This is a genomic window from Dyadobacter sp. CY326, assembly GCF_021390515.1.
In the GTDB taxonomy this organism is placed as follows: Bacteria; Bacteroidota; Bacteroidia; order Cytophagales; family Spirosomataceae; genus Dyadobacter.
This window is the reverse complement of record NZ_JAJUXI010000011.1, coordinates 172,417-230,087: the sequence shown is the minus strand read 5'-3', so window position 1 is coordinate 230,087 and position 57,671 is coordinate 172,417. Positions and strand designations below refer to the sequence as shown.

Annotated in this window: 45 protein-coding genes (2 of these 45 only partly in view); 21 read left to right on the top strand and 24 right to left on the bottom strand. The window is 44.5% G+C overall.

The window, feature by feature from the left end; genetic code table 11:
• The 4 genes from LZG73_RS21750 to LZG73_RS21735 all read right to left on the bottom strand — a co-directional run.
• Window positions 1–302 carry the 5' portion of a 2'-5' RNA ligase family protein gene (locus LZG73_RS21750; RefSeq protein ID WP_233854487.1) on the bottom strand. The gene continues 298 nt to the left of window position 1, outside the view, so only the first 302 of its 600 coding nucleotides appear in the window; the start codon lies at window positions 300–302; the stop codon falls past the left edge of the window.
• Window positions 303–765: 463 nt separating this feature from the next.
• A complete protein-coding gene (locus LZG73_RS21745) occupies window positions 766–1,293 on the bottom strand; it encodes a hypothetical protein (RefSeq protein ID WP_233854486.1) in 528 nt (175 codons plus the stop codon).
• Between the two features lie 245 nt (window positions 1,294–1,538).
• Window positions 1,539–2,225, bottom strand: coding sequence for a hypothetical protein (locus LZG73_RS21740; RefSeq protein WP_233854485.1), 687 nt, complete (start codon window positions 2,223–2,225; stop codon window positions 1,539–1,541).
• A 115-nt stretch (window positions 2,226–2,340) separates the two neighbouring features.
• Complete coding sequence (locus tag LZG73_RS21735; RefSeq protein WP_233854484.1) at window positions 2,341–2,589, bottom strand: hypothetical protein; 249 nt, start codon at window positions 2,587–2,589, stop codon at window positions 2,341–2,343.
• 192 nt (window positions 2,590–2,781) lie between these two features.
• Here LZG73_RS21735 and LZG73_RS21730 point away from each other — a divergent pair, with 192 nt between their 5' ends.
• From LZG73_RS21730 to LZG73_RS21720, 4 genes are all read left to right on the top strand, one after another.
• Complete coding sequence (locus LZG73_RS21730; RefSeq protein ID WP_233854483.1) at window positions 2,782–3,213, top strand: XRE family transcriptional regulator; 432 nt, start codon at window positions 2,782–2,784, stop codon at window positions 3,211–3,213.
• Window positions 3,214–3,509: 296 nt separating this feature from the next.
• Window positions 3,510–4,493, top strand: coding sequence for an ABC-three component system protein (locus LZG73_RS21725; protein WP_310588456.1), 984 nt, complete (start codon window positions 3,510–3,512; stop codon window positions 4,491–4,493).
• The gene (locus LZG73_RS25705; RefSeq protein ID WP_409014348.1) at window positions 4,477–4,704 is read left to right on the top strand and encodes an ABC-three component system middle component 6; all 228 of its coding nucleotides are present in this window, start codon (window positions 4,477–4,479) and stop codon (window positions 4,702–4,704) included. Before LZG73_RS21725 ends, LZG73_RS25705 begins: the two co-directional genes overlap by 17 nt.
• A 65-nt stretch (window positions 4,705–4,769) precedes the next feature.
• Window positions 4,770–6,419 carry a DUF2326 domain-containing protein gene (locus LZG73_RS21720; RefSeq protein WP_233854481.1) on the top strand — a complete coding sequence of 550 codons (1,650 nt, stop codon included), beginning with the start codon at window positions 4,770–4,772 and terminating at the stop codon, window positions 6,417–6,419.
• Between the two features lie 20 nt (window positions 6,420–6,439).
• Here LZG73_RS21720 and LZG73_RS21715 read toward each other — a convergent pair whose 3' ends face one another.
• The 14 genes from LZG73_RS21715 to LZG73_RS21650 all read right to left on the bottom strand — a co-directional run bounded on the left by LZG73_RS21715 (window position 6,440) and on the right by LZG73_RS21650 (window position 25,540).
• Window positions 6,440–8,179, bottom strand: a complete 1,740-nt coding sequence (locus tag LZG73_RS21715) for an FAD-dependent oxidoreductase (RefSeq protein WP_233854480.1) — start codon at window positions 8,177–8,179, stop codon at window positions 6,440–6,442.
• A 4-nt stretch (window positions 8,180–8,183) separates the two neighbouring features.
• On the bottom strand, window positions 8,184–9,089 hold the full coding sequence (locus LZG73_RS21710) for an anti-sigma factor domain-containing protein (protein ID WP_233854479.1): 906 nt from the start codon (window positions 9,087–9,089) through the stop codon (window positions 8,184–8,186).
• Window positions 9,086–9,799, bottom strand: coding sequence for an RNA polymerase sigma factor (locus LZG73_RS21705; RefSeq protein WP_233854478.1), 714 nt, complete (start codon window positions 9,797–9,799; stop codon window positions 9,086–9,088). Before LZG73_RS21705 ends, LZG73_RS21710 begins: the two co-directional genes overlap by 4 nt.
• Window positions 9,800–9,885: 86 nt before the next feature.
• Window positions 9,886–10,614, bottom strand: a complete 729-nt coding sequence (gene gldF / locus LZG73_RS21700) for a gliding motility-associated ABC transporter permease subunit GldF (RefSeq protein ID WP_233854477.1) — start codon at window positions 10,612–10,614, stop codon at window positions 9,886–9,888.
• A gap of 28 nt (window positions 10,615–10,642) precedes the next feature.
• Window positions 10,643–11,158, bottom strand: coding sequence for a DUF4199 domain-containing protein (locus LZG73_RS21695; RefSeq protein WP_233854476.1), 516 nt, complete (start codon window positions 11,156–11,158; stop codon window positions 10,643–10,645).
• Window positions 11,159–11,168: 10 nt separating this feature from the next.
• Window positions 11,169–11,729 (bottom strand): DUF4199 domain-containing protein, encoded by a 561-nt coding sequence (locus LZG73_RS21690; protein WP_233854475.1) that lies wholly within the window; start codon window positions 11,727–11,729, stop codon window positions 11,169–11,171.
• Window positions 11,726–13,009, bottom strand: a complete 1,284-nt coding sequence (locus tag LZG73_RS21685; protein WP_233854473.1) for a dihydroorotase family protein — start codon at window positions 13,007–13,009, stop codon at window positions 11,726–11,728. Before LZG73_RS21685 ends, LZG73_RS21690 begins: the two co-directional genes overlap by 4 nt.
• A gap of 87 nt (window positions 13,010–13,096) precedes the next feature.
• On the bottom strand, window positions 13,097–13,477 hold the full coding sequence (gcvH, locus tag LZG73_RS21680; RefSeq protein ID WP_233854471.1) for a glycine cleavage system protein GcvH: 381 nt from the start codon (window positions 13,475–13,477) through the stop codon (window positions 13,097–13,099).
• A 75-nt stretch (window positions 13,478–13,552) separates the two neighbouring features.
• Entirely contained in the window at window positions 13,553–20,725 is a 7,173-nt protein-coding gene (sprA, locus tag LZG73_RS21675) for a cell surface protein SprA (protein WP_233854469.1), read from the bottom strand.
• Between the two features lie 98 nt (window positions 20,726–20,823).
• A complete protein-coding gene (gene ruvA / locus LZG73_RS21670) occupies window positions 20,824–21,414 on the bottom strand; it encodes a Holliday junction branch migration protein RuvA (protein ID WP_233854467.1) in 591 nt (196 codons plus the stop codon).
• 31 nt (window positions 21,415–21,445) lie between these two features.
• Window positions 21,446–23,011, bottom strand: coding sequence for a lytic transglycosylase domain-containing protein (locus LZG73_RS21665; RefSeq protein ID WP_233854465.1), 1,566 nt, complete (start codon window positions 23,009–23,011; stop codon window positions 21,446–21,448).
• A 291-nt stretch (window positions 23,012–23,302) separates the two neighbouring features.
• The gene (gatA, locus tag LZG73_RS21660) at window positions 23,303–24,760 is read right to left on the bottom strand and encodes an Asp-tRNA(Asn)/Glu-tRNA(Gln) amidotransferase subunit GatA (protein ID WP_233854463.1); all 1,458 of its coding nucleotides are present in this window, start codon (window positions 24,758–24,760) and stop codon (window positions 23,303–23,305) included.
• A gap of 93 nt (window positions 24,761–24,853) precedes the next feature.
• Window positions 24,854–25,054, bottom strand: coding sequence for a twin-arginine translocase TatA/TatE family subunit (locus tag LZG73_RS21655; RefSeq protein ID WP_233854462.1), 201 nt, complete (start codon window positions 25,052–25,054; stop codon window positions 24,854–24,856).
• A 69-nt stretch (window positions 25,055–25,123) separates the two neighbouring features.
• Window positions 25,124–25,540 carry a YkvA family protein gene (locus tag LZG73_RS21650; RefSeq protein WP_233854461.1) on the bottom strand — a complete coding sequence of 139 codons (417 nt, stop codon included), beginning with the start codon at window positions 25,538–25,540 and terminating at the stop codon, window positions 25,124–25,126.
• Between the two features lie 208 nt (window positions 25,541–25,748).
• Here LZG73_RS21650 and mdh point away from each other — a divergent pair, with 208 nt between their 5' ends.
• The 10 genes from mdh to LZG73_RS21600 all read left to right on the top strand — a co-directional run bounded on the left by mdh (window position 25,749) and on the right by LZG73_RS21600 (window position 43,771).
• A complete protein-coding gene (gene mdh / locus LZG73_RS21645) occupies window positions 25,749–26,675 on the top strand; it encodes a malate dehydrogenase (RefSeq protein ID WP_233854460.1) in 927 nt (308 codons plus the stop codon).
• Window positions 26,676–26,812: 137 nt separating this feature from the next.
• Window positions 26,813–29,605: a TonB-dependent receptor gene (locus tag LZG73_RS21640; protein ID WP_233854459.1), complete on the top strand. Its 2,793-nt coding sequence runs from the start codon at window positions 26,813–26,815 to the stop codon at window positions 29,603–29,605.
• 64 nt (window positions 29,606–29,669) lie between these two features.
• A complete protein-coding gene (locus tag LZG73_RS21635; protein ID WP_233854458.1) occupies window positions 29,670–32,573 on the top strand; it encodes a triple tyrosine motif-containing protein in 2,904 nt (967 codons plus the stop codon).
• Window positions 32,574–32,741: 168 nt separating this feature from the next.
• Entirely contained in the window at window positions 32,742–35,756 is a 3,015-nt protein-coding gene (locus LZG73_RS21630) for a TonB-dependent receptor (RefSeq protein ID WP_233854457.1), read from the top strand.
• Window positions 35,757–35,770: 14 nt separating this feature from the next.
• Window positions 35,771–37,282 (top strand): RagB/SusD family nutrient uptake outer membrane protein, encoded by a 1,512-nt coding sequence (locus LZG73_RS21625; RefSeq protein ID WP_233854455.1) that lies wholly within the window; start codon window positions 35,771–35,773, stop codon window positions 37,280–37,282.
• Window positions 37,283–37,333: 51 nt separating this feature from the next.
• Window positions 37,334–38,161, top strand: coding sequence for a LamG domain-containing protein (locus LZG73_RS21620; protein WP_233854454.1), 828 nt, complete (start codon window positions 37,334–37,336; stop codon window positions 38,159–38,161).
• Window positions 38,162–38,221: 60 nt separating this feature from the next.
• Window positions 38,222–39,568, top strand: a complete 1,347-nt coding sequence (locus tag LZG73_RS21615; RefSeq protein WP_310588455.1) for a glucoamylase family protein — start codon at window positions 38,222–38,224, stop codon at window positions 39,566–39,568.
• 25 nt (window positions 39,569–39,593) lie between these two features.
• A complete protein-coding gene (locus tag LZG73_RS21610) occupies window positions 39,594–40,976 on the top strand; it encodes a glucoamylase family protein (protein WP_233854453.1) in 1,383 nt (460 codons plus the stop codon).
• A 141-nt stretch (window positions 40,977–41,117) separates the two neighbouring features.
• Window positions 41,118–42,098, top strand: a complete 981-nt coding sequence (locus LZG73_RS21605; RefSeq protein WP_233854452.1) for a kelch repeat-containing protein — start codon at window positions 41,118–41,120, stop codon at window positions 42,096–42,098.
• A 35-nt stretch (window positions 42,099–42,133) separates the two neighbouring features.
• A complete protein-coding gene (locus LZG73_RS21600; protein ID WP_233854451.1) occupies window positions 42,134–43,771 on the top strand; it encodes a M1 family metallopeptidase in 1,638 nt (545 codons plus the stop codon).
• Here the strand turns inward: LZG73_RS21600 and LZG73_RS21595 are convergent.
• The 4 genes from LZG73_RS21595 to LZG73_RS21580 all read right to left on the bottom strand — a co-directional run bounded on the left by LZG73_RS21595 (window position 43,763) and on the right by LZG73_RS21580 (window position 46,389).
• A complete protein-coding gene (locus tag LZG73_RS21595) occupies window positions 43,763–44,431 on the bottom strand; it encodes a thiamine diphosphokinase (RefSeq protein WP_233854450.1) in 669 nt (222 codons plus the stop codon). The genes LZG73_RS21600 and LZG73_RS21595 overlap by 9 nt on opposite strands.
• 3 nt (window positions 44,432–44,434) lie before the next feature.
• Entirely contained in the window at window positions 44,435–44,944 is a 510-nt protein-coding gene (locus LZG73_RS21590; protein ID WP_233854449.1) for a hypothetical protein, read from the bottom strand.
• A 107-nt stretch (window positions 44,945–45,051) separates the two neighbouring features.
• Complete coding sequence (gene mazG / locus LZG73_RS21585; protein ID WP_233854448.1) at window positions 45,052–45,882, bottom strand: nucleoside triphosphate pyrophosphohydrolase; 831 nt, start codon at window positions 45,880–45,882, stop codon at window positions 45,052–45,054.
• Between the two features lie 24 nt (window positions 45,883–45,906).
• Window positions 45,907–46,389 (bottom strand): PaaI family thioesterase, encoded by a 483-nt coding sequence (locus tag LZG73_RS21580; RefSeq protein ID WP_310588454.1) that lies wholly within the window; start codon window positions 46,387–46,389, stop codon window positions 45,907–45,909.
• 165 nt (window positions 46,390–46,554) lie between these two features.
• Here LZG73_RS21580 and LZG73_RS21575 point away from each other — a divergent pair, with 165 nt between their 5' ends.
• Together LZG73_RS21575 and LZG73_RS21570 are read left to right on the top strand one after the other, a co-directional pair.
• Window positions 46,555–47,349, top strand: coding sequence for a phosphosulfolactate synthase (locus LZG73_RS21575; RefSeq protein ID WP_233854447.1), 795 nt, complete (start codon window positions 46,555–46,557; stop codon window positions 47,347–47,349).
• A 38-nt stretch (window positions 47,350–47,387) separates the two neighbouring features.
• The gene (locus LZG73_RS21570; RefSeq protein ID WP_233854445.1) at window positions 47,388–48,044 is read left to right on the top strand and encodes a DedA family protein; all 657 of its coding nucleotides are present in this window, start codon (window positions 47,388–47,390) and stop codon (window positions 48,042–48,044) included.
• Between the two features lie 119 nt (window positions 48,045–48,163).
• Here the strand turns inward: LZG73_RS21570 and guaB are convergent, their stop codons facing one another.
• Entirely contained in the window at window positions 48,164–49,639 is a 1,476-nt protein-coding gene (guaB, locus tag LZG73_RS21565; RefSeq protein ID WP_233854443.1) for an IMP dehydrogenase, read from the bottom strand.
• Window positions 49,640–49,914: 275 nt separating this feature from the next.
• Between guaB and LZG73_RS21560 the strand changes: the two genes are divergently transcribed.
• The 5 genes from LZG73_RS21560 to LZG73_RS21540 all read left to right on the top strand — a co-directional run bounded on the left by LZG73_RS21560 (window position 49,915) and on the right by LZG73_RS21540 (window position 56,909).
• Window positions 49,915–50,469, top strand: coding sequence for an RNA polymerase sigma factor (locus LZG73_RS21560; RefSeq protein ID WP_233854441.1), 555 nt, complete (start codon window positions 49,915–49,917; stop codon window positions 50,467–50,469).
• Between the two features lie 16 nt (window positions 50,470–50,485).
• Window positions 50,486–51,487: a FecR family protein gene (locus LZG73_RS21555; RefSeq protein ID WP_233854440.1), complete on the top strand. Its 1,002-nt coding sequence runs from the start codon at window positions 50,486–50,488 to the stop codon at window positions 51,485–51,487.
• A gap of 108 nt (window positions 51,488–51,595) precedes the next feature.
• Window positions 51,596–55,015: a TonB-dependent receptor gene (locus tag LZG73_RS21550; protein WP_233854439.1), complete on the top strand. Its 3,420-nt coding sequence runs from the start codon at window positions 51,596–51,598 to the stop codon at window positions 55,013–55,015.
• 37 nt (window positions 55,016–55,052) lie between these two features.
• The gene (locus LZG73_RS21545) at window positions 55,053–56,492 is read left to right on the top strand and encodes a RagB/SusD family nutrient uptake outer membrane protein (protein ID WP_233854438.1); all 1,440 of its coding nucleotides are present in this window, start codon (window positions 55,053–55,055) and stop codon (window positions 56,490–56,492) included.
• Window positions 56,493–56,495: 3 nt separating this feature from the next.
• Window positions 56,496–56,909, top strand: coding sequence for a hypothetical protein (locus LZG73_RS21540; RefSeq protein WP_233854437.1), 414 nt, complete (start codon window positions 56,496–56,498; stop codon window positions 56,907–56,909).
• Window position 56,910: 1 nt separating this feature from the next.
• Here LZG73_RS21540 and LZG73_RS25600 read toward each other — a convergent pair whose 3' ends face one another.
• On the bottom strand, window positions 56,911–57,671 hold the 3' portion of the coding sequence (locus LZG73_RS25600) for a transporter associated domain-containing protein (protein WP_233854436.1). The gene runs 556 nt beyond the window's last position; the window shows 761 of its 1,317 coding nt (coding positions 557–1,317); its start codon lies off the right edge, out of view; it ends in the stop codon at window positions 56,911–56,913.

Genomic DNA, 57,671 nt, shown 5'->3' with positions numbered 1-57,671 from the left:
AGCGCGGATAAATTGGTTGGTTTTACGTAGAAAGCACCATTCTTAGGGAAATGATCAAAGCCATCGAATTTAATGTCAAGAGGTGCTAGTCTTTCAACTACTCGTTTATATTCATCTAACAGCGGAACAAAATCTGCTTCATATGCATGAAATTCAAACAATGTAATGTGGGCCTCGGAATTCACACTATTGAACAAGCCTCCTATTGCCTCTCGCAAAGCATTTTTCATTTCTCTGACCTCGTTGATAATACGCTTTGAAGGTCTGATAACTATTGAATACCTCACCGGTTTTTGTTTCATCTCACAATACCTTTGTATGCTTCCTCAATCCTTTTAATGTGATCATGCTCCAAATTTTTAAATTCATTCGATATCGCTCTTCGGGAAAGTCTCCCCTCGTTTTGAGATAAAAAAATAAGAAGTAGCGAAACACCCCTATCTGACATTGGAACATGATCATCCAGCCACGTTTTAAAAGCATCGTAGTTTTCCAGATATCTGATTTCATTTGGAATTGTATGACTTATCGTATAATTGATACATTCAAATAAAAATTCAGCCTGCTTGGTTGCATCAAAATATTTATAATAATCAGCAGTTTCATTTTTGACCTGAATATTATGATCGCTTGTCGGCTCCCATTCAATATATGGAAGAATGGAATGAGAATAACTTTCTAAGACCGCCCGGTAGCCTGTAATTTTATCAAGAATCGCCGCTGAAACAGGAAATATGATACCCTTAGGAGTAAACCCAGTTTGGGCTAGCAGGTGATGAATGACGTATCGGTGAAGTCGGCCGTTCCCGTCGCCTTATCATGTTCAACCCACAAGTCCATTTTGATTCGAAATCCCATCGGAATTCGACTGTTGTCTCCGATCACGAGCTCTTGCAAACGCAAAACTTCGCCCGCAGTAAGTCCCTTACTTCCGGCTTGCCCGATAGCCTTTCCCCAGTTTGTAGCCCGAATGTGTGACGGACTTTCTCCCTCGATTGTAAAAGATGCTTTCGAATCCTTTAACAATAGAAATGCCGAGGTTCTGTACAAAATGTCTTTTTGTGTCTTTTGAAGAATCGAATGCGTCCGTTGTTCCAGATCGTCGTCGATATAACTCTCGAGCCTGGCTGATTTGAATATCAGCGGGCAAAAATTAGATGTACCGGGCAGATTATTTCGGATTCGCTGTCTAGGGACATTTTCGGATTTTTCGAGTGCGTACTGTATGTCAGGATCAACTATAGACACATAGTTGCTATCTTTTAAGTCGGGAAGGTCGAGCAATTCCTGCATAGATGTATAGAAATTTGCTATAAATAGGAAAAACGCGTATTGTTCGTTTTTGTAGTGATAATTTCAAGGCCTACATGTACGACTTTCGCTTTTAACCGGAGCAAAGGCGGTGTACTTGATGCCAACAATCCATATCCATTGTGGATTGTAATGCCTTTGAAACGGACATTCCCTACCATACGCATCCGAAAAGTTTCCACATGCACAATCCATCTATGAAACGACGAATGAGACCGGCCTATCTTCTATTTAGAACGTAGCAACTGCATTTCGCCAGCGCGAAACAACACAAACGCCACTTTCCCAACAACACCCCTACCCGTTATCCCCGTCCCGGTTCTTTCCCGTTTCGCAGCAGTCAAATCCTGTCTATATTCTGCTGAAATGCTTAATCTTCGCCACTTTGCTCCTATTGAACCAGAGGCCACCGGAATAACACGATCATAACCAAATGCATCGTTGGTCACAATGTTTCCGAGCCTTGCTTCCCCCTGCACAGCGGCGATGAACATATTCGCTCCTACTTTTCCATCTACAAAAAGCTTTATTTTTGATTTTGGATTGACATACCACCTCATTCCCGCATCAAAGGCGCCACGGTGATGCATTTCTTTTGTAATCCACTTCCCAGCTGTCCGGCTTGTTTCGCCAAACACATCGACATACATCTTTTTTTGCGAATAGCTGATTTGCGCCAAAGCAGAAAGCCTTGAATTGATAACTCGCTCTGCGTAAAAGCCCGCTCCACGTGAACAATATGAGGGAAATTTTTTTATGTAGCCATTTGGAAGTTCACCCCAATCGTAATATTTACGATTATACCAATCCCTTCCGTGCTCCAACTGAACGCCGAATTCCCAACGCGAAGCTTGCTGCGCGCGCGCTTGAGAGACAAATGCTAGTATCAGGGAAAGTAGAAAGCATATTCTCATAACGTTTGACGATTGGTTGGAAGAGCCCACGATAATGAATGTTATATATGTACATTTCTTCAACAAATTAGCCAAAATTTTTCGTTCGGCCGACTTGATTGAATGAACGGATTTATCATTCACATTTCCGAATTTCCTCTACCTTCTCGAAAAATTCCAGCAATTCCTTAAACGAGAAATAAGTGTTGCTCAAATTGGTCGTTCGGCCCATTTCGTTTTGGGCGAGCATGAAGCCGCTGAACATGGTCCAAAGTTCGCTAGTCCAACTTTCGGCAGAACTGCTGCTGAGTAACGCGGCTACTTCTCTTCCATAGCCAATCAATTTTGAGTCGAGCGACTCATTAGCGCGTGTTTCTGTGTTCATTTTTTTGCGAAGTCGTAGATGTGTGATTACAATAATGATGGAAGTTTCACTGAATCTGGCGGCAAAGTAATGTATCTCGAAACCCATACGCAACACATCCGGAGCGTATCGTACACCGGATTGCTTGTAAATTACTCGGAAACTTACCGATAGATTTATCTAAATTGCCTTTTCAACAAAACCGCCTTCCGCATGACACATACTGCCTCGAACCCGAAGATTCATGAGGGCCGCAACTTAAAACGCTTCCGCGAAATGCTCGGAATCAAGCAAGACGTCCTCGCTTTTGAGCTCGGCGAAGAGTGGAACCAGCAAAAGGTTTCTTTACTGGAACAAAGAGAAAAGATCGATTCCGATATTTTGGAGCAGGTTTCAGCGATACTGAAAATCCCGAGCGAGGCGATTAGGAATTTTGATGAAGATCAGGCGATTAATATTATTTCAAATACATTTCACGATCAAGCATATTTAGGAAATCCACATTCGACTTTCAATGTCAATCCGATTACAGAAATCAGAAAATTGCATGAGGAGAAAATGGAGCTTTATGAGCGGATGTTGAAGGAGAAGGATGAGATCATGGGGCGGTTGGAGCGGTTGATTGGGGGGAAGTTAGAGCGGTAATAAATAAATATGAACGGGGCATGGCCTGTAATTTAAGTTCATTATGAAGTTTGAATAGTTAAGCCAAGTTAAAACATTAACCGATAAAACTTGTAATTCGACCGAATAATAAATTTGAATAGTAAAATCTTTACTAGATATTAAACATCGAGAAGCCTTATTCACCAAACGTATCTATAAATCAAGGGGATAAATACATCAAATTTTTAAAACAATTATCGCGTAGCGATTCTCTATTTTCAATTGGTACCAAATTTCGTATATTAAGGCGTGTTTTAAAGAAATCCTCTTCCTTCATGAACAGAATGTCATACTTTGACTATATAGAAGACAAACTTATAACTCTCGCGTTCAGAACCACTCAGAGAGGTAAACTTAACTTGTTAGAGCTGCACATACATTCGGAAGATTTTTATAGGCACCTCCTCAATTGCGTATATCAGTGGAATGTGGTCAATCTCAATTCATCACTACAAAATGTCGAAGCTATCGATCTAATCGACATTGAAAACAAAATAATACTGCAAGTATCAGCAACATCGACAAAGGTAAAGATTGAATCTGCTCTGTCGAAGAATTCGTTAACAAACTATGATGGTTACCGATTCAAATTTATTTCAATAGCCAAAGATTCAGCAGATCTAAAAATTAAAACATTTAAGAATCCTCATGGTATTAATTTTGACCCTGCGAAGGATATAATCGATATAAATCAACTTCTTGCAGATATTAAAGGTTTACATATTGATTTACAAAAAGAAACATACCTTTTAGTAAAATCAGAACTTGGAAGCCAAGAAATAGGCCCTCAGTCAGACTCCAATCTCGCAGCAATTATAAACATACTTGCAAAGGAAAATTTAAAAATATACGAAGAAAATGAAAATAAAAACTCGTTTAAAATAGAAAGAAAAATTGAGTTCAATTCACTGAGTATCTCTTCGAAAGCTGTTATTGAAGATTATGCCATTTATCACTCGCGTTTAGGTAAAATGTACGATGAAATTGACAAAATGGGATCAAATAAAAGCTTATCCGTTATTCAGTTGGTAAGAACTCAATATCTTACTGAAATAAGACAAGACAAAGAAATTGATTCTGATACCATTTTTCACAATATAATTGAGCGTGTTCGAGAAATTATCGAACGAAGTATAAATTATGAAAGTATACCATTAGATGAATTATCAATGTGTATTCAAATTTTAGTCGTAGATACATTCATAAGATGTCGTATCTTTGCAAATCCAACAGAAAACAAAAATGTTACTACCAGATAATATCAAGCCTGAGAATAGCGTGTATTATGGTGGAGCAATCGTTCTATCCACGCTTCGCGAGAAGGATAGCTTAGAACTCATTGATCTATATCAGGCAGTTAACAGAAAAATGAGGATGACGTTTCCTATGCTGGTACTATGCTTAGACTGGTTATACCTGATTAATGTCGCCCAATTTAACAAAGAAGGTAAAGTTTTTCTATGTTCCTGAATAAGCTAACAATTTCGTCTGGAAGTACCATAATCCGAGAGATCAAGTTTCGGAAAGGAATCAATTTGATTATTGATGAGACAAAAGCGTCTAAAATCGATGATAAGCAGAGCGGAAATAGCGTTGGCAAAACTACTGTTCTAAATCTAATAGATTTCTGTTTCGGCGAAAAACCGAACAAGATTTGGCTAGATCCTGAAACCAAAAAAGAAGAATACTTATTAATAAGAAATTTTCTTCGCGAGAATAAAGTTATTATTTCACTTCTTTTATCAAAAGATCTTGATAGACCAGAAGCAGAAAAAATTCTAATTGAGCGAAACTTCCTCCCACGAAAAGAAACTATTAGGCGTATTAATGACATTTCATACACTGAGGAAGGTTTTATTGATAAGTTGTCTAGTTTAATATTCCCTCACCATTCGACAGAAAAACCAACTTTTCGTCAGATTATCGCTCATAACTTTCGAATCACTGACGAAAGTCTTATAAATACAATTCGAATGTTGGATAAATATTCTTCAGATGTGGAATATGAAGCGTTACATTTATTCATGTTGGGGATAACCTTTGATCAATCAGCGGAAAAGCAAAAACTTACCAACCGCCTAAGACAAGAAGAGTTGTTTAAAGGTCGATTGGAGAAAAATCAGACTAAGGGAGCGTACGAAACGACACTTTCCATTATTGATTCAGAAATAGAAGAATTAAATGAAGTAAAATTAAATTTCAATATCAATCCAAATTTCGAAAGCGATTTAAATAGTCTTAATCATAAGAAATATGAGATCAATAAATTGAGCTCGGAAATTTCCAAGCTTGCAATAAGACGTGATCTTATCCTAGAAGCGGAGCAGGACTTAAAAGGAGACCTATCACAAATTGACTTAGACGAGTTGAGTGCAATATATGAACAGGCTAATAATCACATATCTAGCTTGCAGAAAACTTTTGAAGACCTTGTTGTGTACCACAACTCCATGGTCCAGGAAAAAGTTAGGTTCATTACTAAGCAGCTACCTGAAATCAATGCTGAGATCGAAAGCAAGCAACGTCTTCTAGACGTACTTCTGACAGATGAAAAACAGATATCAACCAAGATTGTTAGAAGTGATTCTTTTGAGGATTTAGAAAAAGTAATTATCCAGCTTAATGAAAATTATAAGCGAAAAGGTGAATATTCAAATATAATAGACCAGATTAATGCTGTTGATAAAGAGATTGAAGAGATAAAGGAAGAGCTTGACAATATTGAAAACTCACTTTTTTCTGAAAAATTTCAAACAAATCTTAAAGCACAAGTTAATAAGTTCAACTTAAAATTTTCCTCAATCTCAAACGATCTTTATGGTGAGAGATATGGATTAAAATATGATATAATTACAGGCAAGAACGGTCAAAAGTTATATAAATTTAGCAGCTTCAATACTAATTTGAGTTCCGGGAAAAAGCAAGGCGAAATTTCATCATTTGAAATTGCCTATGCCATATTTGCGGATGAAGAAGAGATTCCCACTTTACATTTTATTCTAAATGATAAAAAAGAATTAATGGATGACAACCAACTCGTTAAAATTTCAAAGTTGGTTGAAAACTTAAACATTCAATTTGTTGCATCAATTTTAGCTGATAAATTGCCGTCAGAATTAAGCAAACCTGAGTACATTATCTTAAAGCTCTCTCAGCAAAAAAAACTGTTTCAAGTTCCGGGGTAGAGAATATCAAGCATCACTACTCACCACTCCAACTCAACCCCCTCCCCCTTCAAAAACCCCTGAAACCCTTTTAACATTTCGCCATCCTCCCGCACAACCCGCGGCGTAACCTTTTTCTCCCCAGCGAACTTCACCAACAACCCCACAGCCTCCCCAATGCTCCACTCCACCGGATGCAACCGATAACAACCATTAGTAATATGCGTAGTGCCAATGTTCTTATTCGCAGGAAGCAAATTTTCCATGCGGATGGGAATGAGCGCTCCTAAAGGAATCTGGAATGGTAATGAGGCGAAATCGATGTAGTTGTCGCCGTTGCTGCTGGGGTGCAGGTCTATGTGGTAGTAGCCTACTCCTACGCTGTCGTGGAAGTGGGCGGCTTTTTCCTTGGGGCCTGGGGCGCCGTTGGCGATGGCGCCGATTGCGCCACGTTCCACGACTATGGCGCGGTTTTCGGTTCCTACGTGTTCTTCTTTGATGGTGAAAAGGGCTTTGATGCGGCGGGATTCGCGGATGTAGGGATATTTGGCGAGGCCGTCTTCGGTTCCCATGATGTCTTTGCGGAGCCGGATCTCGGGCCAGCCTTTGCCGCCGTCGGGGCGTGGAGCTTCGGTTTGGAGCCAGTATAGCAAGGATAAGCTGAGCTGTTTGGCGCGGTTGACGTGTTTTTGAAAATCCTTTTCGCTGGCTCCGATGAGGTTGCCCAGAAAATAATCGTTTTGCGGCCAGTTGACGATGGTAATGTCGCCTGCGTAGGTTCCGGGTTTGAAATTGTCTTTGCTGATGATCCGGCGGTAATTCCAGAGGTTCAGCATATCGCCCGTTTTAATGCCTGCGGGATGAAAGCCGAGCTGTTTCGGCTCCAATGTTTTGGGATTGGAATAAGACAGATCCAGCAACTTTCCTGACCAGGGTTTTGCCATTTTTGGAATAAAATCCTTCCAGAATTCGTATTCAGCTGGCTTTTCGATCACATGATTTTCTCCCGGCCGGTAATCAATCGCGAAACAAACGGTGAATGCCTGGTTGTTTTCAGGATTCCCTTTTTCGGGTGCATGGAGTTCGTTGGTTTCACTTTTGGATTCGGTGCCGGTTACGAATTCTGTTCCTGTTATTGGCAGCAGGTCACCTAATTCTGTTGCGTCCACGAAATCAGGCGCTGAGAGTTTGGAGCGGGTTTTTGTTTTTACATTCACCACTTCTAACGACTGCACTTTATTCCCATTCACCTCAGCGGAAACGGCTTTGTGTTCTAACAATAATGTTAATTTGCCCGAACTGATGTAGGGCATGAACATATCAGTCAGAACGGCAACCGCTACACGCGGCTCGTGGCAGAGGCGCGAAACAGCGCCATCACCGGGATTCAGATGCTTCCGGTTTTTGGCTTCCTCGGTAAGCGGATAATTTTTGATATAATATTGCCTGATGGCCGTCCGGAAATCACGGTAAAGTTGCGTAGCACCATGTGTTTCAATCCATTGATGCTCGTCCGGCGGAACGCCTTGCTGTGACAGCTGGCCGCCGAGCCAATCCGTTTCTTCTGTCAGGATCACGGATAACCCATTGCGCAATCCAGCCAATGTAGCCGCACAGCCGCCTAAACCGCCACCGGCAACGACCATATCGGCCTCAAAAAAAAGATTCTTTGCAGGGTCTTTCGACTGTTGCAAAGAATCTGAACCTTGTATTTTATTTCGATCATTTGAAAGCAGGCTGCTGCCTAAGGCGATGCTTCCAAGGAAGTTCCGGCGCTTCATCTGACTAAACCACCTTCCCCATCACATACATTTCCTCCATCGTCGGCGACGGCACGCCGCCTTCATTTTCTAGCGTGATGGCAAAAGCGACTGCGCCTGGTTTAGCGTTTTTCATTGTAAGAACTTTCCCTGAAAAGTTGTTGTCGATCATTCCCATGTCAACAGGCTTATTATCCACAATAGTCCAAAGCTGGTATTGCTTGCCCGCAGGCGCTTTTGGCAAGTTTTGAACGTCGATTAAAACCTTGTTCGTAGCTATGTGCCAGAATGCGGAAACTGAACTTCCGGGAGATTTTGGAAGACCGGCCAAATGAACCGATTTATAACCTGGATCACGAAAAAGATTGGCTAGCGATTGATTGTATTCAAAACCTTGTCTCAAAGTCGCCATCTCCGTCTTCATTCCGCTCATTTCCGAAGCAAGCTGTTCGTTGCTGCCCTTGTACTCGGTCATTTGAACGGCCGACCAAGCTGCAAACACCGCGAATAAAACGGCTGCGGCAACAGCTAACTTTGCCCAAAACGGTGTTACAACTCGCGTTTCAGGCTGTTCAAATACATTATCAATGACTTTTGGACCCGGATTCAGTGGAATAATTGTATCATCTTCTTCAATTTTTCCACTTAAACTTTCTACAAAATCACTGGTCGCGTGAGCGGGTGTTTCATTTATTTCCTCGGTAGAATCAAAATTCATTATGGCAAAAAGCGATTCTTTCAATGAAGCAGGAGGTGGTGTTTGATGTTTCAGTGCATATTCTTCCAACGCACTTTCGGTCCGCAGCAGCTCTTCTTTTATCTCAGGATAAATATGAGACATACACTCCACTTCCTGCTTCTCCTGAGGAGAAACAGTGCCCAATACATATTCCTCTAATATACCGGACTCTATGTAGGCTTGGATATTCATACTGCAAAGTATTGTTTTAACTCTTGTAACGCTGTTCGGATCCTTGATTTAACTGTTCCCAATGGGATACTCAACTCCTCTGATATTTCTTCATGCGTGTATCCTTGAAAATAGGCCATGTCAATGAGGATTTTCCTTTCGGGCCTCAGCATGTTGACAATCGCCTTCATCTCCGAACTTGATGTCAGCGAATCTTCATATACATCCCTTTCATTCAGGACCGCCTTGTTATCGATATCATCCATCGCTGGTTTTCTTCCTTCAACCCTTGCCGCGTCTATTGCACCATTGCGCGCAATATTCATGATCCATGTAAACAGTCTTCCTTTCTCCGGATTGTAAGAAGCTATATTTTTCCAGATTTTTAAGAAAGACTCCTGTAAAACATCCGCGGCCCGCTCCTCGTCCCTCAACGTCTTTGAAATGATATTAAACAAAGCTCCTGAGTAATGGTCGTACAAAAATTCGAAAGCTGTTCGCTCATTCCTCTTCAGAGCTGACACCAATTCCTCTTCCGAGTATTTTAACTTACTAGTCGCCAAGAGTTGCTTAACATTTAATTGTATGTTACTAATTGGCAATCTAACGAATTTTCGGAAGAACCGGTCACGGCTATTATAAATTATTGTGTCCTGGTTCCAACCATTAAAAACTCTGGTTAGTTGCGGCTGAAAGGGTCTCCACACATGGGAGTTTATCGTGTTCATCATAGTGTGTTTTTTTATTCATATACGACCAACACACCAGAATAGATCATCATCGGTTAACTCTTCTTCAAGACCTTATGATGATACGCTTACTTGCGGATCTTTTCAATCCGCCAATATGCAAGGAAGAGAAACAACGCCATGAGGCTAAACAGATAGATAATATTGCGTGAATCCACAAGCCCTTTTCCAAGCGCCAGATATTGCTGATCCAATGCCGCCCAATTCAAAAGCTCAGCGCCCGGCCCCACGCCTGCAAGCTGCGCAAGCGCTCCAAACCCGATATACCAAACGAATGCAAGAAACACGCACGCTATAAACGCAACGATCTGATTGTCGGTTAGGGACGATGTCCAGATGCCCATGGAAACGATCACGCCGCAGAATAGTAACAGTCCAATATAAGATCCGAAAACGGCGGCGGAGTCAACATTTCCTTCCGGATTTCCGAGCTTGTAAACGCTGTAATAATAGATCAATGTTGGTAAAAGCGTGAGCGCAACCAGGACCCAGTTTGCAAAAAATTTACCCAAAACAAGCTCGCTGTTTCGCAGCGGTTTGGTCAGGAGTAATTCCAATGTGCCGTTCCGGGCTTCTTCTGCAATGGAACGCATGGTGATGGCCGGGATCAGGAAAAGCAACACATAAGGAGCCAATTGAAAAAAGGAACCCAACTCTGCGTAACCATAATCAAGGATGTTGGAATCAGGAAAAACCCACACGATCAGGCCAACTGCCGTTAAAAAAGCAGCCATCACAATGTAGGCGATCAGAGAATTGAAAAAGCTCCCTATTTCCTTTTGAAAAATTGCAAACACAAGTAAAAGAAGTTAAATCCGGTGGAGCTTACTCGAAAACGGGCTTTTCGCGGCGGATAATGGCAGCCACAATCAATGCAATCACCAATCCTGTAATGACATATAACACCACAGTCATCGTAAACATGATGCCGGGCGACATAAATTTCTGCGAAAGCTCCATGGCCATATCAATTTCTGCGTCGTCTTTGCCTTTCCGCTCCATGTCCTCGCGCACCTTGTCCATGGCCTGCGCCAGCATGGTGTTGTCGATAAACTCTGTGTAAAACATTGAAAATGCAGCGCTTAACACGCCCATAACCGCCGATGCCAATGTGCCCACACCAAGTCCTTCACCAAATGATATGTAGCCGCGATTTTGCCGCTTAAAGTCTTTCATCGCCAGCACAATCCCGACAATCATGAAAATAAATGACAACGAAGACAGCATTTTGTTCTCGGCAAGTCCGGAAACATTGATGATCGTGGTGAAGATCATGATTACAACGGAGGTCAAAACGCCATATTTCAGGGCAATCCGTGCGGTAGAAACTTGTTCTTCCATTTAAATAAATTTAAGATTTGTTGTGAAACACACCATAATCCTGCTTTCTGAAAATCAGTGAAATCACCAGAATTGGAATAATCGCCATCACCGTTTTCTTGCTCACTTCATCCATGATGATCTCCGAACGCTTCATATTCCCCACTCCATTATACATTTTGGCAAACTCAGCTTCACCGATATTTTTGACCAGCTCCGCCTTTCCCTGCAACATTAATGTCTTCATTTGGGCAATGTAATTGGTAAAAACAGCAGGATCACCGTAAGTTACAAAAAAGTAAATCAGCCAGCCAGCAATCAGCGCGCCGATTGTGTTCACCACATAACCAATTGTCAAGGCCTCCCAAAGATGCAGAAATCCGTCGCCGACATTCTTGCGATAATACCAGCAGGCACCGGCGATAAAAATAATGTGTATTCCAAAATCAAGGATCTTGTTATTCCCCAGCGGCACGATGTCAATCAGATAAAGTCCGATGAAGAAAATAAAGACAAGCACGCCCGTCATCATTCCAAAGACAAGCGAAACTTTAAGTAACGGTTTATTAAAATATGCGATAATCGACTTCATAAATACCATTCGTGTTTTCCGTTGTTAACCACTCCTCTCACTTTTCCGCGCAACGTTTGTCCCAAAAATGGCGTGTTTTTTGATTTTGAAAAGCTTTTATTAAATGTCCAGGTTGTGTCTTGCTCAAACAATGTCAGGTTCGCCAAACTACCCTCGGCAATGCTCGCTTCCTGCAACCGGAGAATGCGGCGGGGCGACGTGGTAAACTTTTCAATGATGTTTTCCAAAGACAATCTGCTGTGCGTCAACGCCAGCGAAAAAGCCGTTTCCAATCCGGTTATGCCAAAATCTGCATGATCAAATTCGAGGTTCTTGCTTTCCTCATCGTGCGGGTTATGGTCTGAAACAATGGCGTCAATGGTCCCGTCAGCGAGCGCTTCACGAATTGCCTGCGCATCAGCGGTGGATCGGAATGGCGGATTCACTTTCAGATTTGTATCAAAATCGATGAGATCTTCATCCGTGAACGCCAGTTGATGCGCTGCAATGTCACAGGAAACAGGCAATCCATTTTGCTTCGCTTCCCGAATGAGCTCCACGGCTTTTTGTGAAGAAATCAAGGAAATGTGCAGCGCAGGCGCGTCCGACTTGTACTTGCTTTTTTCCAATGCATATGCGAGCAATTTAAGATCGCGGGTCAGCATCATTTCTTCCGCCAGCGCGGGAATTCCTTTCATGCCGATAAGCGTGCTCGTCAGCCCTTCGTGCATTTGTCCGTAAAGGGTCAGTTGCTTGTCTTCCGGCCTGTTCATCAGCAGCGCATTCAGCGGCTGCAAATACAATATTGTTTTTAGCAAAAGATCCGCATTCTGCACCGGATGTTCGCCGTCTGTAAATGCAATGGCTCCGGCTTCGTGCAGGTCAATCATTTCTGTAAAATCCTCACCCTCGGCCTTTCGCGTCACGGCCGCTGCAACGTGCAGCTTCACCAGCCCGCCACTGCCCGACTGCCGGATATAATTCAATGTGTCTTTGCTATGCACCACAGGTTCTGTGTTGGGTAGCAACACAATTTCTGTAAAACCGCCATGTGCCGCCGCGGCACGAACGGATGTCAAATCTTCTTTATGCTCAAATCCCGGGTCGCGGGACGCCACGCGCATATCCACCCATCCGGCAGAAATACACAAATCGTTTCCTTCAAGAACCTCCGCCCCGCCGGCGTCCAGGTTGTCACCAATTGTTTTGATGGTCGCGCCCTCAATCAGAACATCCTTAACCTGACCGTTGAACGGCGATTTTCTGTCAATGATCCGGGCTGAGCGTATTAATAATTTCATATATGCGTCTTACAAACAAACTGACCGGGTTTCGTTTCATTCAACCGGTTTCAAAAAAAAAGCTCCAAACGGAGCTTTAAACAAAAATCATGCACCTATAAACTTTTCGTAATCTTCGGCGGACATTAAACCGTTTTCATCGCCGGGGCTAGTCAAGCTGATTTTCACCATCCAGCCGCGTCCATAAGGGTCTGTATTTACCAATTCAGGTTCTCCGTCCAGTTCTTCATTCACTTCCAGCACAGTTCCTCCAACAGGGATAAGCAAGTCAGAAACAGTTTTAACAGCCTCCACGGAACCGAAAACCTCGCCTTTTACGAGTTCATCACCAACTGTATTGATATCGACGTAAACAATGTCACCCAATTCATTCTGCGCATGGTCCGTAATGCCGATGGTCGCTATGTCACCATCGATCCGAATCCATTCGTGATCCTCTGTATACTTAAGTTCTGACGGGAAATTCATGGTTTAATCAGGTAAGTTGTAACATCTTTGAATCGCAAATTACAGGATGTAGGTTGTATTTTCCAAATCAAAATACTATTCCGCCAAATTGAATTTCAGCTGCACACCGCCGGATGTGCTCGCCCGATAAAACGAATTGGAAACGAGCGGATCATTAAATGTTCTGTCGAAATAAAACTGCACGCTCAAACGATTGTTAACCATGTAATTAACCGTCGGGCGAAGCTGGAAGTTGATATTTCCCGCGATCGGAATATTCTCGCCGTCAAACTTCCTCTGAATCGATCTCGTATCCCGGAAAGTAAGGCCAAGCTGCATTGTCATATCATTTTTGAGCTTCTTTTTAACACCATTGATCTTAAACGGAATGGCCACATTGTTTTTGGTAAAACCAATGTTGACCGTCACGTCCTGGTTGAAAAGCTCTGCCATTTGCGAGTTGGACAAGTTAAGCGCAATCGTCCGGTCCCTGTTATACTCAATCCGCGCTGTAACCCTGCTTTGCGTCCTGAATTCAACCCCGACAAGCGGCTGAAACTTCTCTGATAATGTAATCGTGCTCATTGAAAACACCGGGATATATTGTCCCAATTCGTTCCGCCGCGTTGATAATGGATAACCGGTCACCGCCAGATTGACGTAAAGCGCTTCGTAATCCAATGAAGACGTAAAATTTCCAACGCTGTATTGCGACATGTATTTATGCCTCAATGTGAATGAACTGAAAAACCGCTTGAAACCAGCCAGTTGTGAGAGTCCATTGTAACTCAAATCCCAGTTTGGCATCGGGAATTTCAAGAATGGGTTGGTGCGGACGGTCGCCGGATCTTTGCCCGTGTAAGCAGCGAAGAATGACGAGATCAAAACGTCTTGCGAGGTCTCATTATATTCGCCGCCACTTTGGTTTTCTGCATTCAACCGGTCTCTTAAAATGGCACGATAAGCTCTGAATTTATCAAAAACCGGAGATGAATTATCGCGTTTCATTTTGGCAAAAGCCGTCCGGAAAGACAGGAATGACATGCTGAACTGGCCATTCCGCAATGGACTTTGCGAAACAAAATCTCCCGATGAATCCGGCCTGTAAAATTCCTGATAAGCATCCTGCCGCGTGAGCCGCGCTTCAATAATCAACCTGAAATCTTTGAACGGTTCCAATGTTGTATTAGCAGAAAAGTTCTTCGCAATGGTTTGCTGGAAAGGCATGTTCTGCTGCTCGCTGCGCGTAATCCAGCCTTTTTCCGCTGCCTTAACCTGGAAATTCCGGTCCTGCTGACCTAGCACGAAAGGCAAGCCGGGCGCGTTGGTGTTGTCAATGCCAAAGTATTTTGGTGCGCGCAAGTAACCTGGAAGCGCCGTCGTTTCTTGGACAGAATAACTCACATTGATTCCGCGCACGGTCATTAAAGCACGCGTAACACTCTTGAGAATGTCCGTTGTGCGCATGTCGATTTCCTCAATATCACCCGGACTTCTTGCAAAATTCTTGCGGCCTACCGAAGGCGTGTTGGCAAATTTGAGATAGCGCAGTTTGTTATAAAGCAAAACAAAGTCCACTTTCCCAGTGATGCCGCGCTCTCTGCTATTCCGGATAATGTCTCCGAAAGGCAAGCCGGTGGTGTCTTTCAAGCCAAATGCATTTGCCTGATATTGATAAGCGATGGAATGTTTGTAATCTGCTGTCATCCAGTCTACAAGCGGAATTTTATCCAGAGGCAAACGGTAAGTCAGATCAATTTTCTGGTCAAAGTTTTTGATCCTGCCCAGTTTTTTGAAGTTGCTCCAAAGTGAATCTTTCTTCGCGGCGGAGTTGATGTCACCCATCGGCTCGTCAATGATCGAGTTGGCCGTTGAATTATAACTCAATGTCATGTTTCGCGTCAGGTTCCAGCTGAGGTCATAATAACGGTTGAACCAGAAATATTTCTCATACAATGGCTGAATGCCGTCGGTCGTCAGGTCTGCATTACGCAACTGGGTTTTCAGGAATCTCCTGTCAACATCCGTGCGCACGGAAACCATATTGGGCAGCAATGTAAGGTTCACATCTTTGATCAGATCGGCCCAACGAGTGGTTGCCTTCCAGTTCTTGAATGGCTCCATTGGTTTCGGCTGGCTGCTGTAAACGTAGGAAATGCCTCCCCGATAATTGCGTTGCGCATATTCCTGTGTCAGAATGTTCCTCCGTTTATCATCACTGAATGCATAAGTGAACGAGAAATTCTCAAAATCATAAAAATGATTTCTCGCGCCAGGCTTCGTCTTTATCTTCCTGACATTGGAAAAGTTAATCCCCCGCTTCACTGCATTTTCTTCCACCATACGCCGGTAACCGTCCCGCTCCTCGTCCGATTCCAGGTTTCCAAGCGATGTGTTAAGCGGCGTGTCCGGGTCCAACGGATTAAAGTGCGGCTTCACATTGTGCCGGTCGTAACTCAAAAACAACGGAATGCTGAATCCCCAACTTTCGGGCAAAAGCTTATCGAGTGCAATGTTAGAAGACACGCCATATTCCGTAGTAAAATTCCGCGAACGCTCGCCAATGCGCTGTTGCACGCTTCCAAAACCAAATGTTTCAAGCCTTCCAGAAGCGGTTACTGTTGCAAAATCGGCAAGTTTCGCATTCAATTGAGCAATAGCCGCAACGCCGCCCGTTTCATCAAAACCTTCCACGTGCATTTCATCCACCCAAATACAGAAGCTTTTCGCGCGCTCATCCTGCGATTTCGGATTTCGCATTCCGATCATCATAACTCGAACCGAGCTCAAATCCGGATTACCGACAACTGTCAATTTATATCTTCCATCCGCCGTTGTGATGGTGTAAGGCACACTCAGGTTTCGGTCAAGCTGCCGGTTGCGCTGCGCTTTGGCCTCAATAAGGTCCGAAAGCGCAATGTTCAATTCGTTTTCTTCTGGCCAAACCTCTCGCTCATTCGTTTGGTTAGGCAATGTTGCCTTCAAATTGGAAAGGTCTATTTCGTAATAATTCTGGGTAAGGTCCGTTCCGATGCGCATGAATGCACCAACCATGCGGTCTTCACTCAGCTCATTTTGCATGTGCACATACATCCGCAGCCTTTTACGGAACAGCAGATCAAGGTTCACATTCTTGAACACTGCCCTTGAATCACCATCGCGCAAATCTGTCACGCACAAGCTCATCGATTGCTCATTCAGCAACAAAGGCGGGCGCTGCGTATTATCCTGATCTCGCACCCAACCCGGTGGAATTGAGTAAACATATTTGTCGGAGCTGGTGCCGCTTTGCGGCTGGCTGTTTTCCTCTATGCTTACAGTTCCAACCGTAAATTTGGCATCATAAGGCTCGGGAACTTCTTGTAAACCAGGCGCATCCAGGTTGGACGTATATTTTCTATATTGCTGACCAACCATTTGCAACTGCGCAAAACGAAGCACAACAGGCTGTTGAAAGTCCGTCAGATACATGCGCATGAACCGAATTGATTTGAACCCGTTCATGTTTCCAATGACTCCCGAAAACTCCTTGATAGGAACCCGGAAAAGATACCAGGTCTGCTGATCGGCTGTGTTCACTGTTTTGTCAACAATGTAACCATTACCAACTGCCAGCTGATTGGGTTTCAGATCAATTTCGTATTCATAATAAGATTCGTTGTCATTGATCGTGTTGTCGACGTTCATGTCTTCGCCGTCCGGCACATTGGTTGAAGCAGGCGTAACATCCGCGCTTCTGCCAAGACTTTCAGGAGAGTTGTTCTCCATGCCAATGTAATTCTTATAACGTTCAAGCACTTTCAAGTCTGCGCTGTCCAGGCTGGCGCCAAGGAAAAACTGGAAGTCATCACCCGAAGGATCACGCAAAATCTGCTCTCTTGCCTCGGGCGTCAGGTTTGCAGGAAGTCTGTCAATAAACCTTTTGAAAAATGTGCGCTCTTCATCGTTGTTCAAACCATCCAACCCTACATCCTGGCGCTGGCGTGCACCGGATTCATTGCTGAATGCATTGATCAGATATTGCGATTTGGTGACATAACCCCAAGCCGTCGAATCCACATTGACACCGACTTGCTTTGGCACGATCGGAAGTCCGTTTTCAAAATTGTAACGCTCGTCAGGAATGACATCTTCTGAAATATCGCCAAGATTGAAAACCAGTTTCCCGCCGGTTGTATTGGGTCGTTCATTGCCGCTCCCGTCCCGCACCACTCCAAGCGGATTATTAATAAACGGGTCCAGCATCCAAAATTCAATGCTTTCAATGTTCGCATTATCGAAGTCATTATCCGAAGTAATCGCTCTGCTAATTGCACCAAAGTTCTGTCTTGGATTTTTCAAGCGACCATCTGGCAACAGATCTACATTGTAATTGTACATGCCCCTTTCGCTTGGATAGTAAGCAATGTCAAGCACGTTCTGCGGATAAGAAACAAGCCCAGCGATGGCGCGTTTCGGGAAAATTTGGTTGGGCAGATAAAGTCGTTCGTAATAATATTTGAGGTCTTCGTCTTCAAAATTGCCTGGTGGCTGATATCCGCCTCCCAATCCCTGAGATCCGCCGAAAATATTGTCAACTGTGTAAGCTGAAATTTTCGCTCTTCTGTAAGCATAATCGAGCGTTTTGCCATCCGTTCCTTGTCGGAATGCTGGCGGGACGCCTGCTAAGCGCCATTTCTGCGGCTGTCTGGATAAGTCGTATATCGTGCGGGCTGCTTCAAAATCGTCAACCAATGAGCGGTTATTTACGTCCTTCGACACCCCGGGAATCAGTTTTGCAAATTCTCCTTTAAACTGAATGCTCGACATTTCCTTGGTTTGAATCAACGGCAATGCGTCAAGCCATTTGGTTAGGAAGGGGACATCTTTTCTAAAATTAATATCGAACCCGATCATTGTGTTGCTAACAGGCTCATTTCCAATAGAAACCCTGGTTAAGAATCCAGCAGGCCGTTCACGATATTTCATCAACGTCATACCCAGGCTCATATCGCGGTTCACCATGTAATCCAAACGTGTTCCAAGAAGCGAACGGATCTGATTTTGAAACATGTCCGGGCGTTCGTATTCAATGACAATTTCCCTGCCCGAATTCATTACGCTGCTGTTCAAAATGCGGACACGTCCAATCTGCGCTTCAACAATGTAATCGGAACCGGGCGAAAGCGGAACGCCGCCGGATGTGACGGTTACGGAAGTTTCCAGGACGCCAAAAGGCAACTGCACCTCAGCTCCCCCACTTGATTGGTAAGATCCTTTAATAAAAAATTTGTTGCGCTCCGAAATTTGCTGGGCATCGACCATTGTGGTGGAATACAGCTCTCCAAAGACATATTTATTACGGAATTGCTCTTCTCCCGCACCAAATTTTCGCGCAAGATTCGAACCGAAAGGTTCAAGAACGGGAAAGATAATGCGTCCGGATTTGCTTTCGACCGTGATGCCGTCGACAAAATCGAAATTTCCATCGGGTTGGAGATCATTCACCGGGTTCAGCCTGTCGAGGCCCATGAGCCGGATTAATGGAATGTTGGCAATGCTGCTTTCCTGCAAGTTTGGGTTATCAATTCCGGTTTGGTCATCTTTATAAATGATCCGCAACTGGAAACCCTGCTTGTCCATTTGGCTTGTCCCCAATGAATAAACGTTTTTCATCATCAGGTTCCACATGGGAAGCTTGGTGTTATTGCGAATCGTAGATGATTTCAGCAATTTCAATGCGATTACTTCATTGTCCCTCCGCGCCTGATAATCTTCGGTAAGCTCCCCAACTTTAAATGAGCGTCCATTCAATGTATATTCGTACGAAACGGCCAGCACTTCATCATTCCGCAATGCATTGGTCAAAGAAATGTATCCCAATTGCGGATGAAACGAATAATCACGATCTGCGATAAGCCTTTTCGCGCCGCGAAGCAGCTCATAGTCAACCGCTCTTTCCAGTCCCAGACCTGTTATTGCACTGTTTGTGTTATCAACTTGCCGGAATGACGCATTATCCTGCAAGGTTTTATAAAGTCCGTTGGCGGCATTGTCTGCCGGCGAAGTCGAACGAATGGGCTGCAACCTGGGATTGCCAGACTTATAAGGCGCAGGTTCCCCCAAATCAGCGAAACCGACCACATTTCGCAATGACTCGGTCGTTGTTGTCCGGTTGGTCACGTAAACTTCCATCCGCGTAACCGTTACGCCTGAGGTGATTGTGGGCGTGTTTTGTAGTGAACTCTCGTAAATGTTCCTGAAATATTGAGAAAGGAAAAAGTTACGATTCTCATCATATGTGTCCGCACGCAACTCAAAATCGCGGCTTTGCGCACCGCCACGCAGAACAATCCTTTCTTTGCTGGATTTCTGCTGTGAAGCCACGAGTGTCGCACTTAACCGACCGAATTGGAGGTCGGTTTTTAGACCAAACAGATTTTGAACACCGGGAATCAACTGGCTGTTAATGGCCCAGTTAATGTTTCCAGCCTCAATTTTCCGGATAAAGCTTTCTTCCGGATTTTTATAGTTTAGCTTAATTGCATTCTCAAAATTGAAGTTTGCTTTTGTATCAAAATTGGTTTGAAAACCAAGCTGATCGCCCAATTTCGCGTCAAAGTTAATGTTAATTTGCTCATTGAAAATGAATTGCGTGTTTCTTCTCTGGCGGATCGGAATGGCCGGATTATCGAGAAACTGATGCATTAAGCCCAGGTCCAGAGAAACAAATCCGGTTGGTTTGAAATTGACAAAATCGTCGCCCAGCAGTTTTGAAAGTCCCGGCGGAATGTCGAGTTTAGGCAGAAGTCCTCTCGAACCCATTGCACTTTTGCCATCCTGCCTTCCTGCATATTCACGCAGCAAACTTTTGAATGCGCGGTCTTCCTGGATCTTGTCGTAAGTCGCGAGGTCCATTCTTTCGGGAGCCCTGTAATTGAGGCTTCCCGCCGGCGTGCGAATGCTTTCCGAAACAGCAACTTTTCCAGTGCTGTCTAGCAAAATAGAAGTAGAAATATTGGCCGGATCGCGGAGATAAAATGGCGAACGGGGACGAGGGTCAGCAACGCGATTGGAATAAAAATCCTTCCAGCGCATAATGAGCTGGCTGCCCGAACGGTCGACTTTTCGCTTACTCGTATCTTCCGGCACAGTATCGGCAACGAATGCCCAATCCTGCGCCTGTGCTGAATATGGCTCGTCCATTTCAACGGAGACGTTGGCCAAAAGTACAGCGCCGGTCGATATCGTTAATGCCTTAAAAAGAAAGGAGTAAATCGTTGATGACAAGGTAATATGCTTATTTAGAGAAGGTTGCAGCCACAATCAAATCCATCAGAACGATTTTACTATCGTAAATTTTTTCACCAAATATCATTACAGCTCGATTATCGAAGTGCCAGTTTTATAAGATTTTCAACGGTCATTGCATGTCCCTCGCGCTTGATAATCACATCCAGACTTTTCTCTGCGGTCACTTTTGGAATGCCCAATGTGACGAGCGCAGCCAATGCTTCACTTTTCAAAGTGCCGGACGGATTGTCAATGGTTCTCGGACCAGTTGAGACAAGTTCCTCTTTGCGAATTTTATCACGCAATTCCAAAATGACGCGTTGAGCAGTTTTTGACCCGATTCCCTTGATTGATTGAATCAAACGCAGATCTTCGTCTATAATTCCTTGTCGTATTTCTGATGAAGAAAGCGACGAAAGCATTACCAATGCTGTTGACGGGCCGACTCCTGATATGCCTATCAGGTCCAGGAAAAGCTTCTTTTCATCGTTTCCCCAAAACCCATACAAGATGTGGGCGTCTTCCCGTATATTCAGGAACGTTACGAGCTTGCACTTCTCCCCAAGCTCGGGAAGGGAAGTGTAGGTTTGTAAAGAAATCCGAACTTCATAGCCTAATCCGTTTACATCGATAATGGCATAAGCCGGATCTTTGTAGACTACAGTTCCGTTAACGTAGGCAATCATATAAATAGTATGTGTAAATGACGCGTATTCACTAGACAGATATAATCAGTTTCTGACCAGGTTTGATGGCATTTCCTCTTATTCTGTTTTTCTTTTTCAATTGTCCTATCTCCAGTCCGTAGCGCTGTGATATGATCCAAAGTGTATCGCCTTTTTGAACTGTGTGATATTTTTTTCTTGTATGCCTGTCGTTTCTGGCGACTTCTTTTTTAGGCTCAGGAGCATTGTTTGAAGCCACTCTCGTGCCACGAACCGTTTCCTTAACTTCTTTCAAAATGACCAGCCTTTGTCCTCTTTGAATATTGTTGCGGCGCAGGTGATTCCATCTTTTTAGCTGTGCAACCGTAACGCGGTATTTTCTCGAAATAGATTGCAGGTTCTCCCCTCTTCTAACTGTGTGAGACGCCCGTTTTGTCCTGGTTTTTTCAATAACAACATCCTCACTTTCAGCCTCATAATCCTCGTCATCGCTAAACGTTTCCTGGCTTACAACTGCATATGGGAATGAAGTATTTTTGCCCATCGAATCCAGAACAGAACTGTCAAGCTTCGCCACCATTACGCCAGGTTGCAGAAGCAATCTGCGCGTGCAAGAGTCCATGATCGAATTTCTGTTGCTGACCAAATAAGTGAACTGCATGCTTGGCACTTTTAGGACAAAATTCCGCGTCTGGTCCGGCAATGAAGTTTTTGTGATCTGCGGATTGAGTTTTTGAATGTCTTCGAAATTGATGTTGCTGTTTTTGCAGAAAGCAAGCAGATCAATGTATCCGTTAATATGAATGGTGTCGTTTGGAATCTGGAATTCCATTTTTTGCGGGTAAATCCCGTGGTCATTTCCATAGTTCATCATGTAGTTCATCGCTACATATTGCGGAACATAGGAACGCGTTTCACGCGGAAGCACATTGTAAATTGTCCAGAATGTTGTTCCATGTGAACGGCGCATTGCGCGCTTTACGTTGCCCGGGCCAGTGTTATAAGAAGCCAATGCAAGCTCCCAGTCACCAAAAATATTATAAAGTTGTTTCAGATAACGGCAAGCAGCCTCCGTCGCTTTTACCGGCTCGAAGCGCTCGTCAATGTATTTGTCCTGATAAAGACCAAACTCACGTCCCGTTGCAGGCATAAATTGCCACAAACCACCCGCTCTCGCATGCGAAATAACAGTTGGATTGAGTCCCGACTCGATCATTGAAAGATATTTGAGCTCAGTCGGTAAGCCGTGCTTTTGTAGTGTTTTTTCAAAAATGGGAAAGTAGAGCGGCATCTTCTCCATCATTGTTTTGGTGAAGTCTGCCTTTTTATAAATAAAATACTCTACGAACTCGTGGGAAGTCTTGTGATAAGTTAGCGGAATTGATTTTTCAAGTTTCGCAAAACGCTCCCTCAAAAGCTCCTGTGGAATTGCGGGTGTGTTGCCTATTTCTTCAACTGCTGGCAAAGCAGGAATCGCCAATTCCTCTGCTCTTACAATATTTCCCAGCGTATCTTGCTCGAATGCTAACTTCTCCTGTGGAACAATTGCCATAGCCGGCACACTTCCAAATCCTGCACACATGGCTCCGAGCCACAATAGTTTTTTTGAAATCTTCATTAATTAAATGTTTTTTGAAGGTTAATCAATTCCCGGTTTTCAATGGCTACTATCTGAAAGTCAATTGCTTACAGATAAAATTTCCTTTATAAGATCTTCATTTTCCGAAAATCTGCCTGATGAATTAGAATAATCTCTAATACATTTTCACGCTTAACTCACAAATATATGCTTCGAATAACTTTGCTACTGCACCGGCTATTCTGGCACGATTATTTACTTAAAACCTTGGATAGTTATGCAGTCACATGTCAAATAGGTCGGCCGAATAAAAAACCAGCTGATACCCGTTTAGTGATTTGAATCCATGATTACAGCTCCTTTTTTGTTCAACTCAGTAAGATATTGCGCAAATGCCAGCATCTTTTCTTCGCCAAAATAAGGAGCCATGACCTGAATTCCAATTGGCATTCCGTTTTCATCATTCCCATTAGGAAGCGCAACAGCCGGGTTTCCAACGACATTTGCCTGAACTGTAAAGATATCCGCAAGATACATTTGTAAAGGGTCCTGCGTTTTTTCTCCTATTGTAAAAGCAGTTGTTGGCGTTACCGGAGAAATAAAAAAGTCAAACTGATCAAAGAACCTGTTCGTCTCCTCCTGCACCAATCTTCTAACGCGTTGCGCTTTGGTATAGTATGCGTCGTAGTAATTTGCACTCAGAACAAAAGTTCCTAACAGAATTCGCTTCTTCACCTCCTGGCCGAAGCCTTCTGTGCGTGTCTTTTTGTACAAGCTTTCCAAATCAATCGCTTCCGGGCTTCTGTGCCCATAACGGACGCCATCGAATCGTGATAAATTTGAGCTGGCTTCCGCGGTAGTTAATATATAATAAGTGGGAAGCAGCGAATCAAGCAATGGAATTTCAACTGGCGTCACTTCATGCCCTTCGGCACGTAACCGGTTTAATACTTCCAATGTCTGATTACGAATGTCAGAAGAAATTGCTTCACTTTCAACACTTTCACGAATATATCCTATTCTTGCCTTTCCAGTCCAACTCAAATGCTGCGTATAAGCGGGAACGGGCTTGCTTGAAACTGTGCTGTCAAAATCATCTCCGCCAGCCATAATTTCTATTAGCAAAGCCGCATCGGCAACGCTTTTTGTAATGGGTCCAATGCAGTCGAAAGAAGATGCATAGGCGATCAGTCCGTAACGTGAAATTCTTCCATAGGACGGTTTTACACCCACAACTCCACAAAAAGCAGCAGGTTGACGAACCGATCCGCCCGTGTCGCTTCCGAGAGAAGCGTGGCATAATCCAGCCTGAACAGCAACGGCCGATCCACCCGAAGAACCGCCCGGAACTTTGGAGTTATCGGCCGCATTAAGCACAGGGCCGAATGACGAATTTTCATTGGATGAACCCATTGCAAACTCGTCGCAGTTCTGACGACCAATGACAATGGCATCTTCGTCCAGCAAGCGCTGAACTGCGGTTCCCGTGTAAGGCGCGACGTAAGAATTTAAGATCTGACTTCCGGCTTGCAAACCGTGTCCTTTGTGCGAAAGCACGTCTTTGAGCCCAATGACCAATCCGGCAAGCCTCCCTGCCGTTCCGTTTGCGATTTTTTCATCAACTGCAACGGCTGCTTCCCTCGCCTCGTCAGCATACACTTCAACGAAAGCATTCAGGTGTTGATTGGACTCAATATTTTGAAGATAATAATCAACTAACTTAACGCAGGTCAAACCGCCTTCACGCAAATCTTCCTGAATCTCGGCTAGCGTCAGATACTCTTTCAATGTAATTAATTTGTGGGGTTGTAAATAAAGAATCAGAGCCATTAAGTATACCCTTAAAGGCTCTGTTTATAATAACTCGATAAGATGGAAGGATTATTTGGGGTCTTCCATGCTTTTTTCAATATTTTCCTTAACGTCTTTTGACGCGTTCTTGAATTCATTGATACCTTGCCCCAAACCGCGCATCAACTCAGGAATTTTCTTCGCACCGAAGAAAAGTAGAACGAACAAGGCAACCAAAAATATCTCTTGTCCACCTAGACCCATGATTCCTAAAACGGTTATTGATTCCATATCTGTTTCTTTTTTAATGTTTACAAAAATAAAAATTCTTTTCTACAGAAACTACTAAACGGTTCTGTTTTATCCTATGTTAATCGTTTTTTCACTCTTTTCCCACTGGCTGAATTTGGTGATATCATCGCCCAAAGTTTTGATCAACCAAACAATCAGCGCAACGTCATCAGTGATGCCAATGACGGGCAAAAAGTCTGGAATCAGATCAATGGGCGATAAAAAGTAGATCAGCACAGCCACAATTGAAATAAGACTTTTCCATGGCAATCCCTTGTAATCTCCAGCTGCATAAGCACGGACCATGCGGATCAAAACCTGTACACTGCCGGTAACTTCGGACAGATTTTCGCGAAATCCTACGCGGTTCATCTTGCCCATCACTTCCTTCGCCAGTTCAAACAGACGCGCTGAATTCTGCGCATAGCGACCTGCCTTTCCTGTGGCCTTCTTAAAGAAAATCGACTTCAAAATCCTCGATATCATAGATTCGTTATTCATTATATATAGCAAGAAAAAGAGGTTTGTAATGCCGATATAACTATCAAGATACGTAATTAATTGTATTTCGGATTGACCCCATGACTTTTAAGGCAAAAAATCTCATTCCGCTTGGTTTAAACAAATTATGTGTCCTACTTTTAGGAAAAAATTTAAAAAGCATTAATTTCTATACAATTAACCATATTTCTTTATGAAGATTACTGTTGTGGGTGCAGGCGCCGTTGGTGCAACTACTGCCGATAATATTATTCGTCGTGAATTGGCTGAAGAGGTCGTTTTATTGGATATAAAAGAAGGCGTAAGCGAGGGAAAATCGCTGGATATGTACCAGACAGCAGCTTTGCTGGGGTTCAATACGAAACCTGTTGGCTCAACCAATGATTATGAAAAAACAAAGGGCTCCGATGTTGTTGTAATCACATCCGGCCTGCCCCGCAAGCCTGGTATGACGCGTGAAGAACTGATCGGAATCAACGCTGGAATTGTAAAAGGTGTTACTGAAAATATTCTAAAATACTCTCCTGATGCGATCATTATCGTTGTGTCCAATCCAATGGATACCATGACTTATCTGGCTTTGAAAGAGTCGGGGATTGCAAAGGAAAAACTGATTGGAATGGGCGGCGCATTGGACAGCGCGCGTTTCAAAACTTACCTGGCACTGGCCATGAACGCTTCTCCGCTGGACATCCACGGAATGGTGATTGGTGGCCATGGCGATACAACCATGATTCCGTTGACAAGATTGGCAACTTACAATGGTCTTCCGGTAAGCAATTTCCTTTCAACGGATGAGCTGGAAAAAGTGGCGGCTGACACCATGGTGGGCGGCGCGACTTTGACCAAATTGATTGGCACTTCTGCCTGGTATGCTCCGGGCGCGGCCACATTGCTTTTGGTTGAGAGCATCGTTCGCGATCAGAAGAGAATTGTGCCTTGCAGCGTTTATCTGGAAGGCGAATATGGCCAGAGCGATATCTGCATGGGCGTGCCGGTTGTGTTGGGCAGAAAAGGATGGGAAAAGATCATTCACCTCGACCTAACAGACTCAGAGAAAGCCGCTTTCGAAAAATCAGCAGAGGCAGTGAGATCAATGAACGCTGCTTTGAACTTGTAAATAGACCGAAATAAACCACTGCAAAAACCTGTCCGGAAATCCGGTCAGGTTTTTTTTTCGATTTTTTTTTCAAGAATGTGACCTGGCATAGAAATGTACGTCTAATTGGAGATTTTTTATCATCTAACCGCACGTATATGAAAAATGCTCTAATTCTATTTGTCAGTCTTTTCGTTTCATTCCAGGCACTTTCTCAGGGAATTAAGGGGAAAATCACGGATGAAAAAAATGGCTCCGGGTTGCCAGGAGTTTCGATTCTCGTACAAGGCACCAACAATGGAACGGTCACCGACGGCGACGGCAATTATTCGGTCAACATTGATGAAGGTGTTTACAATGTGGTCGTTTCCTTCATTGGCTACACTTCCAAAATCGTCCCGGCGCAAGTAAGATCCGGTGAAATGCTCACGCTAAATGTATCACTCGCCGAATCGTCGGAAATTCTGAGCGAGATTGTTGTTACCGGATCCAGAAGCGGCGGCCGGTCGCGTATTGACTCGCCGGTGCCAGTGGATATCATTCCGGTGTCCCAGATCGCCAACAATGTCGGACAGGTGGACATTAACCAAATCCTGACTTATATCGCGCCTTCCTTCCAATCGTCACGCCAGACGATCTCTGACGGCTCCGACCACATTGATCCTGCACAATTACGAGGTTTGGGGCCCGATCAGGTTTTAGTTTTGGTTAATGGCAAAAGAAGGCATCAGTCGTCGCTCGTCAATGTGAACGGAACGGTAAACCGCGGAACCGTTGGAACCGACTTGAACGCCATTCCGGCAACAGCAGTCGACCGCATTGAAATCCTTCGAGACGGCGCGTCAGCACAATATGGCTCCGACGCCATCGCAGGCGTAATCAACATCATTCTGAAAAACAGAACCGGCCTCAGCGGAAATGTCTCCTACGGCCAGAATGTGACGACTTATGACAAAAATTACATCATCAACAACGGCGCAGACGAGTCCGTGAATGTTACTGACGGCGGAACTGCGCAGGTTGGCCTCAATTATGGATTCAAAGTAGGCGAAAAGGGATTTGTCAACATTACCGGCGAATATGTAACCCGCGAAGCGACCAACCGCACGGGCACTTACACGGGTCAGCTTTTCCCAGCGGTCAACGGCAATGTTGTTGATGATGAGATCTTAACCGAAAGAGGACTGAACCGAAATGACTTTGATATGCGCATTGGAAATTCCAAAGTGCAGGGCGGCGGCGTTGTTTTGAATGCAAACATTCCTGTGGCTCCCGGCATGGAAATCTATGCTTTTGGCGGTTATAACAACAAAAAAGGCAATGCGGCTGGCTTTTACAGATATCCCAACGGCATTCCGGCAGCTGTGCGCAACAATGTGTTCTCAGCTTATCCCAATGGCTTTTTACCGGAAATTAACAGTGATGTGACGGACATTTCTGCGTCCGCAGGGTTTCGCGGCACAGTTGGCCAGTGGAAATTTGACCTGAGCAACACTTTTGGTAAAAATGATTTTGATTACGAGATCTCCAATTCCGTAAATTATACGCAGGCTGTGAGCACAAGCGATTTTCAGACGACATTCAATGCAGGCGGAAATGGTTTTTCCCAAAACACCATCAACCTGGATCTTGGAAGGAAATTCAATGTGTTATCCGGATTGAACGTGGCGGTTGGGGCCGAGCAGCGGACGGATAAATATACGATCACTGCTGGTGAGGAATCTTCCTACAAAAACTATGATGTTGCTGCTGGCGTTGCAGCTGGTGCGCAGGTTTTTTCTGGGTTTTTTCCTCAAAATGCAGGATCACATTCCAGGAGCAGCGTGGCTGGTTATCTGGATCTGGAACAAGACATTACAAAGGCCTGGGTGCTGAGCGCTGCGTTGCGATTTGAAAACTACTCCGATTTTGGAAACACATTGAATTACAAAGTCTCGTCGCGCTACAAAATTACAGACGGCATTGCGCTTCGTGCGTCAGCAAGCAGCGGATTTCGCGCGCCTTCGTTGCAGCAGCGTTATTATGCGAAAACCAACACGCTTTTTGTAACGCAAAACGGACAGCAGATCCCGCAGGAAAGCGGAACATTCACCAACGACAGCAGACCCGCGCAAATCCTGGGCATTCCCAAGCTGAAACAGGAAACTTCCCAAAGCTTCACAGTCGGAACGACAATCCAGGTGAACAATGCATTTGAACTTACACTGGACGCTTATCAAATTGACATTGACGACCGCATTGTGTTGACCAACAATTTCAGCGATGCAGGAAACGCAGCATTGAAGGCGCAACTTGCAGCAGCAAATGCAACAACTGCTAATTTCTTCTCCAATGCAGTTGATACGCGGTCGAGAGGCCTGGAAGGCGTGCTTTCTTACAATGCAAAAATGGGCGGAGACCAGTCAATCCGGGCAGTTTTGGCAGGAACATTTATCCAAAACAAAGTGAAAAAGGATGCCGCTGGCAAGCCGATTATTCATGCATCGGAAATTTTGGAGCAAACCGGACAGGTTAACACTTATTTCAACCGCGAGGATTTAAGCCGTTTTGAAATCGCAAGTCCAAAAAACAAGCAAAGCCTGACCATTAATTACAAAGCAGGCAAATTTGGCGTGATGTTACGCAGCGTTCGCTTTGGCGAAGTTGCATATTGGGACCCAACCATTGACCCAACAAAACCAGAATCCTGGCCCATCAACACGCTTACAGGCGAGAAAGAAACATTGGATCAGACTTTCGATGCAAAAATTGTGACCGATATAGCATTGAATTATGACCTTTTGAAAGGAATTAACCTGTCAATTGGCGCAAATAATGTTTTTGACGTTTATCAGGAAAAGCATCAGCATTCCGGAAATGTGAGTTTAGGCCGCTTCGTGTATTCGCGCCGTGTGCAGCAAATGGGCGTGAATGGACGTTATATTTTTGCGAGGCTGAATTTCAATTTTTGAGAATCCAGACTTTCCAGGTCTTGAAGACCTGGAAAGTCTGACACAAGACACCAAAACGCTGTAAATGATTTGTGAACCCGACGCAAGACGGTCGTCATTGTTTTATTTATTCAATCAGCCTTTAAGTTACAAGGCTGAAAAGTGGACCGCATTGCTTTTATTTTTTGCAAGCATTCTGATTGCAAACGCTCAGGAAACGCCTCCTTTAACAAATTATGCATCAGCAGTTTACAAAGCGCATAACCAGAACTGGGCCATTGACCAAAGCAGTGATCAGATCATTTACGCTGCGAATTCCGACGGCCTTATGGAATATGACGGTGCATCGTGGAAGCTGCATCCATTCCCCGACCGGCAAATTGTCAGATCAGTCCTTTATGATGAAACGGCCCCGAATGAGCCCGTAGGCAAAGTCCTGAACCGCCCTTTCAAAATGGAGCAGCGCATTTATGTTGGCGGCTTTTCTGAATTTGGTTATTGGAAAAAAGAAACTGATGGGCAGCTCAAATATTACTCATTAAGCAAGCAATCTAACTTTGCGAGCCTGAAAACGGAGGAAATCTGGCACATCACCAAGACACCTGATTACATTTATTTCCAATCTTTTTCGCGAATTTATCGCTACGACGGCCAAAAGCTCATTGAGCTGGAAACGCCGGGAAACTTCATGTTCCTGCGCTTCGTCAACAATCGACTTTTGCTGCCCACCATTGGAAAGGGCATTTATGAATTGAAGGGGGAAAAGTTTGAGCCATTGCCCGGAACCCAAGGCCTTTCAACAGCGATTGTGTCATCAATTTTGCCTTTTTCGGCAGGCAATGTGTTGATAACGACCTTTAAACATGGGTTGTTTTTATGGAAAAATGGCATTTTAACGCCTTGGAGAATTCCGCTTTCCGAAGAATTGCAAAGAAACATTATTAACCGCGCCATCACGCTCAGACAAGACAGTAGCCTTGTTTTTGGGACAATTCAGGCTGGTGTTTATGTTATTGACAAAAGCGGAAACCTCAAATATCATTTCAATAAGGACACCGGATTGCAGAATAACACGGTGCTGGCGTTAAAAGAAGATAGTCGCGAGCAGCTTTGGATCGGGCTGGATCAGGGCATTGACATGATCAAGATGTCGTCGCCAATTATTTCATATCAAACCAACGATAATCCGCTTGGCTCCACTTATGCGGCCGCCATTTGGCGTGGAAAATTGTATGTCGGTTCTAATAAGGGCGTTTTTGTGAAAAAGTGGCTTTCCACAGAGCCATTTCGCGCCGTTCCTGGTCTGGAAGGTCAAACCTGGAACCTCAATGTGTTTGAGGATCAGCTCATTTGCGGACATAACGACGCAACTTACCGGATTACTGAAAACGGAATTACGAAGATTTCGGACATTACAGGCGGCTGGATCATGCTGCCCATACAGTCCGGAAATGACACGCTTCTGCTCCAAGGATCTTATAACGGGCTTCATGTGTACAGGAAAGACGCGCAAAACTTATGGACCTATGCCTATCCCGTAAAAGGCATTCCGCCGATTCCTGTAAAACAGATTGTCCGCGATAGCAAAGGTTCTTATTGGCTTGGACATGCTTATAAGGGCTTGTTTATGGCGCAATTGACACCAAACCTGGATTCTGCAACATTATGGAAGGAATTCAAAGCGCCAAAAGATCTGCCGGGCGAGTTTTCGGTCGAGATTATGAATTCGAAAAATCGCATTTATGTCCGTTCCGGCGCCGTTTTTCTGCAACCCGATGCAAATAATAATCTTAAACCGTCTGCGGATTTCAATGCCGGAGATGAAGATGAGACATTTAAAGTGCGCACCGGGGTCGGCGGCGATTGGTTCAAAGTTTTTTTAAACCGCATTGCATTCCACACTTCCGCAAACAAAGTCCACAGCCTGGCGCTGACTCTGATTCGTAACAGCGAAACCATCATTCCCGTCTCCAAGGATTATTACTTTTTTTGTCTTGCCAATGGCTATGCACTTTACAATCGGCTCTCGGGATCAAATTCCGCCGAACCGACTGCCGCGCCAATTATTAGGAAAGTGGCAAACCTCAGAACGCTGTCACAAACATTCAGCATTTCAGGAAGTCCGGCGCTGCCATCCAGCGTCCGATCGCTAAGGATCAACTTTGCATTGCCGGTTTACGGCCAGAGCACGCTATTCAAATATCGCCTCCGAGGCCTGTCTGATCAATGGTCTGAATGGACGGACCAAAGCTTCGTAGAATTTACCAATCTGGAATCCACCAATTATATTTTTGAAGTCAGAAGCAGTTTGAATGATAGCATCACTGCTTACCGATTTAGCGTGCAGCCTTACTGGCGCGAAACATTGCTGGCGAAACTGCTTTTTGCATTGGTCGTCGGCCTAGCATTTGTTTCCATCATTCTTTATCAGGAAAAAAGACTTGTTCGCCATAGAAACCGGCTTATTGAAGAGCAGGAGGACAAATTGCGTCAACAACGCCTGGCCAGTGAGCGGCAGATTATGCAGATCCAGAATGAGAAATTGCAAAGTGATATTCAGAGCAAAAGTCAGAAACTTAGCAACATTGCAATCAATGTTGTCCGTAAAAACGAAATCCTGGAAGAGATCCGTGATGAGCTGAAACAAGTGAAAGCCGAAATGGGTCAGCAGCTTCCCAACATTCATTACCAAAAACTGCTGAACAGCATCGAACGCAATGTTGCTGGCAAGGAAGATTGGGAATTGTTCGAGCAAAATTTTGACGAGGTCCATGAACAATTCTTCAAAAGGCTTCGCCAGATCTGTCCCAGCATTTCCCCTTCTGAACTCCGGCTGGCAGCCTGTTTACGCATGAATCTCTCCACAAAAGAGATGGCACCAGCCCTTGGAATCTCCGTGCGGGGCGTTGAAATCAAGCGCTATCGACTTCGGAAAAAGCTTGGCCTGGGCGCTGATGCCAATCTCGTCCAATTTATGATGGACGTTTAGCACTGTTGTATTAATCCGTTACCAACTCTCATAAATGCAGTTTATCCTTGCATTATTCTCATTGATGTATAGTTGATGTAGTCGTTTTCTTGAATTTTCCTTGTCTTTGAGTTTAAATTTGAAGACAATAAATTCTTTTAATAATTCTATACCAAATTAAAACCATCAATGAAAACTATTGTACGATTACTGTACATGATCGTTTTGCTGTCTGGGAGTCTGGTCTCCTATGGTCAGGAAATAAATGTAACAGGAAAGGTTACTTCTGCCAGCGATGGCTCGGCACTGCCGGGTGCCAGCGTTCTCATAAAAGGAACGACGACCGGAGTTCCGACTGACACGGAAGGGAAATATACGATCAATGTCCCCAACCAAAATGCAATTGTCGTCATATCCATGATCGGCATGACACCGCAGGAAGTGCCGGTTGGCACAAAGAGCACCATCGACGTTGCCCTGGCGGAAGACGCGAAAGCATTGGGCGAAGTGGTCGTCATTGGATACGGAACGGCAAGTAAGCGCGATCTGACAGGATCCATTGTAACCATTAAAGGCGCCGAAATCTCCGATAAGCCCTCCGCAAACCCGATTACTTCATTGCAAGGAAAAGTGGCAGGTCTTTCGGTTGTCAACTCCGGACGTGCTGGTGAAGAGCCGGATGTGCGCATTAGGGGAACCAACTCGATCAATGGTGTGAAGCCCGTTTATATCGTAGACGGAATCTTGAACGATAACATCAACTTCCTGAACCCGGCTGATATTGAGTCCATCGAAGTTTTGAAAGATCCATCGTCGCTGGCGATTTTCGGGGTAAGGGGTGCTAATGGTGCCATTGCTGTCACAACGAAAAAGGCAAAAGCGGGAACATTGAATGTCAATTTCAATTCGTCGGTCGGCGTCAAAAAAGTTGCAGACCGCATTAGCATGACCAACGCTTCACAGTTCAAAGAGCTCTATAACGAGCAGTTGGCGAATCAGGGCAGCGCCGCTTACGACTACACCAACTGGACAGGCGACACGGATTGGCAGGATCAAATTTTCCAAAATGGCTTTTTGAATTATAATAATGTCAGCATTTCCGGCGCAACCGAGAAAAACCGCTTTTATATGGGGCTTGGAACGGTGCAGGAAGAGGGGTTGATCAAACATGAGAAATACGGCAAGCTGACATTGAACATTAATGATGAATTGCAGGTGAACAAGAACCTGAAATTCGGCATGACATTCAGTGGTTACCGCGCAACGCCATCGGGTGATAAAAAGAAAAATGTCGGCGGCGCCATTCTCGCAGCGCCTATTGCGCCTGTTTTTAATGATCAATATGGTCTTTATCACACACTTCCTGATTTTCAGCGCGCACAGGTTTACAATCCATTGGTTGACGTTGAACTGCAAAAAAACACTGAAATATTACGAGAATACCGGGCTGTCGGAAGCATTTATGGGGAGTTCAACTTCCTGAAAGACTTCACATTCCGTGCTGCGTTGTACGCGGATTATGGCTTTAACACCATCCGCAACTATCAGCCGCTCGTTAATGTCTATAACCCGGAAATAGTTGGTGAGGACAAAACTGATGCTGTCGTGAGACAAACTGTTGTGAATCAAAAGCAGAACATTTTTCCAAAGTTGCAGCAGGATTATTTGCTAACGTATAAAAAAGCTTTTGGCGATCACGATTTGACTGTTTTAGGCGGTGTTACCACTTATTTCAGGTCATTTGAAGAAACGGCTTCTACGGTAAGACAAGGCAGCAGTTTTGCCATTCCGAATGATCCACGTTTTTGGTATACGGATAATGTGGGAGATGCCGCAACAAGAACTGGTTCCGGTTCTGCCTGGGAATCGTCAACATTGTCCTTCCTCGGACGTGTGCTTTACAATTACAAAGGAAAATATCTGGTCAATGCATCTTACAGAAAAGATGGAAGCTCCGCCTTTTTGGGCAGCGGCAGATGGCAGGATTTTGGCGCAGTAGGATTGGGCTGGGTTGTGAGTGAGGAAGATTTTTTCAAAGATCAGAGTCTTTTCGATTACCTGAAAATTAAGGGATCATATGGAATCTTGGGTAACCAGAACATTGACGACAAATATCGCTATCCCGCCTATCCGACGCTGACAGCAGCTAATTCGGGCGTTTTCGGTGAAAATATTGTTGCTGGTTTGCAAAACGAATACATCGCTGACCCGAACCTGCATTGGGAAAAAGTGAATGCTTACGAGGGTGGCATTGAGTTTAATATGCTTAAAAACCGTCTGCAAGTTGAAGCCAACTATTATAACAAGCTCACGAAAGACATTCTCGTGCTTGTGCCCGGAATAGCCGGAACAATTCCTGGTTTGAGTAACCTGGGAGAGGTAAGAAACCACGGTTTCGAACTGTCGGCCAGCTGGAACCAGCAGGTTACGGATGATTTTTCATACACGATCGGTGGAAATCTCACGACGATTAACAACAAAGTCCAAAAGCTTTCGACCAAGGGTTATGACATCATCAATGGTGCATCCCGCACAACGGAAGGCTTTCCAATTGGTTATTTCTGGGGTTATGTAGCGGATGGAATTTACCAGACGGAAGCTGAATTTATCAAATCACCTGTAAGCTCGATTGGAGAAGTTTCGCCGGGTGACATTAAATATAAAGATGTCAACAACGACGGTTTTATCACCGAAGCCGACAGAACATTGATTGGCAACCCTACACCGGATCTAACTTATGGTGCTTCATTTTCAGCCAAATACAAAGGATTTGATGCTGGCGTTGAACTGAATGGTGTGTATGGCAACGAGATATTCCGCCAATGGAACCGCAGTACATTCGCGCAGTTCAATTATCAAACAGAAAGATTGGATCGCTGGAACGGGCCCGGAACTTCAAACTGGGAGCCAATATTGAACACTTCCCGCTCGAATAACTATTTGCCTTCGTCTTACTGGATCGAGGACGGAAGCTTTTTCCGGATCAGAAACGTGCAATTGGGCTACAATTTCTCTGCGGAAGCTTTGAAAAACCTGCGTTTGAAGTCGCTCAGACTTTATGTGAATGCGCAGAACTTGAAAACATTCACAAACAGCACTGGATTTACACCTGAAATTGGCGGAAGCACAACCGCTTTTGGAGTCGATAACGGAACCTATCCATTGCCTGTCATTTACACATTCGGCATCAACTTGAATTTTTAAAAATCTCAGAGAATATGAAAAGTGAATTAATAAAAAAGACCTTTAAAATCTCGCTTCTGGCGGTTTTCAGCTTGCTGGGAATTGCGGGTTGCAGCGATTTCCTGGACCGGGAGCCATTGGGAAGATATGTTGAAAAAGACATTCCCGCAGGATCATTTGACAGCCAGGTGTTTGGTGTTTATGCCAAAATGCGCAGCTTCGGTGTTTCGTCCATGCCTTATCTGGCAATCCACAATTTCCGCTCGGATGACGCGGACAAAGGAAGCTCCACGACGGATGGTGTGGCCCAGGAAGCATTTTACGATAATTTTCAATACACGCAGGATGAATGGCTTTTAAACAGTTATTGGTCAGATCATTATGCATTAATCATTGCGGCGAATGCAGTGATTGCAGACATTGATTCTGTTGGTGCAACTGATGCGGGAACGCTTGTTAACAAGGCAGAGGCCAAGTTCATGCGCGCATATGCCTACTTCAATCTTGCAAGAACTTACGGCGACGTTCCAAAAATTGATTTCAAAGTGCGCGAATCTTCACAGGCCAACATTCCAAAATCACCGGTAAATGAAATCTTTGCGTTGATTGATTCTGATTTGACAGAAGCTTCGGCATTGCTGCCTGTTTCCTGGGATTCAAAATACATTGGACGTCTAACGAGCGGCGCAGCATTCGCGCTGCATGCAAAAACGCACTTATGGCGTAAAAACTGGCCCGCGGCTTTGGCTGCCGCCAAGCAAGTCATTTCTTCCGGAAAATATTCATTGGTAAGCGATTACGCTGGTATTTTCAGGGAAACGGGAGAAAACAACTCAGAATCGGTTTTTGAGTTACAAGCCTTTTATTCCATCACGCAAACGACACTCGGCATTGAAAACGCAATGCACCAGGGCGTTCGGGGATCAGGAGCATGGGATTTGGGCTGGGGATGGAACACGCCGAACAAATCACTGGCAGACGCATTTGAAAAAGGCGACCCTAGGAAAGACGCCACATTGCTTTATTCGGGACAGGTAAATACGCCTTACAATGAGAGCGTTCCACCTGCAACAACGAGCATTCCAAGAGCATATTGGAACAAAAAGGCTTATACAAATCCGGCAACCAGGGATGCAACGGCAAGTCGCTTCGGGCAATGGATGAATGTGCGCATTATTCGTTACGCCGACGTGTTGCTGATGGCGGCTGAGGCTGCAAATGAAATTGGCGGTGAACAAAACATCACCGATGCGTTGGCTTGGCTGGAAATGGTTCGCGGTCGTGCACGGGGCACCAATGCTGCTATTTTGTCAAAAATTGTGACGCGAAATCAAGCACAATTAAGAGAGGCGATCCGCAAGGAAAGAAGAGTGGAGCTGGGCATGGAAAACGAGCGTTTCTACGACCTTGTACGCTGGGGAATTGCAGAAGATGTTTTGCATGCTGCGGGAAAAAACCTGTATCAGAACCGCAACCGCTATCTGCCGATCCCTCGTCCCGAGATCGATAAGTCAGGCGGCGTGCTTGTGCAGAACCCTGAATATTGATCATAACACTGGATTGTAAACTTATTTTTTCAAAAAACTTATCGCACTGAAATGAAAAATATATCATCCCGGTTGTTGGTCCTGGGTTTAGCGCTATTCATTTTTTCTTGTCAAAATTTTGAGAGGCCGGAACTGGTTTTGGTTTCTGATGACGATCCATCATTCAATGGTCCGTTGCAGCGTTACTGGGCTTTTGAGGGCATCGCCACGGATAGCATTTGGGGCAGCCGCGGCGCCGCGACCGGCGTTTCTTATGTGGAAGGCGTGAGCGGAAAAGCATATCAAGGTTCACCAACCGGGCAAATTGAATATGCTTCGGCGGGAAAACTTGCGACAATGGAAAGCTTTACCATCGCATTCTGGATGAACACTGAGAAGCACGACGGCGGCGCGCAAAGCGTTTTCATGTTGCCAAACACAGACGACTTCTGGGGTAATACTTTCATGATCATTGAAGGAAATAACACTAAAAGTGATTCTATGTTGGTGAAATTCAATTTTGCAGGAAACTGGATAACCTTTGACGGCACCAAAAATGCAAACGGACTCAATAAATGGCCGAATGCTTACGGCAAGTGGAAACATGTGGCATACACTTATGATGGAACGACATCCAAATTCGCTGCATATGTTGATGGAAAGAAACTGCCTTTGGCGGAATCCGTGACCAACATCATGAAGGATAAAGCGCCTTTTGGCCCGTTGAAAATGACGAATGCTTCCAAGTTTGTGATCGGCGGTTTCCAGCAGCACATTGGCATAAAAGCACCCGCAGATGCCTGGATGCTGCATTACACAGGAAAGCTGGACCAGTTCCGCGTTTATACTAAGGCACTTACTGATGCTGAGGTTACGGACATTTATACGAAAAAAATGTAATGTTGCCGGGAGAGAAGTTTAAGGACTTTTCTCCCCTTTTTTATTCCCAATCCACGCGACATGACCAGAGGCTTTTTCAAGCACGGGCTTTTATTGCTTTTACTTTTTTTGTCAGGATGCAATAAAAAGGATTCTGCTGGATCAGTAACAACGCCGGGAACAGTTGACTCAACAGACAAGTTTCCGGTAATTTCTGATGATTCACTTTTGACGCTTGTTCAGAAGCAAACATTTAAATATTTCTGGGACTTCGGACATCCGGTAAGCGGACTTGCGCGCGAAAGAAACACTTCGGGTGATGTTGTGACCTCCGGCGGAAGCGGTTTTGGCATTATGACCATTCCGATTGCCATTGAAAGGAAATTCATTACAAAAGCCCACGGGTTGGAAAGAATGCAGAAAATAGTCAGTTTCCTGAAAGACAGAACGCAGAAATTTCATGGCGCATTTCCGCACTGGATCAACGGCGCAACAGGCAATGTTGTGCCATTCAGTGAAAAGGACAACGGCGCTGATCTGGTTGAAACATCTTATTTAATTCAAGGTTTGTTGACAGCACGCCAATATTTCTCCGACACAAATCCGGCTGAAACTGCTTTGAGAAAAGACATTAACGCCATTTGGGAGGGCGTAGAATGGGACTTGTTTCGAGAAGGAGATGAAAATGTGCTTTACTGGCATTGGAGTCCGGACTTCAAATGGGAAATGAACCACCAGATCAGAGGCTGGAACGAATGCCTGATCACTTACGCCCTGGCAGCATCCTCGCCAACGCATGCCATTCCGAAAACAGTTTACGACAAAGGCTGGACCAACAATGCCACTTTTTTAAACGGAAACTCCTATTATGGACTGACGCTTCCGCTTGGTGAGCCTTCCGGTGGGCCGCTTTTCTTTGCACATTATTCATTTCTTGGGCTCAACCCAACTGATCTTACCGATCAGTTCACGAATTATTTTGCACAAAACAAGGCGCACGCATTAATCAATTACAATTACTGCAAGGCCGATCCGAAAGATTATGGATACAGCGATCGATGCTGGGGATTGACTGCGAGCGACATTCCGAACGGCTACAATGCCAATTCTCCGACCAATGATAAAAGTGTCATTGCGCCCACAGCAGCGCTTTCATCATTTCCGTACACGCCCGCTGAGTCCATGCAAGCTCTGAAATATTTTTATTACCAGCTCGGCGACCAGCTCTGGGGCGAATATGGTTTTCACGATTCATTTTCAATCAAAGAGCAATGGGTTGCGGACTCCTATTTAGCAATTGATCAGGGGCCCATCATCATTATGATTGAAAATCACCGAAGCGGCTTGCCCTGGAAGCTGTTCATGAGTGTTCCCGAAGTGAAATCCGGCATGAAAAAACTGGGCTTTAACAGCCCTAACCTCAACTAAAACGTTCCGAAAATTAATCAACGACATGATGAAGATATCCTTCTATTGCTTTTTCTGGCTGTTTCTTTTGCTCATCAATGCAAATCAAAGCATTGGACAAAAAAAGAAGTCGGCAAATAAGCAGGCAATTACATTTAATCCAGCAGACCGACCGAAGAACCTTTCCGACACGGCCTTGCTTGAACTGGTGCAAAAGCAGACATTCCGCTATTTCTGGGAATTTGCGCATCCCGTCAGCGCAATGGCCCGCGAACGCAGCAACATTGCCTACGATTATGGAGCCGAAGTTGTGACAACAGGCGGAACCGGTTTTGGCATTATGGCCATGATCGTTGCCGCGGAAAGAGGCTGGCAACCAAGAGATTCGGTGTCTGCCCGGTTATTGAAAATGGTCAAATTTTTATCGAAAGCGGATCATTATCACGGCATTTTTCCTCACTGGCTCAATGGCGCAACGGGCAAAATCGTGCCGTTCGGGCGTAAGGATGACGGTGGAGATTTGGTTGAATCATCATTCCTGTTTCAAGGACTGCTGGCTGCGAGACAATACTTTGACAAGGACACGCAAGTTGAAAAGGATCTTCGCAACAGGATTCAATGGATTTGGGATGAAGCTGAATGGGATTGGTATACCAGAGGCAATCCGAACCAATTGTACTGGCATTGGAGCCCGAATAATGGCTGGGCGATGAATTTCGAACTAAGGGGTTATAACGAAACATTGATCACTTACATCCTGGCCGCTTCTTCGCCCCGCTATCCGATCACCGCGCAGGTTTACAATAAGTGCTGGGCGCAAAGCGATCATTTCAAGAATGGAAAAGAATATTATGGCCTGAAACTTCCGCTTGGTTTTGAGTTTGGCGGGCCGCTGTTTTTTGCGCATTACTCGTTCCTGGGGCTGGATCCAAGGCAATTGAAAGACCAGTATGCCGATTATTGGGAGCAAAATGTAAATCACTCGATGATCAATTATAAATATTGTGTTGCCAATCCAGGCAAATTCAAGGGTTATGGTGAGAATAGTTGGGGCTTGACTGCGAGCGACACGTATGATGGTTACAATGCGCATTCTCCTACAAATGACTTCGGCACGATCACGCCAACGGCAGCATTGTCATCATTTCCGTACACCCCGGAGCAATCGATGAAAGCGCTTCGCCATTTTTATGACGACTTGGGAGACAAGATTTGGAGCGAATATGGATTTACAGATGCATTTAACGAAAGCCAGAACTGGTATGCCAAATCGCACCTCGCCATTGATCAGGGACCGATCATCGTGATGATTGAAAATTATAGAACCGGTTTGATATGGAAGCTTTTCATGAAGGACCCGGATGTTCAGAAAGGGCTTAAAAAGCTTGGTTTCGAGAGTCCCGCTATTAGCTTAACCAGCAAAAATTAACACCTTATTGACCTAGTTTGACAGAAAGACCGGCCGGGTGCTGGTCTTTCTGTTTTATAAAATATGTTTGTACCTTGATGCCTGATCTTTGGAAAATATTTTGGTTAAAACGCTTCCCTACCCACATCAAACCTGAATAACATGAATGCAATTTTAAAAAGCTCACTAATCCTGATCGCTTTAAACCTCATTATCCCATCCGCTTTTGCACAGATCTGGGAGGTTTCCGAGCCAGAGAATCTTCCTGGGAAACGGCACGAAAATGCAATGGCGACAGCAAACGGAAAGCTTTATCTGCTGGGTGGACGCGGGGTTAAACCCGTTGATGAATATGATTTCAAGAAAGATTCGTGGTCGCAGCTGAAAGAGACGCCCTTGGAAATGAGCCACTTCCAGGCCGTGACTTACAAAAATGAAATTTACGTTTTGGGCGCATTCACAGGAGGTTATCCGCATGAAACGCCCATTCCTAACATTTATATCTTCAATCCGATCAAAAATGACTGGCGCAAAGGCGCTGCAATTCCTGAAAACCGTTTGCGCGGAGCGGCCGGAGCGTTCGTTTTGAATGACAAAATTTACCTCGTTTGCGGCATCCAAGACGGACATTGGGATGGCCAGGTGACCTGGTTTGATGAATTTGACCCGGCAACAGGCGCATGGAAGACACTTGCTGATGCGCCCAGACCGAGGGATCATGTTCAGGTTGCCGTTTTGGATAACAAACTATATGTTGCCGGTGGCCGCTTGTCGACAGCGCGCATTAACCAAATTTTGAATACGGTTATCAAAGAAGTTGATGTTTACGATTTCAAAACGGGCAAATGGTCAACACTCGACGCCGCTAATAACCTTCCTACCTTGCGCGCCGGCAACACCACGGTTGTTTATGGAAATAAAATTCTGATCATTGGCGGTGAAAGCGATGCGCATGTGGAGGCACACAACGAAGTGGAAGCATTCAATCCACAAACACAGAAATGGGAAAAGTTACCTTCGCTGCATCAAGGCCGTCATGGCACACAGGCCGTTTCCCTCAATAAGAAAATTTTCATCGCTGCCGGATCTGCCAACAGAGGCGGCGGCCCGGAGTTGAATGACATGGAGATTTTGGACAAATGATCTTGATATCGATATAATACAAAAAACACTTCCTGATGCGCAAAATATTAATTTGCCTTTGCCTGATGGCGTCCGTTTCCGGATTTGCTCAAACCCTAAAATTTACTCACGCCGACACATTGCGGGGCTCCATAACGCCTGAAAGGGCTTGGTGGGATCTGACTTATTATCATTTGAGCGTGCGTCCCAATGCTCAGGATAGCACATTAACCGGCTCAACAAAAGTTGTTTACAAAGTTTTGAAACCGCAGCAGACGATCCAGATCGACCTGCAAGAACCACTGCAAATCACAAAAGTGACCCAGGATGGCGAATTGCTAACTTACAGGCGCGACGGCAATGCTTTTTTCATTACGCTTACAAAAAAGCAGGAAGTTGGGAAAACGGAGACAATTGAAGTTTCTTATGCCGGAAAACCCAGATTAGCGAAACGCCCGCCGTGGGATGGAGGCGTGCAATGGGTGCCGGACGGGAAGGGAAATACGATTATTTCGACATCCTGCCAGGGTTTGGGATCAAGTGTTTGGTGGCCGTGCAAAGACCATATGTATGACGAACCAGACAGCATGCTCATTAGCATTACAGTTCCCAAAAACATGATGGATGTTTCAAACGGCAATCTGCGCTCGGTGGTTGAAAACAATGATAATACGCACACATTCAATTGGGCCGTTCAAAACCCGATCAATAATTATGGCGTGAACATGAATGTTGCCAATTATGTGAGCTGGAAAGAAACTTATAAAGGTGAAAAAGGGGATTTGGCATTGAGTTATTATGTGCTCCCGCAAAACCTGGACAAAGCGAAGGAACAATTCAAGCAAGCGCCGCAAATGTTGAAGGCATTTGAACATTGGTTTGGCCCTTATCCGTTTTACGAAGATGGTTACAAACTCGTTGAAGTGCCTTATCTGGGAATGGAGCACCAGAGCTCTGTGACTTATGGCAATGGTTACAAAATGGGTTACCTGGGCAAAGATTTATCCAACACCGGTTGGGGCTTAAAGTGGGATTTCATCATTATCCATGAGAGCGGCCACGAATGGTTTGCCAATAACATCACTTATAAGGATGTGGCCGATATGTGGGTTCACGAAGGTTTCACAAACTATTCCGAAAACCTTTACACAGAGTTTTACTTTGGTAAACAAGCTGGCTCGGATTATGTGATTGGGACAAGAGCTCTGATCGCCAACGACATTCCTATCATTGGAACGCATGGCGTTAATCAGGAAGGTTCGCGGGATATGTATTACAAAGGCGGCAACTTGCTGCATACAATCCGGCAGATCGTTAATGACGATGAAAAATGGAGAGAAATTCTGCGCGGATTGAATAAGACCTTTTATCACCAAACAGTGGACGGCTCGCAGATCGAAGCCTATGTGAGTGAGCATGCAGGTCAAAATATCAGCAAAGTGTTTGATCAATATCTGCGTGACACAAGAATCCCGGTTTTCGAATATTCATTTGGCAATAAGGGGATACAATATCGCTGGGCAAATGTGGTCGATGGTTTTGATATGCCGGTGAAGGTAAAACTTGCCGGCAAGGATGAGCTTCTTTATCCAACAGCCACCTGGCAAAGCCTTAAAACAAAAGGCATCAAGACGGTTGTAGTTGACAGGAATTTTTATGTAGAATCGAAAGAGGTAAAGCAGGCTTCAATGTAAATCCCAGCATTCCATAATTAAGAGGTCGCCAATTTTAGCCGAAACCTTGACTATTCCATCTGCCTCAGCCTCATTGCTGTTGCCCGTACGATGGCCCAAAGTCAGGGTTTCGTTGTTTAAATTGTATTTGAGACCAGTTGTTTCTATCCCTTCCACTACACCCACCGGAATGAGGGAAATGGGTGTGCCAGCTTCATACCATTTCTCGAATGTGCCGGACAATGGAAAAATTTTCGAATAATCATCAAACATCACCAACCTGATCCGGTTTTTAAAGCGGACCATATTGGTAATGTTTGTGATATTATGATCTGCCCGTCGGCCCGTTGCCCATACAATGTTAGCAGCTGGAAACCCTCTACTTATGAGAAAATCAATCGCTTTTTCAAGGTCCGTTTTTTCTTGATCCGGTGTGCTGATGATTTCAATAGGGTCCTGCCTTGCAGCAATTGCCTCAAAATCATGCTGCTGATCAAAATCGCCCATCCACACATCAACCTTGATTCCTAATTCAAGAACCCGATAAATGGCTTGATCCAAAACAACAATAAACGGGCTCCATTCAAGCAATTGACCCAATAGTTCAGGAGAGCAGGCTTCCCCATTAGCTATAATTAAAGCAGGTTCCTGCTTCTCCCGAACAATATGATGAGATGACATTAATTACAATTTGTTCTTAACAAGTGTAACAAGCTCCGTAATGACGCCGTGGAGTTGAACGAATTGAATTTCAATCCGATCCAGACGGTGCTCGATCTTTTCGAAGCGACGATCAATTTGTTCAAAACGCTGGTCAATCTGCTCGAAGCGCTGGTCAACTTGCTCAAAACGCCGGTCAATTTGTTCAAAGCGCCGGTCAACTTGCTCAAAACGCTGATCAACTTTCTCGAAGCGCCGGTCAATCTGCTCGAAGCGCTGATCAACTTGCTCAAAACGCTGATCAATACGATCAAATCGTTCGTCGTGTTCAGTAAGTTTTGTTTCGATACGTCCTACCCTGCCCTCTAGGTTTGAGAAACGGCGGTCAATTTTCCCAAATTCTTCCCTTACTTCCGCAAAACCACGATCAACGCGGCTTGTCAATGATGCTAATCCTTCTGCTACCATTTCAATTTGCTTTCCGTGCTCATTAGTGACGTTTTCCAGCTGGGCCAGTCTTTCTTCTACGTACATAAAATCTCATTAATAAGTTAAACAATGAATTTGACACCACAGTATTATGAATGCCCCGTCTGTTCAGACGCCCATTAATTAAAAAAGTAACAAGAAACGTGAGTAAACTAAATTTTGATTGTCTTAGCCTCGTTCCAATATACATCCATTTCTTCTAAAGTCATATCGGATAGGGATTTGCCCTTTGCACGGGCTGCCTCTTCAAGATATTGAAAGCGCTTTATAAATTTCTTGTTGGTTCGTTCCAAGGCTGTTTCAGGGTTAATGTCAACGAATCTCGAATAATTGACCAATGAAAATAAAAGATCCCCAAACTCTCCTTCCGCCTCTTTCTGATCGATTACTTCGTGTTTTTCTATGTTGAAATTCTCTTTGAATTCTTGCAATTCCTCTTCGACTTTATTCCAAACCTGCTGCTTTTCATCCCAGTCAAATCCCACTCCTCTTGCCTTTTCCTGAATTCGCATTGCTTTAACCAAGGCCGGCAAAGATGCGGGAACTCCGGATAAAACAGACTTATTCCCTTCCTTCAACTTCAACTTTTCCCAATTCTGTTTCACAGCCTCCTCGTCCTCGGCAACAAAGTCTCCATATATGTGCGGATGACGGGAGATCAACTTGTCACAGATGCCATTGAGCACGTCTTTAATATCAAAACGAACAGCACCATCCGCATTTTCCGAGCCGATTTTGGCATAAAAAATAATGTGGAGCAGCACATCACCGAGTTCCTTTTTGACTTCCGGCAAATCATTTTCCAGAATCGCATCCGACAGTTCGTATGTTTCTTCAATGGTCAAATGCCTCAGCGTATCCATCGTCTGCTTCCGATCCCATGGACATTGCTCGCGCAGTTCGTCCATAATGGTCAGTAACCTGTCAAAAGCCATTAATTGCGCCTGACGCTCGGCTGGTAAATCATTAAACTGTTTTTCCATAAAAATAAAGATATGCCTCGTTCCTTAATGAGTCGACGGCGCTGGAATTATAAAGCTTGTCTGGATTAAATTACTAGCGCATTTGGCAACGATGCGTCCATCTGCCTTAAAAAGCTGCCCTTCAACATGAATGATGTTTTTGCCTGAACGGATCACTTGTGACTTTGCAGTCAACACATCACCAGGAACCGCCGGATTAAGAAAGTCGCAATTTAGGTTAACGGACGTGAACGCAAATTCCCTTCCTAATGCATAAACCATTGTGCCAACAATATCATCCAAAATCGTTGCCGCAATTCCGCCATGCAGCGTTCGCATTGGATTGCACATGTCCTCGCGCACCTCATATTCGATCTCCATTGAACCTTCCGCAACATCAATCAGCTTCCCGTTCAACCATTTCGCAACCGGTGAAAAGTTGCCCGTCATATGATTTCCTTTCAATTGCATAAGCATTTTTATGCGGGCATTTGTCGGCGAATCAGGCGTATTAGTTTGTGAATCCATTCAGCAGATTTGATTATATAGTTTGCAATGCAATATTCTAAAAATAGTAATTATCGTAGAAAGATACATGCAGAACAAGCAATCATATGGATTTTATTGCGACGTATCAAACGTTATTACTACCTTTGCCGAAGTTTTTTGCCAGTGATAAAAGCATACCCATATATGAATTTTACGTTATCGCAAGTTCCTGCCCGTTCTGAAAAGCCCCGAAAAAAGGGGATTACCATGGTAATGGATAAAGGACTCAGTGTCAGAGAAACGGAAGATATGCTATCGATAGCGTCACCTTACATCGATATTGTAAAATTGGGCTGGGCGACATCTTTTGTCAGTCCTAATCTGAACGAGAAACTGGCTGTTTACAAGAATGCAAATATCCCCGTCTATTTTGGAGGAACTTTGTTCGAGGCCTTTGTGGTAAGAAACCAATTTGACGATTACCGAAAGCTGCTTGATAAATACGATTTGAAATACGCCGAGGTTTCGGACGGCTCCATCGAAATGAACCAGGATGTAAAGTGCGAATATATCCGCACGTTAGCGCAACAAGTCACCGTGCTTTCTGAGGTTGGTTCGAAAGACGAAAACAAGATCATTCCTCCTTACAAATGGATCCAGCTTATTAAATCCGAATTGCAGGCGGGTGCCTGGAAAGTGATTGGCGAAGCGCGTGAATCTGGGAATGTGGGCTTGTTCCGTGCAAGTGGTGAAGTTCGTCAGGGTTTGGTGGAAGAGATATTGACGGAGATTGCGTTTGAAGATATGCTTTGGGAAGCGCCTCAGAAATCGCAGCAGGTTTGGTTTGTGAAGCTTTTAGGAGCCAATGTAAATTTGGGAAACATTGCGCCTAGCGAGTTAATCCCGTTAGAAACGATCCGCCTTGGACTTCGCGGCGACACATTCAATCACTTCCTGAATGCCAAAACCAAACAGAAGTGGAAAATTGATTCCAAGTAGTTTCAGTTCAATCAAATATATTGTTAACAAAAATTATTATGGAATTTCTAACGCAGTTCATTGACTTCTTCCTCCATCTGGATAAGCATTTGTTCAACATTGTCGAGCAATATGGCACGTTGACTTATGTGATTTTATTCCTGATTGTATTCACAGAAACCGGCCTAGTTATTATGCCGCTGCTGCCTGGCGATTCATTATTATTTGCTGCGGGCGCAATTGCTGCCAACGAAGGAACGGGCTTGAATGTTTGGCTAATCATCATTGTATTGATCGTTGCGGCGCTTTTGGGCGACAATGTCAATTATTTTATGGGTAAAAAGTTTGGCGGGGAAATCAAAAAACGAGAGCGTATCCTATTCCTGAAAAGAGAATATCTTGAAAAAACCGAAGCATTCTACGAAAAACATGGTGGAAGCACAGTTATCATGGCGCGTTTCATCCCTATCGTTCGGACGGTCGCGCCTTTCGTTGCTGGCGCGGGAAGCATGAATTATTCGAAATACATTGTCTACTGCGTCATTGGCGCTGTTCTTTGGGTTCCTTCTTTAACATTGCTGGGTTACTTCTTCGGGAATCTGGACATTGTCAAAAAGAACTTCGAACTGGTTATTTTTGGAATTATCGGACTTTCGATTCTGCCAATGATCTTCCAATATTTAAAAAGCAGACTTGCTAAGCCGAGAGTTGCTTAACGACATTAAGCTTTCAGTTTTTTAAATATTTATATAAAAAAATGCCTCGCAACAAATTAGTCGCGAGGCATTTTTTATGATTTATAGAATCGAATGCTGGAAATTAACAGCTAACTTCCTTACGATTTGGAAGAATAATTCGGTGCTTCTTTCTGGATCATTACATCGTGTGGGTGGCTTTCTTTAACTCCCGCTGATGTGATTTTTACAAATTGTGCCTTTTGCAATGATGCAATGTCACCTGCTCCGCAATAACCCATTCCCGCTTTCAAGCCACCAACCATTTGATATACAATTTCGGAAACCTTGCCTTTAAAAGGAACGCGGCCAACAATTCCTTCCGGAACCAGCTTTTTCACATCATCCTCGGCATCTTGAAAATAACGGTCTTTCGAACCATCTTCCATTGCTTCCACTGATCCCATTCCACGATAAGCTTTGAATTTCCTGCCTTCGTAAATAACGATTTCGCCCGGAGCTTCGTCACTTCCAGCGAGCATGGAACCGATCATGATCGTGCTTGCTCCGCCAGCCAGTGCTTTCGTCATATCACCCGAGAAACGAATTCCACCATCAGCAATAACCGGAACATCTGTGTCTTTCAAAGCCTCTGCTGCCCACATTACTGCGGTAAGTTGCGGAACGCCAATTCCGGCAATGATCCGGGTTGTACAAATACTGCCCGGGCCAACTCCGACTTTCACTGCATCGGCGCCAGCTTCTGCCAAAGCCTTTGCGCCTTCGCCCGTAGCAACATTTCCAGCGATCACGTCCAGCTTAGGGAATTGCTTTTTGACAGATTTCAATGCTTCAATCACGCCCAGTGAATGTCCATGAGCAGTGTCCAGACTGATAACGTCAACGCCGGCTTTCACCAATGCTTCAACTCTTTTCAACAGATCGGCTGTTACACCAACAGCTGCTCCTACACGCAATCTGCCGTATTCATCTTTGCAAGCGTTGGGGTGAGATTTGCGTTTCAGGATATCCTTATACGTGATCAAACCCGTTAGTCTGTATTCCGAATCTACGATCGGAAGTTTTTCAATTTTGTATTCTTGCAGGATTTTCTCTGCATCGTCCAGCGACAAACCGTCAGAAGCCGTGATCAGATTATCCTTCGTCATAATGTCTGTCACAGGCTTTGCCATCTCTCTTTCGAAGCGCAAATCCCTGTTGGTCAGGATGCCGATAAGCTTGTGATCTTTGTCAATGACGGGAATTCCGCCGATTTTGAACTCGCGCATGATCTGATGCGCATCGCCCAATGTTGCGTTATCGGAAAGCGTGATTGGATCAAGGATCATGCCGCTTTCAGAACGTTTTACTTTTCTAACCTGCTCAGCCTGGGCTTCGAGGCTCATATTTTTATGAATAATCCCGATCCCGCCTTCCTGAGCCATCGCAATGGCCAGATCGAATTCGGTTACGGTGTCCATCGCAGCAGAAACAAGTGGAATGTTCAGCTCAATGTTACGCGTCAGCTTGGTTTTTGTTGTTGTATTGCGAGGCAGAATTTCTGAATAACCAGGTATTAGAAGAACGTCGTCGTACGTGAGTGCCTCGAAGAGGACTTTGGATGGGTCTGTGCTCATAGCAAATAAACGATTGTTATTTGCCGGGCAAAATTAAGGATAAGTTTGGAGTCAACCAAAATATTTCGTCAAATGCTAAATATTAATTTTTTAAGATTTAAGCATGCCGCACTGCTTGAAGCACTTTGAATTTCGATTGCCCGCGACAGGTTCAAACAAGAGAAACGACCCGCGAAATGCGTATTTTTAAAAATTATTAAAAATATCATAAAACGGTTTAGGGATAAGTGCTGATTCCTTGACTATAACTTTGTAATGCCACTCCGAGGAACTAGATGAAGCCAACATTTACCGATGAACAACTGGTGATTCAGCTTGCCGAAAGCAATAAACGCGCTTTCGAAGCAATCTATGACCGTTATTGGTATAAGCTGTTCTGCATTTCATTTCATCAAACCGGCTCGAAGGAAGAAGCTGAGGAACTTGTGCATGATTTGTTCGAAAGTCTTTGGAAACGACGGTTGGAAAGCAACATTAACCATCTGAGTTCTTACCTCGTGATTGCATTGAAATATCTGATTGTCAATCACATCAAATCCCAGATAACCTGGCGAAAATATCAGGAATATGTGCTGCTGAACAAGATGCATGAAATTTCTTCAACCGAGGAAAATATCCAGTTCAATGACCTTTCGGAAGCCATTGATAAGGCAATGAAAAAGTTGCCTGAGAAAACGAGCCGCGTATTTCAGCTCAGTCGCTTTGAAAATCAGTCGGTTAAGAGCATTGCCAAAGAACTCCACATTTCCGAAAAAGCTGTCGAATATCACATTACCCGGTCCCTGAAAGTCCTGAAAGACGATCTGCGGATTTACCAAAGAGACAATTGAGACTCCAGAACAAGCCATGAATCAATACGATTTCCAGAAAACATTAAAGAAATATCTTGCGGGGCAGCAAACCCAGGAGGAAGAGGAATTCATTTTGGATCATTTCAAAAATAATCCTTTGGACGAAACGCCCGTTTTTGAAGATGAAAAAACAGTGATTGGAAAGCGCATTAAGAAAAAGCTTTTCGCAGAAACCATTCACGAGCCTATTTTCGTGCGGATGAAACCTTGGCTGGCGGCTGCCGCATCTATTGTGATTGTGTTGGGATGCTGGTTTTTCCTGGCAAGAGAAAAAAGGCCCGAAACGCTTTCCGGACTCGATTTCTCTCCCAATGACAGTGTTATCGAAGTTAAAAACACGTCCGAAAAATCGCAGAACATTCCTTTGGAAGATGGCAGCATGGTGATTTTGAAGAAAAACAGCAGCATTAGTTTCCCCGAGCATTTCGGCAAGAAAAACCGGCTTGTTTATCTGCACGGCGAAGCCTTTTTTCAAATCAAAAGAAATCCGGCCAAGCCTTTTATCGTGTCGACGGGAACATTGGTTACGAAAGTTTTGGGAACCAGCTTTACTGTCAAATCTTACGATGAATCGGCTTCGGTGGAAGTTCAGGTGAAGACCGGGCGCGTGTCCGTTTATGAAGGCGCGGCCAACAATGTTGTAAATCGCAACGGCGTGATCCTGACGCCGAACCAGAAGATCGTTTTTGATAAAAAATCTAAAAAAATAGAGCTTTCGATCATTGAAAATCCGTTGCTGGTGATTCCTGTCAGCGAAACAGAGCATGGCTTTTCTTTTGCCGAAGTTCCTGTTAAAAGTGTCTTTTCGGCGCTGGAAAAATCTTACGGAATCGATATCGTGCTCGAAAACGATTCAACCGATTCTTGTCTTTTTACAGGCGATCTGAACGGGCTGACGATGTTTCAGCAGCTCGACCTGATCTGTAAATCGGCCAACATTACTTACGAAAGGCGCGGAACGGCTCTGTTTGTGCAGGGCGCGGGATGCGATAATTAGTAATAAAAATGGCGATGATGCTCGAACATCACCGCCACCATAACCCTGTTGTTACCAACAGTTTATTTGTTTGTCTCTGTGTTTGCGTTCACAAAAACCTTTAAAATTATGCATAAAAAAATACCCCTCAAAAGGGTTGTTTACAAGGTCATGAGTACTACGGCTAAACAACTGATTATTGCCATCCTATGCTGCGGCATTTCGTTCGCGCACACCACCCGTGGGCAGGAATTGCTCAATAAGGAGATTTCACTAAAAGTGGAATCCCTGGAAGTCAAAAAGGTGCTGCAAATGATCCAAAAGCAGGCGGACGTAAAGTTCGTATACAGCACATCGAGCATTCAAACCGCGCAGAATACTAGTTTGAAAGAGGTTAAGGGATCATTGGATAAGGTTTTGGACCAATTGCTGACACCGCTCAATGTGTCCTATGAAGTCGTTGGCAACTCGCGAATCCTGCTCAGAAAAAAGCTCCCCGCTCCGACCGCGAACGCACAAACACTGCAAAGCCCGGGGATCAAAACGGAGCGCAACATCACGGGTAAAGTTCTCGATGAAAAGGGTGCGGGCCTTCCGGGTGTCAACATTCTGCTTTTAGGCAGTCAGCAGGGCACATCGACCAACGAAAATGGCGATTACCGCATTGCTGTGCCTGACCAGAATGCAACATTAAAATTCTCATTTATTGGTTACGTGAGTCAGGAAGTGGTTGTAGATAAAGAGGTTATCAATGTTACGCTTGCGCCCGATGTGAGTGCATTGAAAGAGGTCGTTGTTGTTGGTTACGGAACGCAGGAAAAGAAGGATGTTACGGGCGCTGTGTCGTCCGTTAAGGGCGCTGACTTTCAAAATTTGCCATCTGGCGGAGCCCAGCAAGCTTTGCAGGGACGCGCTGCGGGTGTGAACATTGTCCGTAATGGTGGTGCGCCCGGCGATGCTGGTTCTATCCAAATCCGCGGTTATGGAACGGTCAACAATTCTTCGCCGCTCGTTGTGATCGATGGAATTCCGGCCGGCACGATGAACGATGTTAACCCGAACGACATTGAATCCATTGAAATTTTAAAAGATGCTTCTGCTTCTGCCATTTACGGAACAAGGGCAGCAAACGGCGTTGTTCTGATCACCACGAAGCGTGGCAAGTTTGATGCTCCATTGTCAGTTACAGTGAATGCTTACGTCGGCGTTACAAACCGAATTAAGTCGCTGGATGTGCTTACAGCGCCTCAATTGGCTGAAATGAAACAAAATGCTTATCGCAATGACAGCCTGGACATTCCCGAAATCTGGACAGATAAAAAATATCAGACGCAGCTTACCAACTGGCAGGAAGAACTTTTCAAACAAGGCGTGACCCGCAATTATGACGCTTCCCTGCGCGGCGGCGGCAAATATTCAACATTCGCGATTTCGGGTGGTTATTATAATGAGGACGGGATTATCGGTAAATCCAATTACACGCGCTACACATTCCGGATCAATTCGGATCATAAAGTAGGATCGAGAATTAAAATCGGTCAGAATTTCCAGTTTACAAACACCTCTAACACAGGTCCGGACACACAGTCTTCGCAAACGGGTTTGCTGTTTAGTGCCATTCGTTTTCACCCGGGCTTGCCCGTTAAAAATGCGGACGGTTCTTACGGTTCTACACAAGGCCTAGGCGCTTTTGGTGACATTAATAATCCGATTTTCACCGTCGACACGCAGGATAAGGAGAGTGTTAGAAACCGCTTTCTTGGAAACTTGACGGGTGAGCTGGAAGTTTTAGATGGATTAAAACTCCGCGCTAACCTCGGCATGGACGCAACATTTTCTGACAGCCACACATTTGATATCAAAATCAATGATCAGTTCAGAACAAATTCTTACAACCAGCTGAGCCAGGGACGTGAGAAGGCTTGGTCTTTCCTGCAAGAATATTTCCTTTCCTATGACAAAGTTTTTGGCAAACATTCGCTGAATGTGGTGGGCGGTTACACTTCGCAGACTTTTAACAGCATTTATTCCAATCAATGGGGCCGCGATTTTTCGAGCGAAGATCCTTCGCTGCGTTATATGCAATATGCGGGAACCATTGTTTCGGTTCCTTTGAATAATGGCGGAAATGGCGGTCGCAGTTACGACGCGCTGGGATCATGGTTTGGACGGGTTAATTATTCGCTTAATGACCGTTATTTGTTCACAGCGACTGTCCGCAGTGATGGCTCTTCCAAGTTTGCTCCTGGCAATCAATGGGGCGTTTTCCCTGCTTTCTCATTGGGTTGGAGACTTTCGGAAGAAACATTTTTCAAGAATGCATTGCCCATTTTCAGCAACTTTAAGCTAACCGGCGGCTGGGGACAATTGGGTAACCAGAATGTGGTTTCGCTGCAATATCTGGCATTGATCAATTCCACTTACCGCTATGCATTCGGGAATGGCGGGGTTCAAAATCAGGTTTCAGGAGCTGCGCAAAGCAGACTGGCGAATTTGAATATTGGATGGGAAACGGCTGAAATGAGCAACTTTGGATTGGAAGCAGGTTTGTTCAAAAACAGCCTTTATTTCTCTGCCAATTATTTTGTTAAGGATACTAAAAAGATGCTTCTCGCGCCTCCTTCGGTTGGCACAATCGGAAGCGCTACAATTCCTGATCAGAATGTCGGACAGCTTAGAAACCAAGGTCTTGAACTGGAAGCTTCTTATCGCCACACGGTTGGACAAGTGACTTTCAATGTAAGCGGCAATGCGACTTTTATCAAAAACAGAATCACAAAACTGGCGACGCCGGGCGGATTTTTGGCAACGCAGCTTTACGGAAGAGGCCAGCAGGAAATTGTAAGAACGTATGAAGGTCAGCCTTATGGCACTTTTTACGGATATAAAACGGACGGAATTTATCAAAATGCGAGCGAGATTGACCGCGATGCAAATATTGCAAACGATCCGCGCCGCACGGATGGTCAAATTAAACCCGGCGACGTTCGTTTTGTTGATTTGAATAGCGACGGCATTGTGGACGATCAAGACAGGACGATCATTGGCAGCCCGCAACCGAAGATTAACTACGGTTTTTCTGCCGGCGCGAATTACAAAGGACTTGATTTCACATTGTTTTTTGTTGGCGTAGGCGGCGTTTCGATTTACAATGCAGACCGCATGCAAGGTCTGGATGCGAGTTATCCGTTCAATCTGTATGCTGATGCGCTGAATAGTTGGAGCAAAGAAGGATCGAGCAACACCATTCCGCGGGTAAGCATTAACAATGCCAACCGGAATTACAGGCCGTCGGATTTGTTTGTTGAAAAGGGCGACTTTCTGCGTTTGAAAAATCTGACATTGGGATACACCATTCCCAAAACGGCTGCTAGCAAGCTGAAAATGTCACAAGCGCGCATTTACGTGACGGGACAAAACCTGATCACATTTACAAAATATTCGGGTCTTAACCCTGAATTGGGATACGTAAATGGACAGCTGAATGTGGATTACGCGCAATATCCGCTCGCGCGCACGTGGACAATCGGCGCCACTATTTCTTTCTAAACCCACCGTTCAGACCAACATTGAAAAAATTTATTCTATGAAAAAAATAACAATATTATCCGGTTATATATTTCTGGCAATGCTCACAAGCTGTGATAATTTGCTCGAAACGACGCCTTACGGGCAGGTTACTTCGCAACAATATTGGCGCAATGGCGACGATGTGGTGGCGGCTGTGAATGCAGTTTATTCGCCGCTTTTGGAAGAAGACGGCTTTGCGCACACGGAATACACATTCGATAACTGTTCAGATGATATGAACCGCGCGGGCGACCACTCAGACGAAACGGCTTTGGAAATGTTCACTTTCGACGCTTCCAATTCGCACATTCTGGCAACCTGGAAAACCAAATACGAGGTTATTTCAAGAGCCAATGCGGTGCTGATCAATGCGCCAAAGGTTACTATGGACGAAACGTTGCGCAACCGCAGCATGGGTGAAGCCTATTTTTTGAGGGGATTTGTGTATTGGAGACTTTCACTGATTTATGGCGAAGTGCCTATTTTGCTGGAAGACGATGCATTGAAACTCAATTTTAATAAACCAAAATCAACATTGGCCGAGGTTCGTGCACAGGCTGAGTCCGATTTTCAAAAGGCAGCATCATTACTTCCGGTTTCTTATTCAGACGGCGAAGCGGGACGCGTTACACAGGGTTCGGCTTACGGTTTTTTAACAAAACTGTATGTGTATGAAGAGCAATGGGCGAAGGCAATTGAAGCGAGCACAAAAGTCACTTCCAATGCTGCTTACAAATTGGCAACCGGATTTAGCCAAAACTTTGAATTAGCGACAGAAAACAATCCTGAAATATTGTTTTCACTTCAATACGAAACCGGTTGGACAACGGACAACTCCCCTACTTTTTATCACACGCCGCAGGCATTTGGCGGCTGGGGTTTTCACGAACCGATCGCGGACCTTGTTCAGGAATTTGAAAAAGGCGACACGCGCAAGGCTTCGTCCATTTTCAGTCCGGGCGATAAGGTGGACCGCAATGAGCTGGGAACGGAAACATTCGCCGGAAGCATGACGCGCGTGACAGGTTACGCATTTAAAAAATACACGCAGTTCGCCGAGAACGGCGATATGAGCCAAAGTTTGAATGCACCGTTTTTAAGAACAGCGGACGTTTATCTGCTTGCGGCCGAAGCCAAAATCCGCTCGGGAGCGAATGGCGATGCAGAACTGAATGCGGTTAGAAAGCGTGCCGGATTGGCTGCGATTACCAATGCAACCATGAAGAACATTATGCATGAAAGACGTGTGGAGTTGGCAGGCGAAAACGAAAGACATCAGGATTTGATGCGTTGGGACAAAGCTGGACTCATCGACATTGTGGCTCATTACAAGATCAACCGCGGTCCGCATAAGCCTAGCCGTAACTTTATAAAGCCGAAGCATTATTACTTCCCATTGCCTCAGCGCGAAGTGGATTTGAGCAACGGTGTTTTAATTCAAAATAGCAATTATTAAGTTTTGACCAACCGATTTTTATTGATATGCCTGCTTGTCTTTTTCACGGGATGCTCGTCTCGTGAAAAAGACATTGTAGGTTTATGGCGAACCGATTCCATTTCCAATTACGTGAATGGATTCAGCTTTACTAATAACACGAAAGACGCGCATTGGTCCTATTTCGATTATCGGGCCGATGGGACGCTCTATCAAAGGCGAAAAGGTGAATATCGAAAATCGCGTTACAAGCTGATGTCGGCTGACTCGCTGGTTTATACGGATTCAACCGGAAAAGCTGTAAATGGATATGAAATCATTGATTTGAATGCCAAATCAATGGTTCTGAAAAAATCGCAGCAGCCGTATTTTTCGGGAAGGAATCAGAAATTATATGAGATCAGATATTTTTCCAAAGTGATCCCACAAGGCAAATAAATTAACCAACAAGCACACGAACTTTCTTAATCCGCTTCTTATCAGCTGATTGCACCTTAAAAGTAACTTCCCTATGCGTCGAAATTTCTCCCGGACGCGGCAATCTGGAAAACAATTCGAGTAACAAACCTGCAAGCGACTCGCTGTTACCCCTAACCTCTTCGAAATAATCCGTTTCCAGGTTTAGAATGCGGCACAAGTCGTTGATTAACACTTTCCCTTCAAAAACGTAAGTGTTATCATCGACCTGGGTGTAATTCACTTCATCGTCCTCGTCGTATTCGTCATTGATGTCCCCGAAAATCTCTTCGATAATGTCTTCCAAAGTAATCAGTCCGCTTGTTCCGCCATATTCGTCCACAACAATGGCCATATGCACGCGGCGGTTTTGAAAATCCTTCATGAGATCGTCCAAATGCTTGCTTTCAGGAATGAAGTAAACGGGCCTCAGCAGTTTTTGCCAATTAAAGTGCTCGTCCAAATGAATGTGCGGAAGCAAATCTTTGACATTCAAAATTCCTTCAATATGGTCCAGATCGTCGCGATAAACGGGCACCCGTGAGTAACCCGATTTATTGATTTTGTCCATTAATTCATGAAAATCCAGTTCAATGTCGAAAGCCGTAATGTGCAAGCGAGCCTGCATTGCCTTTTTTGAACTGGTTTCCCTGAAATTAGCCAAGCCACGTAAAAGGTCCGTTTCTTCTTCACTTTCAGCCTTTGCTTCTAATTGCTCCGTTGTAATCTCGGCTCCCTCGGGCG

Excerpts from the sequence above, each read along its gene's own strand:
- LZG73_RS21600 (WP_233854451.1), top strand. The coding sequence starts at position 42,134 with ATGCGCAAAATATTAATTTGCCTTTGCCTGATGGCGTCCGTTTCCGGA.
- LZG73_RS21640 (WP_233854459.1), top strand. The coding sequence starts at position 26,813 with ATGAAAAATGCTCTAATTCTATTTGTCAGTCTTTTCGTTTCATTCCAG.
- LZG73_RS21655 (WP_233854462.1), bottom strand. The coding sequence starts at position 25,054 with ATGGAATCAATAACCGTTTTAGGAATCATGGGTCTAGGTGGACAAGAG.
- LZG73_RS21620 (WP_233854454.1), top strand. The coding sequence starts at position 37,334 with ATGAAAAATATATCATCCCGGTTGTTGGTCCTGGGTTTAGCGCTATTC.
- LZG73_RS21610 (WP_233854453.1), top strand. The coding sequence starts at position 39,594 with ATGATGAAGATATCCTTCTATTGCTTTTTCTGGCTGTTTCTTTTGCTC.
- LZG73_RS21715 (WP_233854480.1), bottom strand. The coding sequence starts at position 8,179 with ATGAAGCGCCGGAACTTCCTTGGAAGCATCGCCTTAGGCAGCAGCCTG.
- LZG73_RS21570 (WP_233854445.1), top strand. The coding sequence starts at position 47,388 with ATGGAATTTCTAACGCAGTTCATTGACTTCTTCCTCCATCTGGATAAG.
- LZG73_RS21705 (WP_233854478.1), bottom strand. The coding sequence starts at position 9,799 with ATGATGAACACGATAAACTCCCATGTGTGGAGACCCTTTCAGCCGCAA.
- LZG73_RS21740 (WP_233854485.1), bottom strand. The coding sequence starts at position 2,225 with ATGAGAATATGCTTTCTACTTTCCCTGATACTAGCATTTGTCTCTCAA.
- LZG73_RS21550 (WP_233854439.1), top strand. The coding sequence starts at position 51,596 with ATGCATAAAAAAATACCCCTCAAAAGGGTTGTTTACAAGGTCATGAGT.
- LZG73_RS21580 (WP_310588454.1), bottom strand. The coding sequence starts at position 46,389 with ATGGATTCACAAACTAATACGCCTGATTCGCCGACAAATGCCCGCATA.
- LZG73_RS21650 (WP_233854461.1), bottom strand. The coding sequence starts at position 25,540 with ATGATATCGAGGATTTTGAAGTCGATTTTCTTTAAGAAGGCCACAGGA.
- ruvA (WP_233854467.1), bottom strand. The coding sequence starts at position 21,414 with ATGATTGCCTACGTTAACGGAACTGTAGTCTACAAAGATCCGGCTTAT.
- LZG73_RS21595 (WP_233854450.1), bottom strand. The coding sequence starts at position 44,431 with ATGTCATCTCATCATATTGTTCGGGAGAAGCAGGAACCTGCTTTAATT.
- LZG73_RS21615 (WP_310588455.1), top strand. The coding sequence starts at position 38,222 with ATGACCAGAGGCTTTTTCAAGCACGGGCTTTTATTGCTTTTACTTTTT.
- guaB (WP_233854443.1), bottom strand. The coding sequence starts at position 49,639 with ATGAGCACAGACCCATCCAAAGTCCTCTTCGAGGCACTCACGTACGAC.
- gcvH (WP_233854471.1), bottom strand. The coding sequence starts at position 13,477 with ATGAATTTCCCGTCAGAACTTAAGTATACAGAGGATCACGAATGGATT.
- LZG73_RS21560 (WP_233854441.1), top strand. The coding sequence starts at position 49,915 with ATGAAGCCAACATTTACCGATGAACAACTGGTGATTCAGCTTGCCGAA.
- LZG73_RS21590 (WP_233854449.1), bottom strand. The coding sequence starts at position 44,944 with ATGTACGTAGAAGAAAGACTGGCCCAGCTGGAAAACGTCACTAATGAG.
- LZG73_RS21630 (WP_233854457.1), top strand. The coding sequence starts at position 32,742 with ATGAAAACTATTGTACGATTACTGTACATGATCGTTTTGCTGTCTGGG.
- LZG73_RS25705 (WP_409014348.1), top strand. The coding sequence starts at position 4,477 with ATGTTACTACCAGATAATATCAAGCCTGAGAATAGCGTGTATTATGGT.
- LZG73_RS21710 (WP_233854479.1), bottom strand. The coding sequence starts at position 9,089 with ATGAATATCCAAGCCTACATAGAGTCCGGTATATTAGAGGAATATGTA.
- LZG73_RS21665 (WP_233854465.1), bottom strand. The coding sequence starts at position 23,011 with ATGAAGATTTCAAAAAAACTATTGTGGCTCGGAGCCATGTGTGCAGGA.
- LZG73_RS21735 (WP_233854484.1), bottom strand. The coding sequence starts at position 2,589 with ATGAACACAGAAACACGCGCTAATGAGTCGCTCGACTCAAAATTGATT.
- LZG73_RS21545 (WP_233854438.1), top strand. The coding sequence starts at position 55,053 with ATGAAAAAAATAACAATATTATCCGGTTATATATTTCTGGCAATGCTC.
- mazG (WP_233854448.1), bottom strand. The coding sequence starts at position 45,882 with ATGGAAAAACAGTTTAATGATTTACCAGCCGAGCGTCAGGCGCAATTA.
- LZG73_RS21555 (WP_233854440.1), top strand. The coding sequence starts at position 50,486 with ATGAATCAATACGATTTCCAGAAAACATTAAAGAAATATCTTGCGGGG.
- LZG73_RS21745 (WP_233854486.1), bottom strand. The coding sequence starts at position 1,293 with ATGCAGGAATTGCTCGACCTTCCCGACTTAAAAGATAGCAACTATGTG.
- LZG73_RS21605 (WP_233854452.1), top strand. The coding sequence starts at position 41,118 with ATGAATGCAATTTTAAAAAGCTCACTAATCCTGATCGCTTTAAACCTC.
- mdh (WP_233854460.1), top strand. The coding sequence starts at position 25,749 with ATGAAGATTACTGTTGTGGGTGCAGGCGCCGTTGGTGCAACTACTGCC.
- LZG73_RS21695 (WP_233854476.1), bottom strand. The coding sequence starts at position 11,158 with ATGGAAGAACAAGTTTCTACCGCACGGATTGCCCTGAAATATGGCGTT.
- LZG73_RS21625 (WP_233854455.1), top strand. The coding sequence starts at position 35,771 with ATGAAAAGTGAATTAATAAAAAAGACCTTTAAAATCTCGCTTCTGGCG.
- LZG73_RS21635 (WP_233854458.1), top strand. The coding sequence starts at position 29,670 with ATGATTTGTGAACCCGACGCAAGACGGTCGTCATTGTTTTATTTATTC.
- LZG73_RS21690 (WP_233854475.1), bottom strand. The coding sequence starts at position 11,729 with ATGAAGTCGATTATCGCATATTTTAATAAACCGTTACTTAAAGTTTCG.
- LZG73_RS21730 (WP_233854483.1), top strand. The coding sequence starts at position 2,782 with ATGACACATACTGCCTCGAACCCGAAGATTCATGAGGGCCGCAACTTA.
- LZG73_RS21685 (WP_233854473.1), bottom strand. The coding sequence starts at position 13,009 with ATGAAATTATTAATACGCTCAGCCCGGATCATTGACAGAAAATCGCCG.
- LZG73_RS21725 (WP_310588456.1), top strand. The coding sequence starts at position 3,510 with ATGAACAGAATGTCATACTTTGACTATATAGAAGACAAACTTATAACT.
- LZG73_RS21575 (WP_233854447.1), top strand. The coding sequence starts at position 46,555 with ATGAATTTTACGTTATCGCAAGTTCCTGCCCGTTCTGAAAAGCCCCGA.